The 57,671-nt window shown below is 69.1% G+C and carries 44 protein-coding genes, 3 tRNA genes, 5 pseudogenes and 1 riboswitch; of the genes and pseudogenes, 36 read left to right on the top strand and 16 right to left on the bottom strand.

Going from position 1 to position 57,671, the window contains the following annotated elements:
* Positions 1–29: 29 nt before the first annotated feature.
* Together J1M36_RS02480 and J1M36_RS02475 are read left to right on the top strand one after the other, a co-directional pair.
* Positions 30–329 carry a hypothetical protein gene (locus J1M36_RS02480; RefSeq protein ID WP_144996485.1) on the top strand — a complete coding sequence of 100 codons (300 nt, stop codon included), beginning with the start codon at positions 30–32 and terminating at the stop codon, positions 327–329.
* 102 nt (positions 330–431) lie between these two features.
* Positions 432–824: a DUF2087 domain-containing protein gene (locus J1M36_RS02475; protein ID WP_186317119.1), complete on the top strand. Its 393-nt coding sequence runs from the start codon at positions 432–434 to the stop codon at positions 822–824.
* A gap of 101 nt (positions 825–925) precedes the next feature.
* On the opposite strand, the pseudogene J1M36_RS02470 reads toward J1M36_RS02475, so the two are convergent.
* The 5 genes and pseudogenes from J1M36_RS02470 to J1M36_RS02450 form a co-directional block, all read right to left on the bottom strand.
* A pseudogene (locus tag J1M36_RS02470) lies at positions 926–1,216 on the bottom strand (integrase core domain-containing protein); the annotation flags it as partial.
* A gap of 7 nt (positions 1,217–1,223) precedes the next feature.
* Positions 1,224–2,620: pseudogene (locus J1M36_RS02465) on the bottom strand (IS30 family transposase).
* 58 nt (positions 2,621–2,678) lie between these two features.
* A pseudogene (locus tag J1M36_RS02460) lies at positions 2,679–3,050 on the bottom strand (transposase); the annotation flags it as partial.
* Positions 3,051–3,298: 248 nt separating this feature from the next.
* A pseudogene (locus tag J1M36_RS02455) lies at positions 3,299–3,547 on the bottom strand (transposase); the annotation flags it as partial.
* Positions 3,548–3,956: 409 nt separating this feature from the next.
* Positions 3,957–4,032: transfer RNA gene (locus J1M36_RS02450), tRNA-Arg, on the bottom strand.
* 249 nt (positions 4,033–4,281) lie between these two features.
* Between J1M36_RS02450 and J1M36_RS02445 the strand changes: the two genes are divergently transcribed.
* Together J1M36_RS02445 and ettA are read left to right on the top strand one after the other, a co-directional pair.
* Entirely contained in the window at positions 4,282–5,016 is a 735-nt protein-coding gene (locus J1M36_RS02445; RefSeq protein WP_206478594.1) for a single-stranded DNA-binding protein, read from the top strand.
* A gap of 153 nt (positions 5,017–5,169) precedes the next feature.
* Complete coding sequence (ettA, locus tag J1M36_RS02440) at positions 5,170–6,852, top strand: energy-dependent translational throttle protein EttA (protein WP_035962235.1); 1,683 nt, start codon at positions 5,170–5,172, stop codon at positions 6,850–6,852.
* Positions 6,853–7,079: 227 nt separating this feature from the next.
* Here the strand turns inward: ettA and J1M36_RS02435 are convergent, their stop codons facing one another.
* The 4 genes from J1M36_RS02435 to J1M36_RS02420 form a co-directional block, all read right to left on the bottom strand.
* A complete protein-coding gene (locus J1M36_RS02435) occupies positions 7,080–9,965 on the bottom strand; it encodes a GNAT family N-acetyltransferase (protein ID WP_206478593.1) in 2,886 nt (961 codons plus the stop codon).
* A gap of 86 nt (positions 9,966–10,051) precedes the next feature.
* Entirely contained in the window at positions 10,052–11,878 is a 1,827-nt protein-coding gene (locus J1M36_RS02430; protein WP_206478592.1) for an IucA/IucC family protein, read from the bottom strand.
* Positions 11,875–13,926, bottom strand: coding sequence for a GNAT family N-acetyltransferase (locus J1M36_RS02425; protein WP_206478591.1), 2,052 nt, complete (start codon positions 13,924–13,926; stop codon positions 11,875–11,877). The genes J1M36_RS02430 and J1M36_RS02425 overlap by 4 nt, the downstream gene beginning before the upstream one ends.
* A complete protein-coding gene (locus J1M36_RS02420) occupies positions 13,923–15,485 on the bottom strand; it encodes a pyridoxal-dependent decarboxylase (RefSeq protein ID WP_206478590.1) in 1,563 nt (520 codons plus the stop codon). The genes J1M36_RS02425 and J1M36_RS02420 overlap by 4 nt, the downstream gene beginning before the upstream one ends.
* A gap of 203 nt (positions 15,486–15,688) precedes the next feature.
* Here J1M36_RS02420 and J1M36_RS02415 point away from each other — a divergent pair, with 203 nt between their 5' ends.
* Both J1M36_RS02415 and J1M36_RS02410 read left to right on the top strand, forming a co-directional pair.
* Positions 15,689–16,459, top strand: a complete 771-nt coding sequence (locus J1M36_RS02415) for a siderophore-interacting protein (RefSeq protein ID WP_206069198.1) — start codon at positions 15,689–15,691, stop codon at positions 16,457–16,459.
* Positions 16,456–17,712 (top strand): MFS transporter, encoded by a 1,257-nt coding sequence (locus J1M36_RS02410; protein ID WP_206478589.1) that lies wholly within the window; start codon positions 16,456–16,458, stop codon positions 17,710–17,712. The genes J1M36_RS02415 and J1M36_RS02410 overlap by 4 nt, the downstream gene beginning before the upstream one ends.
* 9 nt (positions 17,713–17,721) lie before the next feature.
* Here the strand turns inward: J1M36_RS02410 and J1M36_RS02405 are convergent, their stop codons facing one another.
* Positions 17,722–18,612 (bottom strand): acyl-CoA thioesterase II, encoded by an 891-nt coding sequence (locus J1M36_RS02405; protein ID WP_098055004.1) that lies wholly within the window; start codon positions 18,610–18,612, stop codon positions 17,722–17,724.
* Positions 18,613–18,655: 43 nt separating this feature from the next.
* Here J1M36_RS02405 and J1M36_RS02400 point away from each other — a divergent pair, with 43 nt between their 5' ends.
* Both J1M36_RS02400 and J1M36_RS02395 read left to right on the top strand, forming a co-directional pair.
* Entirely contained in the window at positions 18,656–19,123 is a 468-nt protein-coding gene (locus tag J1M36_RS02400) for a thioesterase family protein (protein ID WP_064847268.1), read from the top strand.
* On the top strand, positions 19,120–19,830 hold the full coding sequence (locus tag J1M36_RS02395) for a hypothetical protein (RefSeq protein WP_206478588.1): 711 nt from the start codon (positions 19,120–19,122) through the stop codon (positions 19,828–19,830). The genes J1M36_RS02400 and J1M36_RS02395 overlap by 4 nt, the downstream gene beginning before the upstream one ends.
* Positions 19,831–19,891: 61 nt before the next feature.
* On the opposite strand, the gene J1M36_RS02390 is transcribed toward J1M36_RS02395, so the two are convergent.
* Positions 19,892–20,284, bottom strand: coding sequence for a globin (locus J1M36_RS02390; protein ID WP_035962646.1), 393 nt, complete (start codon positions 20,282–20,284; stop codon positions 19,892–19,894).
* Positions 20,285–20,430: 146 nt separating this feature from the next.
* Positions 20,431–23,019, bottom strand: coding sequence for an aminopeptidase N (gene pepN, locus J1M36_RS02385; protein WP_206478587.1), 2,589 nt, complete (start codon positions 23,017–23,019; stop codon positions 20,431–20,433).
* A 297-nt stretch (positions 23,020–23,316) separates the two neighbouring features.
* Between pepN and J1M36_RS02380 the strand changes: the two genes are divergently transcribed.
* Both J1M36_RS02380 and J1M36_RS02375 read left to right on the top strand, forming a co-directional pair.
* On the top strand, positions 23,317–23,829 hold the full coding sequence (locus tag J1M36_RS02380) for a ribose-5-phosphate isomerase (RefSeq protein ID WP_085107757.1): 513 nt from the start codon (positions 23,317–23,319) through the stop codon (positions 23,827–23,829).
* Positions 23,830–23,844: 15 nt separating this feature from the next.
* Complete coding sequence (locus J1M36_RS02375) at positions 23,845–24,768, top strand: Fpg/Nei family DNA glycosylase (protein ID WP_064847272.1); 924 nt, start codon at positions 23,845–23,847, stop codon at positions 24,766–24,768.
* Positions 24,769–24,915: 147 nt separating this feature from the next.
* On the opposite strand, the gene J1M36_RS02370 is transcribed toward J1M36_RS02375, so the two are convergent.
* Positions 24,916–24,986, bottom strand: a tRNA-Gly gene (locus tag J1M36_RS02370).
* 186 nt (positions 24,987–25,172) lie between these two features.
* On the opposite strand from J1M36_RS02370, the gene J1M36_RS02365 reads away from it, so the two are divergent.
* The 6 genes from J1M36_RS02365 to J1M36_RS02340 all read left to right on the top strand — a co-directional run bounded on the left by J1M36_RS02365 (position 25,173) and on the right by J1M36_RS02340 (position 30,462).
* A tRNA-Pro gene (locus J1M36_RS02365) sits at positions 25,173–25,245 on the top strand.
* Positions 25,246–25,349: 104 nt separating this feature from the next.
* Positions 25,350–26,753 (top strand): trigger factor, encoded by a 1,404-nt coding sequence (gene tig, locus J1M36_RS02360; protein WP_035962210.1) that lies wholly within the window; start codon positions 25,350–25,352, stop codon positions 26,751–26,753.
* Between the two features lie 299 nt (positions 26,754–27,052).
* Complete coding sequence (locus tag J1M36_RS02355; protein WP_035962642.1) at positions 27,053–27,655, top strand: ATP-dependent Clp protease proteolytic subunit; 603 nt, start codon at positions 27,053–27,055, stop codon at positions 27,653–27,655.
* Positions 27,656–27,703: 48 nt separating this feature from the next.
* Positions 27,704–28,366 (top strand): ATP-dependent Clp protease proteolytic subunit, encoded by a 663-nt coding sequence (locus J1M36_RS02350; protein WP_035962208.1) that lies wholly within the window; start codon positions 27,704–27,706, stop codon positions 28,364–28,366.
* Positions 28,367–28,531: 165 nt separating this feature from the next.
* On the top strand, positions 28,532–29,827 hold the full coding sequence (clpX, locus tag J1M36_RS02345) for an ATP-dependent Clp protease ATP-binding subunit ClpX (protein ID WP_193519607.1): 1,296 nt from the start codon (positions 28,532–28,534) through the stop codon (positions 29,825–29,827).
* Between the two features lie 32 nt (positions 29,828–29,859).
* Complete coding sequence (locus J1M36_RS02340) at positions 29,860–30,462, top strand: DsbA family protein (protein WP_098055016.1); 603 nt, start codon at positions 29,860–29,862, stop codon at positions 30,460–30,462.
* A 222-nt stretch (positions 30,463–30,684) separates the two neighbouring features.
* Here J1M36_RS02340 and valS read toward each other — a convergent pair whose 3' ends face one another.
* Complete coding sequence (valS, locus tag J1M36_RS02335; RefSeq protein WP_206478586.1) at positions 30,685–33,336, bottom strand: valine--tRNA ligase; 2,652 nt, start codon at positions 33,334–33,336, stop codon at positions 30,685–30,687.
* 50 nt (positions 33,337–33,386) lie between these two features.
* Here valS and J1M36_RS02330 point away from each other — a divergent pair, with 50 nt between their 5' ends.
* The 8 genes from J1M36_RS02330 (at position 33,387) to cobA (ending at position 41,170) form a co-directional block, all read left to right on the top strand.
* Positions 33,387–33,755 (top strand): DUF488 domain-containing protein, encoded by a 369-nt coding sequence (locus J1M36_RS02330; RefSeq protein WP_064846141.1) that lies wholly within the window; start codon positions 33,387–33,389, stop codon positions 33,753–33,755.
* 63 nt (positions 33,756–33,818) lie between these two features.
* Positions 33,819–34,619 (top strand): SDR family oxidoreductase, encoded by an 801-nt coding sequence (locus tag J1M36_RS02325; protein ID WP_206478585.1) that lies wholly within the window; start codon positions 33,819–33,821, stop codon positions 34,617–34,619.
* 231 nt (positions 34,620–34,850) lie between these two features.
* On the top strand, positions 34,851–35,915 hold the full coding sequence (locus tag J1M36_RS02320) for an ABC transporter substrate-binding protein (RefSeq protein ID WP_206478584.1): 1,065 nt from the start codon (positions 34,851–34,853) through the stop codon (positions 35,913–35,915).
* Between the two features lie 6 nt (positions 35,916–35,921).
* Positions 35,922–37,001, top strand: a complete 1,080-nt coding sequence (locus J1M36_RS02315) for an iron ABC transporter permease (RefSeq protein ID WP_206478583.1) — start codon at positions 35,922–35,924, stop codon at positions 36,999–37,001.
* The gene (locus tag J1M36_RS02310; protein ID WP_286738352.1) at positions 36,998–38,068 is read left to right on the top strand and encodes an iron chelate uptake ABC transporter family permease subunit; all 1,071 of its coding nucleotides are present in this window, start codon (positions 36,998–37,000) and stop codon (positions 38,066–38,068) included. The genes J1M36_RS02315 and J1M36_RS02310 overlap by 4 nt, the downstream gene beginning before the upstream one ends.
* A 5-nt stretch (positions 38,069–38,073) precedes the next feature.
* Positions 38,074–38,946, top strand: a complete 873-nt coding sequence (locus J1M36_RS02305; RefSeq protein ID WP_179861286.1) for an ABC transporter ATP-binding protein — start codon at positions 38,074–38,076, stop codon at positions 38,944–38,946.
* Positions 38,943–39,974: a siderophore-interacting protein gene (locus tag J1M36_RS02300; protein WP_206478582.1), complete on the top strand. Its 1,032-nt coding sequence runs from the start codon at positions 38,943–38,945 to the stop codon at positions 39,972–39,974. Before J1M36_RS02305 ends, J1M36_RS02300 begins: the two co-directional genes overlap by 4 nt.
* Positions 39,975–40,063: 89 nt before the next feature.
* A complete protein-coding gene (cobA, locus tag J1M36_RS02295; protein WP_206478581.1) occupies positions 40,064–41,170 on the top strand; it encodes a uroporphyrinogen-III C-methyltransferase in 1,107 nt (368 codons plus the stop codon).
* Positions 41,171–41,287: 117 nt separating this feature from the next.
* On the opposite strand, the pseudogene J1M36_RS02290 reads toward cobA, so the two are convergent.
* Positions 41,288–41,764 (bottom strand): annotated as a pseudogene (locus tag J1M36_RS02290) (nitrite reductase (NAD(P)H)); the annotation flags it as partial.
* A gap of 6 nt (positions 41,765–41,770) precedes the next feature.
* On the opposite strand from J1M36_RS02290, the gene J1M36_RS02285 reads away from it, so the two are divergent.
* The 6 genes from J1M36_RS02285 (at position 41,771) to J1M36_RS02260 (ending at position 48,184) form a co-directional block, all read left to right on the top strand.
* Entirely contained in the window at positions 41,771–42,022 is a 252-nt protein-coding gene (locus J1M36_RS02285; RefSeq protein WP_342358275.1) for a nitrite reductase (NAD(P)H) small subunit, read from the top strand.
* Between the two features lie 269 nt (positions 42,023–42,291).
* On the top strand, positions 42,292–45,591 hold the full coding sequence (ileS, locus tag J1M36_RS02280; RefSeq protein ID WP_206478580.1) for an isoleucine--tRNA ligase: 3,300 nt from the start codon (positions 42,292–42,294) through the stop codon (positions 45,589–45,591).
* Positions 45,588–46,958 carry a folylpolyglutamate synthase/dihydrofolate synthase family protein gene (locus J1M36_RS02275; RefSeq protein WP_206478579.1) on the top strand — a complete coding sequence of 457 codons (1,371 nt, stop codon included), beginning with the start codon at positions 45,588–45,590 and terminating at the stop codon, positions 46,956–46,958. Before ileS ends, J1M36_RS02275 begins: the two co-directional genes overlap by 4 nt.
* 30 nt (positions 46,959–46,988) lie before the next feature.
* On the top strand, positions 46,989–47,432 hold the full coding sequence (locus J1M36_RS02270) for a DUF4233 domain-containing protein (protein WP_064846150.1): 444 nt from the start codon (positions 46,989–46,991) through the stop codon (positions 47,430–47,432).
* Between the two features lie 118 nt (positions 47,433–47,550).
* A complete protein-coding gene (gene ndk / locus J1M36_RS02265; protein ID WP_064846151.1) occupies positions 47,551–47,964 on the top strand; it encodes a nucleoside-diphosphate kinase in 414 nt (137 codons plus the stop codon).
* A gap of 16 nt (positions 47,965–47,980) precedes the next feature.
* The gene (locus J1M36_RS02260) at positions 47,981–48,184 is read left to right on the top strand and encodes a hypothetical protein (protein ID WP_193519595.1); all 204 of its coding nucleotides are present in this window, start codon (positions 47,981–47,983) and stop codon (positions 48,182–48,184) included.
* Positions 48,185–48,204: 20 nt separating this feature from the next.
* Here the strand turns inward: J1M36_RS02260 and J1M36_RS02255 are convergent, their stop codons facing one another.
* The gene (locus J1M36_RS02255) at positions 48,205–48,843 is read right to left on the bottom strand and encodes a vitamin K epoxide reductase family protein (RefSeq protein WP_286738356.1); all 639 of its coding nucleotides are present in this window, start codon (positions 48,841–48,843) and stop codon (positions 48,205–48,207) included.
* Positions 48,844–49,303: 460 nt separating this feature from the next.
* Here J1M36_RS02255 and J1M36_RS02250 point away from each other — a divergent pair, with 460 nt between their 5' ends.
* The 6 genes from J1M36_RS02250 to proB form a co-directional block, all read left to right on the top strand.
* A complete protein-coding gene (locus J1M36_RS02250; RefSeq protein ID WP_206478578.1) occupies positions 49,304–52,621 on the top strand; it encodes an Rne/Rng family ribonuclease in 3,318 nt (1,105 codons plus the stop codon).
* Between the two features lie 80 nt (positions 52,622–52,701).
* Positions 52,702–52,797, top strand: a riboswitch (TPP riboswitch).
* A complete protein-coding gene (locus J1M36_RS02245; RefSeq protein WP_085107801.1) occupies positions 52,785–54,338 on the top strand; it encodes a bifunctional hydroxymethylpyrimidine kinase/phosphomethylpyrimidine kinase in 1,554 nt (517 codons plus the stop codon). (Overlaps the previous riboswitch by 13 nt.)
* 237 nt (positions 54,339–54,575) lie before the next feature.
* Positions 54,576–54,887 (top strand): 50S ribosomal protein L21, encoded by a 312-nt coding sequence (gene rplU, locus J1M36_RS02240; protein WP_064846154.1) that lies wholly within the window; start codon positions 54,576–54,578, stop codon positions 54,885–54,887.
* Positions 54,888–54,933: 46 nt separating this feature from the next.
* Positions 54,934–55,188, top strand: coding sequence for a 50S ribosomal protein L27 (gene rpmA, locus J1M36_RS02235; RefSeq protein ID WP_035962177.1), 255 nt, complete (start codon positions 54,934–54,936; stop codon positions 55,186–55,188).
* Between the two features lie 151 nt (positions 55,189–55,339).
* On the top strand, positions 55,340–56,941 hold the full coding sequence (obgE, locus tag J1M36_RS02230; protein ID WP_206478577.1) for a GTPase ObgE: 1,602 nt from the start codon (positions 55,340–55,342) through the stop codon (positions 56,939–56,941).
* 49 nt (positions 56,942–56,990) lie between these two features.
* Positions 56,991–57,671 (top strand): glutamate 5-kinase (proB, locus tag J1M36_RS02225; RefSeq protein WP_206478706.1); only part of this gene is annotated, 681 nt, incomplete at its 3' end.

Raw genomic sequence — 57,671 nt, 5'->3', positions numbered from 1 at the left:
CACGATTTGTGTTACTCATTGGAAATGCAATGAGAATTATTGGGTTTTTGATTTTCTTCATTGATCCCACTAACATTGCTTTGGTTGCACTAGGCCAAATCCTAGCAGGAATCGGAGGAGCTTCAGAGAGCGGCGCAGTAGATGCGCTTGTAATCAATGACCGTCTCTCAAAAGGTGAGTCAGCTAGGTCTATCCTTGCGATTTCATTAAAGCTGAACGCGGTAGCTACAGTTGTTGGTGCTGGTCTTGGCTATTTTATATACAATTGGGATCCAAGATATATTTTGGATTGCTGCCGCCATAACAGTAATCTCGTCAAAAGTGATTAAAAATTTAACTACTGTTAGGAAATTATGAGTCAAGAATTAAGGCCCCTCAGGTCATTAATTGCGATGCTTCGACGCCCCCAAAATAGAGAAACAATTAGTCAGGTGTTATCCTCTACACAGCAGGGTGCGGACGATCCTTTAGTTGTAGGTCTTATTAAGATTGGTTTTGCAGAGATCGGTAACAGTGAGGTCAGGTTTCGTGAGACTTTTCTGAGCGAATCTCTGCGAGCGATCGACGGGCATCTCGGATCACATGAGATTCTTTTGGGAAACAAAATTGACGTTAATGAACTTCAACATGAAAAAATCGATTCTACAGTCGCCGCGGTAATCCGACGAGTTATAGATGCTGACGAGAGAATTTCAGAGCCTATTCTCAATGAACGTCTACGAATGTTTGTTCTGGACATCGCATTTTTCCGTCGTCACGCCGTAGACACGGGCGTATTGGGGCGCACTCAAGACGGTGCCATGTACTGGCTGGCAGCCTCTTAGGAATCAGGGTCTTCATTACTAGCCGGATCAATTGAAAACACGTCTTCATCTGGTCGAAAACTCCGGGGGGACTGCCGCACGATCAGGGGACAGTTGGGGTGTCAGGCCACGAGGCTCACGGCCGGGTTCATGATGGTCTCGTATTCGATGGGGGTCAATCGGCCCAGGCGGGCCTGTCGGCGGCGTCTATGATAGGTGCGTTCGATCCAGGTGATGATCCCGATGCGGAGCTCCTCTCTCATCCTCCAGCGCTTGCGGTCCAAGACGTTCTTCTGGAGCAGTGCGAAGAACGATTCCATTGCGGCGTTGTCCCCGGCGGCACCGACCTGACCCATCGATCCGATGAGGTGATGACGGTTCAGGGCGTGCACGAATTTCCGTGACCTGAACTGGCCGGGTTCAACCGGTGGTTGCAACACCGGCTTGTTGGGTTGATTGTAGGTACTCGTTGAAGGCTTCGGCAGGGGTTCTCCAGCCGAGGGTCTTGCGGGGCCTGCTGTTGAGGGCGCGGGCGACGGCGTTGATGTCTTCTGCCGTCCAGCGGGACAGGTCGGTGCCCTTGGGGAAGTACTGGCGCAGTAGTCCATTGGTGTTCTCGTTCGTGCCGCGTTGCCAGGGTGAGACGGGATCGGCGAAGTAGACCGGGATCCCTGTCTCGACCGTGAACAGGGCGTGGGCCGACATCTCCTTGCCGCGGTCCCAGGTCACCGAGTGTGCTAACTGTTTCGGCAGCGTCGACATCGTGTCCGCGGGTGCGTTCTTCATGGTGATCGCGCCGTAGCCTGCTAGTGCCGGGCCGTTCTTGATCGATGCCCTGAACTGGTAGCCCTCCTCGCGGGGCAGGTGGACCAGCATCGTGAACCGGGTTGTGCGTTCCACCACGGTCCCGATGGCAGAGCGCTCGTGCCCGATGAGCAGCTCGCCCTCCCAATGCCCCGGCACGGCGCGGTCGTCGGCTTCGGCGGGGCGGTCGCTGATCAACGTTGCCTCCGTGAGGTGGGCCCAGGTCTTGCGACGGGATCGTTCTCGAGGGACCCGCAGCGCCCGGCCCGTGCGCAGACATCAGACGAGTTCCTTCTTCAAAGCGCCTCTGGCTTCGATGAACAGTGATTGGTAGATCGCCTCGTGGCTGATGCGCATGGATTCATCATCGGGGAAGTCGAGCCTCAACCGGTTGCTGATCTGCTGCGGGCTCCAGCCCAGCACCCAGGCCCTGTCCTTGCGATGGGGCTTGTTGCGGGCCGTGAACCGTGGCGGCTGCGGTCCAGCGACCACGGTGCCGTCCGGGGAAGAGACCTTGCCCGACAGGCGCTGCTCGACATACTCACCCAGCCGCGGGTTGGTGACGAGCTTCGCCTGTTTGGCACGCTTGGCGGCCATGTTGGCCTTCCATTGCACCACCGATGCCCGGTACTCCCGCGTCCCGCCCCGAGTCGCGGCGTTGCGGCGCAGCTGGCGGCTGATCGTGCCCGGGCCCGGCCGAGCGCCCGGGCGATGTCGCGAACCCCGTTGCCTTGGGCGTTCAGGATCGCGATCTCCTCCCGCTCGACGAAGCTGAGGTAGCGGCCCGACGGGGTGAAGTCCAGGTCGAACGGTGGCATGCCCCCAGCGTTGTGGAACCACCGTGCTCCGACCGCCTGCTCCACGCCCGCAACCGCTGAGGCCTCCTCGGGCAGCAGTCCCTGCGCGATCGCTCTCCAGAAAGCCGACTCGACCGGCCGCTGGAACTTTGGATGCCCCGGCGACCGCAACTTCGGACCAACAGCCCGGTCCGCGGCCCGCTGACGACGACCCATCACACACCCCTCTCACGAGGTGTTGCGACGACCAGTTGAATCCGCCCTGGCTCCCGCGGTCCGAGTGCACAATGCATCCGGCGGTGTCGCGACGCCTGGATATCGCATTGCCCAGCGCTTTCACTGCAAGACGCGCCTTCATTCGGTCGCTGATTGAGTAGCCCACGATACGGCCGGAGAACACGTCTTTGATGGCGCAGAGGTAGAGCTTTCCCTCGTCGGTCCGGTGCTCGGTGATGTCGGTGAGCCACAGCTGGTTCGGGGCCTCAGCAGTGAAGACGTGCCGGGTCCTGCCGTGCTCGTCCACCACAGCACATAGGTCCTCGTGGGCCGGCGGCCCGGGCCTCTTGCCGTTCTTGGCGCGTTTCTTGCCGAACGCCGACCACCAGCCCTGTTGCGAACAGATCGACCACGCGGCCCGCCCGGCCATCACCTGACCTGCCTCGGCGGCCTCTTCGTGCAGGTACCGATACCCGAACTCCGGGTCGTCCCGGTGTGCGTCGAACAGCGCGTTCGCGCGGTGCGCCGCGGTCAGGTCGGCAGCGGTCACGGGCGCCTGCAGCCACCGGTAGTACGGCTGGTGGGCGATCTTGAGGACCCGGCAGGTCACCGTGACGGGGATCCCGTCATCGGCCAGCTCGCGGACGAGCGGGTACCTTATTTTCCCGGCAGATTCGCCTAAGACAGATAAGCAGCGGCCCGGCGCAGCACCTCGTTCTCCTGCTCGAGCGACCGGATCCGCTTCTTCGCCTCGCGCAGTTCGGCATTTTCGGCCGCGGTTGTTCCGGGCCCAGCACCGGCCTCGAGATCGGCCTGGCGCATCCAGTTACGTAGGCAGGACTCGGCGATCCCGAAGTCCGAAGCGATCTGCTTGATGGTCTGGCCGGGTTCACGGTCGCGGGCGACGTTCACGACATCGTCGCGGAACTCCTGGGGGTAAGGGTTTGGGCACGGTGCTCATCCTTCCAGTGACACCTCACAGTGTCACAGATCAGATGTCACCAACCCATGCAGCAGTCCCGTGTGCGGTTACCACGGTGGAGACGGTGGGTGAGGTGGAGCGCATCCGCCCCGCGGCTTGAGCTGCGAGGGCGAAGCTGTGCCCATTGGCCGTGAGGAAGCTGGCCAGCTCTTGGGCGTCCTGAAGCGTGGGCATTGTCCGACTGGTCTGCTTGCCGGTGTTGGCGTCACGCCAGAGCACCGCCCAGGTGGTTGTCCCGTCCTTGCGCACGCGCTCTCGGATGCTCGCGATGAACCTGATCGTAGAAGCCGTGTCAACGAAAAACGGTCGCGCGTCAACATCGGAGAATCTACCCGTCTATGGCAAGCAGGTTTGTGGTGCCCCAGGAGGGAGTCGAACCCCCGACCAAGAGATTAGAAGGCTCCTGCTCTATCCACTGAGCTACTGAGGCGGGTCGCCGAAGCGACGACTCAGTTTAGCAACGCCTCCGAGCCGCTCGCGCACGTGGGTTGCTCCACCCCGTGCGGTCCGGGCTGCACAGATGGCCGACGTCGCCCGGCCGGGCATCGGGCTCTCCACACCTCCTTGAACGGACCGCCGACGCCGCGTCCCACGCGTCACGCTGGGCTCACCCCGATGCGGGGTTCACCCCTCACCCGCCGGCCTCCGGGCCGCGGGTGACCGAATCAAGGAGCACCCCATGAGCGAACACGTGACACTGCGCGGATTCGTGGGCAAGGACCCGCAGTCGCACCTCTTCGACGACGGCACGATGGCCGCGCGCTTCCGCCTGGCCACCACGTCCCGCCGTTTCGACGCCGCCACCCAGACGTGGCACGACTCCGGCACCAACTGGTACTCGATCCGGTGCTTCCGCGCCCTGGCCATGCACGTCATGGCGAGCGTGCACTGCGGTCAACCCGTGGTGGTCACCGGCAAGCTCAGCATCAACGAGTGGCAGTCGGATTCCGGCCCGCGCACGATCGTGCAGGTGGATGCGGCGGCCGTGGGTCATGACCTGAGCTTCGGCACGGCCAACTTTGCCCGCTCGGGCGGGCGGAATCCGGAGGCCGGTACGGCAAGTGCCGTGCCGGGTGCCGGACAGGGGTCTGACGACACCGGCATGGACGGCGCCGGGGAGGACTCGAACGAGAACGCCGGGACCGCCGGGCACGATCGGTACCGCTCCGCTCGGTCGATGGGACTGTCCGACGAGGGGTTCGTGGATCTCACTTCCGGGGCGGTGATCGCGGTGGGGGAGCATGACCACACGTTCGACGGCCTGACCCCGGCCGCTCCCGACGCCAGTGCCGCGGTCGGGGACACCCTGGGTGTCACGGAGGGGGTGGACGAGGACGCCGAAGACGAGTCCCGTGACGGCGCCGACCGGACGCGTGAAACCTCCGACCTGGAGGGGGCGACCACGGGTGGCTGACTAGTAGGGGGCAGGCGGTGTCGTCGTACCAGGGAGCGATTCCGGAACCGGGACCGCACGGCCGGGGGACCGCGGCGCGGCGACGCCGGGAGGTGAGGGAACGACGTCGCTCCGTGGCTCGCGCGGGTGCGGCGGCGCGGTAGCCTGGAGGGTATGGCGGAATTTATCTACACCATGAACAAAGCCCGCAAGAAAGTGGGCGACAAGGTCATCCTCGATGACGTCACCATGTCGTTCTTCCCCGGCGCCAAGATCGGCGTGGTGGGGCCGAACGGCGCAGGTAAGTCGACGATTCTGAAGATCATGGCGGGGCTGGACCAGCCCTCCAACGGCGAGGCGCGCCTGAGCCCCGGCTACTCCGTGGGCATCCTTTTGCAGGAACCCCCGTTGAACGAGGACAAGACCGTCCTGGGTAACGTGGAGGAGGGCGTCGGCGAGATCAAGGCCAAGCTCGACCGCTTCAACGAGATCTCCGCCGAGATGGCCGAGCCGGACGCCGACTTCGACGCCCTGATGGAAGAGATGGGCAAGCTGCAGGAAGAGATCGACGCCGCCAACGCGTGGGATCTCGACTCCCAGCTCGAGCAGGCCATGGACGCGCTGCGGTGCCCGCCGCCGGACGCGGATGTGAAGGTGCTCTCCGGTGGTGAGCGCCGTCGTGTGGCGCTGTGCAAGCTGTTGCTCGAGAAGCCGGACCTGTTGCTGCTGGACGAACCCACCAACCACCTGGACGCCGAGTCCGTGCTGTGGCTCGAGCAGCACCTGGCCTCCTACCCCGGTGCGGTGCTGGCCGTGACCCACGACCGGTACTTCCTGGACCACGTGGCCGAATGGATTTGCGAGGTGGACCGCGGCCGCCTCTACCCCTACGAGGGCAACTACTCCACGTACCTGGACACCAAGGCCAAGCGCATGGAGATCCAGGGCAAGAAGGACGCCAAGCAGGCCAAGCGCCTTAAGGACGAACTCGAATGGGTCCGTTCCAACGCCAAGGGCCGCCAGACCAAGTCCAAGTCCCGTCTGGCGCGTTACGAGGAGATGGCGGCCGAGGCCGAAAAGACCCGGAAGCTGGACTTCGAGGAGATCCAGATCCCGCCGGGGCCCCGCCTGGGCAACCAGGTCATCGAGGCCAGCAACCTCAAGAAGGGCTTCGGGGACCGCTCCCTGATCGACGGGCTCTCGTTCTCGCTGCCGCGCAACGGCATCGTGGGCGTGATCGGGCCCAACGGTGTGGGTAAGTCCACGCTGTTCAAGACCATCGTGGGCCTCGAACCGCTCGACGGCGGCGAGCTGAAGATCGGCGATTCCGTGCAGATCTCCTACGTGGACCAGAACCGCGAGAACCTGGACCCGGAGAAGACCCTATGGGAGGTCGTCTCGGACGGGCTGGACTACATCAACGTGGGCAAGGTCGAGATGCCCTCGCGCGCGTACGTGTCCGCGTTCGGCTTCAAGGGCCCGGATCAGCAGAAGAAGGCCGGCGTGCTCTCCGGTGGTGAGCGCAACCGCTTGAACCTCGCGCTGACCCTGAAGCAGGGCGGTAACCTGTTGCTGCTGGACGAGCCCACCAACGACCTCGACGTGGAGACCCTCGGTTCCCTGGAGAACGCCCTGCTCGAGTTCCCCGGTTGCGCCGTGGTCGTCTCCCACGACCGGTGGTTCCTGGACCGCGTGGCCACCCACATCCTCGCGTGGGAGGGCACCGAGGAGAACCCCGACCGCTGGTACTGGTTCGAGGGCAACTTCGACGCGTACGAGGAGAACAAGGTGGAGCGTCTCGGCGCCGACGCCGCTCGGCCCAAGCGCCTCACGCACCGTCGTCTCACGCGCGACTGACATTCGCGCCACCGCGGGTCCTGTGCCCGCACTGGCCCGGCGCCCCCGGCCACCGCACACGCGGTGACCGGGGGCGGCGTCGGTTCGAGAGCGGGCCGGACCGCGGTGTCCGTGGACCGCTCTGCCCCGGGTGAAACCCATGAAGCCAGGCTCGTGCGACCGCCCGGTCAGCCCACAAGGATGCGGCGGCTCGCAACGTCAGCCCCCGAATCGATCGCCGGTCGTGCTCAGCGGGAGTCGGTGAGCCCGTCAACGCGAAGGAACGCCAACTGCCCGGTCTTCCCCGGTAACCGGATGGTCGGGCCGAGCTCGAAACCCGTGGCGATGAGTCGGGCCACGGCCCGGTCGTTGGACACATCCGGTTCCGCCACGATTCGTCGGGTGCCGCAGCGTGCGAGCTGCGCGATGATGAGGCGCCCGAGTGCCGCGGTGAGTCCCGGGCGGCGGGTGCGCACGGGCGCCAGCAGGACATGCACCCCCAGGTCCCCGGGTTCCACCCGATACGTCGCGCCCACCGGATCGGCGTGGGGTTCGTAGCTCTGGAAGATACCCATGGGGGTGCCGTCGAGTTCCAGAAGCCACGCATGATGCGTGGGCGAGGCATCCAGGTACTCGTACACCTCGCGCACCCGCTCGGGGGTCCACCCCGTCATGCCCCAGAAGCGGGCTCGCGGCGCACGGACCCATTCATGTATCACGGCCGCGTCCCGCCCCGGATCCACGAGCCTCAGCGTCACGCGCGGGCCTGGCGCGGACTGATCCGGTAGCGGTGGCAGTGCGCCCAGGTCGATGGATCCACCGGACGAGCTGGCCGAGCCGGCCGGACCGGCCGGACCCATCGCGCCGGACCTCCCCACGGAACCAGCCGGAACCCACGGCAGAGCGTGATCCATCTCCCCGCGCGACCACCGGTGCAGCGGCGGTTCCGTGCACTCGCCCCGGGCCACGGGGTCGGGTGTGATCCACCACGACGCCGCGGGGTCGGCCAGATCCCACAGCACCCGCGCGGCGGGGACACGCACGCACGCGGGTCCCGTGCCCGGTAGTGTCCCCGCCGCGAGCAGGCAGTCCGCGTCCCCGCCCACGGGAACGGGGTCCGCCGCGGTCAGGGCCGGGTCACTGCGCCACGGGGTGTACACATGCAGTGCGCCCCACGGCGGCAGCGCCGTACCCGGGTGCTCGTGGGCGACCCGTTCGAGGGCCGTCCTGGCGCACCAGCGGACGTCCACTCCCAGGTCAGGGCCGTGACGCACGATGTTCTCCACCGCGAGTCCCACTCGTCCGGGCCCGTGCAGGAACGGGTCCCACACGGTCGGCATGCCTGTGGGTCCCGAGAGCACCGATAGCGGGGTGGTCCGCATGAGCTCGTGAACGAACGCGTCCCGCCACACGGCGAACAACGACGCTGTCCAGGACCCCGCCGCCATCGACCCGTCCCAGTCGAGCAGCGCCGCACGGACGGAGTCAGCCGCCTCCGCCGATGCATTCGTCGTTCGGGACTCCCCCTCCCGTTGCGATGCCGCACCGGCCGCCGACGGCGCCCCCACAGGTCCTGACGCCACGTCCAGCTCCGGCGCCGTCCGCACCGGCCCCGTGGAACCCACCCGCGCCACGGTGGCGACCGGGTCCGACACGGCGGTCGGAGACGCGTCCGCGAACAGTTCCCTCAACAGCGGGGGCCAGTGCGGAGCGGCGGTGTCCAGCTGGGCCGCCAACAGGTCCTCATGACGCACGGCACCGTGTTCGGCCACGGCGACGTCGAGCAGGTGCGTTGCCCGCCGGGCCCGGTGCGGGGGCGCGCACGCGAGCCGCGCGGCCGAAGCGCAAGGGTCCGAGGGGCGCTGATTGGCGCGCACGGTGATCCCGTGCAGCGGTCGGGACGGTTCGGCGGCCCCCAGGAACGACCCCGTGACCGTGTGTCGACATGAGCCGTCGCGGTCCGCGGCCACCACGTCGTTGCACGGCACGGCCCACCCGGACACCGCCTCCATGGCGTTGCCCGCTGTGCGCGCAGAGAGCAGCTCACGACATGCCGAGAACGCCCGCGCAGGGTCCGCCGTGGGCGCGGGGAACACCACGGTGACGGTGGTCGCGGTGCCGGGCACGGCGGCGTCGAGCACTGCTTCCGCCGCGGGAGTGCCCGGCAGCACGAACCCCGCCGCGCACGAGCGGAGCAAACAGGCCCGTTCGACGCTGCCGCGCGCCCGCAGCACCACCGAGCGGTGCTCGAGCCGTTCACCCGTGGTCGCGACGTACCACGCGCCGTCACGGTTCTCGACAGCTAGGTCCGCGATGTGTTCCGTCGTCGTCATGGCGGCCGTAATGGCCCACGCGGCGCTTTCGGTGCGCCCGAAGTGCGGGACCCCTGGCAACCCCACGAGCGCGAGACCCCGCACCCGGACGTCCGGCGTGGAGAGGCACACGGGCTGATAGGGCCCCGATTCCTCCACGACGCGGTGCGGGTCCGCCGCGAGCAGCGGTGCGCCGCTCGTGGACAGCTCGCCCGGAACGAGCCACGCATTGGATCCGGCCGCCGCGGGGGATTCGGCATCGAGCACGGGGACCCAGGCGTCGCCGAGTTCGCGCCGCACGCGGCGTCGCCACAGCTGCTCGGGGAGACTCCCCGTGAGCAGGTGCGCATCGAGGTGCACGGCCATCGGGGTCCAGGGGTCCCACGGCCGCACGGCCCGCTCGGTGAGACCGAGCTCGCGCACCTCGGGGGTCCCTGGCCAGGTCTCGGCCAGTGCCTCACTGATCCCGCGCGCGTATGCAGCGAAGAACTCCCGGTCCTGCGACGACGCCGCGTCCCACCACCGTCTGGCCGTACCGGGGACGTCCGCGGCCAGGGTGAGGTGATCGCCGTCGAGCCCGTCCGGTCCCACGAGCTCTGCCGAGCGCCCCTCGGCGCGGTGACGCAGCACCTCCACGTGCCAGGCCCTGTCCACACCGGTCACGTAGCCGTGGCCGTGTGCCAGCGCGGTGAGATCGTCCGCCTGCACGTGGGGCACACCGAAGGGATCGCGCCACAACCGCCAGCCGGGGCCGGACCGTTCAGGACCGGGCCGCCCGGCATCAGACTGCTCAGAACCGGTCCGCGCGGGGGCAGAGAGCATGACACTCCGTGACCCGCGAGAGACACGCCCCGGCTCAGCAGCGTCGGTGCGCGCTCCCGCGGATCCGCCGCCGGAACACCGTGCGCTCACGACGCGGGGCCCGCATCAGGGGAGCGGAACGCGGCCAGTGGATTGGTCAACCGACCGGCGTAGGTCAGGGACGCCGACTGGTCGGCCAGATCCACCATGCGCTGCGGGTTGCGCAGTTGCAGCCGGTTCAGACACGAGTGGGCGAAGGTCTCCCGGAACAGGTCCAGCTCGCGCCAGTGTTCGGGGAAGCGCTCGCGGTGCTCGTCCAGGACCTTGGCCCCGAGCGCCCAGAACTCCTGTTCGGGGAGCACACCGGAGGTGTGCAGGAGCACCGCGAGGTGCCGCAGGACGCCGTCGACCACGTCCGTGTGGATGGACAGCTCCCGCTGCTCCGGCTCCACCACGGAACGGATGCGTTCGATCCCCTCGGGCAGGGGCCGGTCGCTGAGCACCGCGACTTCCTCCCCGATGTCCTTCCAGAACGCACCGACCGGGAACCCGTCGCGCAGGCGCAGGATCACGTTTTCGCTGTGGGGCATGAGCGCGATGTCCTGGGACAGCAAGAGGTGCGCGACCGGGACCAGGTACACGTCGAGCAGGGCGCGCACCCAGTCCCTCGCGGTGACTCCCGAGCGCTCGATCCACGCTTCCGCGAGGGGCCGCCCGGCGCAGTCCCGGTGCAACACCCCGGCCAGGCTGGCGGCGTGCTCCCCGGGCTCGAGCATCGGCACCGGGGACTCACGCCACAGCGCAGCCAACTGTTTGGTGTGGTCGGAGGCCACACCGCTGCGGTGGTGGGCGTCCCCGGTGTAACCCACCGCGGCGTGCTCGCGCAGCACCCGGATCCCGCGTGAGCGCAGGAACGGATCCTCCCGGGTGATCCCGTGCAGCCAGTCGCTCACGGCGGGCATTGTGCGCATGTAGGCGGGGGAGAGCCCGCGCAGGAACCCCATGCTGTGCACCCCGAGCGCGGTCTTGGCGTAATCCCGCGCCGGGTCGCTCACGTCCAGGAACGTGCGCACGGACTGTTGCGCGCGCCACTCGTGCTCACTGCGGCCCACCAGGATCAGGTGGCGCCGCAGCACGTCCGGGAGCATCCCGGGCAGGATGCGGTGCTCCCACTGCCACGGGTGCACCGGGAGGAACGTGTACTCGTCCGGGTCCTCGCCGGCCTCGGTCACCGCCGCGCGGAAACGGTCGCGCTCACCGGCGGTGAGGTGCCGGTCCTCATGGTCACGTTCGTTCACGTGCTGCCCCAGGGACACGGTGCACAGACTGCGGCGCGCGGCGAGCCACGTCAACCGGGCGGGGTATGCCGCCTCGGGAGCCCATGACGTCTGTTCGGACGCACCCATGCCCACCCGGCCCGAGCTTGCGACGAATCCGGGGTGTCCCCGGTCCAGGAAACGTTCCACCTCGGCGAGGTCCGCGGTCGCCAGTTCCGCGGCGGTCGGTGCGGGTACGGCACGACGACGCGCCATCGAGTACATGGTTGCGGACAGGTCCTCGAGGTACAGCGGGAGCATCTCGTCGGTGAGTCCCAGGACGTCCTTGAGGTCCAGCACGGCCTGCTGGGCGTCCGGTTCCTCGCCGGCGTCCCCGGGGATGATGCGCCGCACCGAAGCGGGGTCCACCTCCCAGTGCTCGAGCGGGTGCCGGGTGGCCTCGAAGTACCAACTCGGGCGCCCGGCGGCGTCGGCCACGGTCCAACCGTCGCCGTGCGGGGCGGGATGCAGCAACCGTTCGTGACTGAACTCGGAGAACATCTTGGCGAGCACGTCCCGCTGCAGTTGCCGTGCGGCCCGGCGGTCCAGCCGGGGCTCGGGCGTCGGGGCGAGGTCCCGCTGTTCATCGGGGATGCGGGTTTCGACGACGGCGCTCATCGGGTCACCTCCGCGCGCTCGGCCACGGAGGCTTCCGTGTCCGCGGTCCGTACGTGGTCCTGCGGTCCGTCCCCGCGGACGACGACGCTCACGGACGCGGTCTTCTCCGCCAGGTGGCACTCGCCCACCTCACGGAACCCGGCCCAGCGGTTGATCGCGCGGATCCGCTCGTTGCGGACGTCGGGTTCCACGAGAACGCGCTGCACCGCGGGGTCCGACCACAGCAGGTTCAGCGCCGCCGCCATCACGGCTCGCGTGGTCCCCGGAACCGGACGGGACGTGGGGGCCACGAACAGGTGCAGACCGGCGTCGCCGTCGCGGACCGGCCACACCGCGGCCAGGGGGCTGCGGGCGGGGTCGTACGTCTCGAGCAGCGCGAGCGGGCGGTCGTGTTCGCTGACGATCCAGGCGTCCTCTGCGTCCGCCGCGGTCATCCTGTGGTACTCCCGGGAAATCGTCTGCTCGTCCGCGCCCACGAGTCCCCACGCGTGCGCACGCGGGGAACTCAACCACGCGTGCAACAGCGCCGCGTCCCCGTCCGGGTCCACCGGCCGCAGCGTGAACGCGCGCCCGAGAGCGCGGGTCTCGAACGTGCCGTCGGGCCCCACGGCGGGGGCGACATGACGCTGGGGGACGTGACCGAAACTCTGGAACGTCGTGTGGTCCTCGGTGATGTACGGTGTGCGGCCCGTGACGTGCGCGAGCACATGCGCGTTGCGCAGCGGTCCCATCCCCAGGTCGGGTGCCGTGAGCGCATGCGTGTGCTCGCCGTGGTTGAGCACGTGCACGGTCCCGTCCGGGCTGGCCCGGTGGTACCGGTCGGGGCTGAGCCGCCCTGAGGCGTCGAGCGAGAGCTGCTCCCGGACCGGTGCGAGCCAGTCCGGGGCCGCGGACCGGTAGCCCGTGGCCGCGACGACGGCATCGGTCACGGTCTCGCGCACGTGGTGGTTTTCCGAATTGTGCCAGCGCAGGACGGTGCGCCCGGCCTCGTGCCACGCGTCCACGAGTTCGGTGGCCGCGACGAGGCGCACGGGCGGGGCGTCCGGGTCGTTGCGGCGCACGTACACGGCCTCGTGGATCGCGTCGATCGTCGCGTCCGAGATGCCGCGGTGCAACTGGGGTTGGGACGCGTTGAGCCGGTCCCGCTCGGCCTCCGGGAGGGACCGGAAGTGGTCGAGGTAGTCGGGCGACGTCAGTTCGAGGCTGAGCTTGGAGTACTCCATGGGGTAGAACCGTGGTGAACGGGTGAACCAGTCCACGGCCGGCCCGCCCGGGGTGTGCAGCAGGTCCAGGAACACCTCCGCGGCCGACTGCCCCGAGCCGATCACGGTCACGTGATCCTCACTCACCAGGGTCTCCCGGCGGGACAGGTACTCACTCGCGTGCACCGTGGTGTCCGGGACGCCGGACAGTTCGCCCGGCGTGCGGGGGACCGTCCCCGTGCCCACGACCAGGTGGCGCGCCCACCACGAGTGCTCGACGCCGCGGGCCCGGGCCGTGACGTGCCACGGACCCTCACCCGTCGGGCGGGTGACCTGGGTGACCCGGTGTCCCCAGTACACCCCGCGGACTCGCTGCGCGGCCCACCGGCAGTAGGCGTTGTAGTCCCGCCGCAGCGGGAAGAAGGACTCACGGACGTAGAACGGGTACAGCTCGCCGGTCTCCTTGAGCCACTGCAGGAACGAGAACCGCGAGGTGGGATCCGCCATGGTCACGAGGTCCGCGAGGAACGGGACCTGCAGCGTGGCGTCGTCGAACAGCAACCCGGGATGCCAGTTGAAACCGGGGGCCGCGTCCAGGAAGGCGGCGCGGACGTCCGGCAGAGGGTCGGTGAGGCATGCGAGTCCGAGTCCGAACGGGCCCACCCCCACGCACAGCAGGTCCAGGGGGTCGTCCGGGGTGCCACGCTGAACGGTGTCCGGGGCGTCAGTGGGAGTCGACGCGGCGTCCGACGGCGTCGATCCCTGCTCCGCGGGCCTGGAGTCGTCGTGTGCCGGTTCGGTTCCGTGCCGACGGTCGGGGTGGGATGCGGTCGTGCGGGGGGTCATGCGCGGGCCTTTCCGGTGCGATCGTGGGCGGTCAGGGACAGGGCGGTCTCGTGGATGAGGTCCAGGACCTCCCGGACGTCGTCGAGGGTCGTCTGCGGGTTGAGCAGGGTGAATTTCAGGCAGGGACGCCCGGCCACCTCGGTCTCCGCCACGGTGGCGCGGCCGGTGTCCCACACCGCGCGGCGGATCGGGCGCACCCAGCGGTCCGCGGTCTCATCGACCGCGTCCGGGCCGTTCCCCGTGATGGAGGAGGCGTGCGCGGTGGAAGAGGCGTGCGCGGCAAGCGGGGCCCCCGCGGCGTCGTCGTTCCCCGCATCCGGAGGCGTCCAGCGGAACAGCACGGTGCTGAGGGACGGGTCGCACACGAGCTCGAAGCGCGGGTCCGAGCGCAGCTCGTGGGCCACACGCGCCGCGAGGTCGATGACGGCGTCGAACATCGCGCCGATCGCGTCCGGGCCCATCGTGCGCAGCGTGACCCACAGCTTGAGCGCCTCGAAGCGGCGCGTGGTCTGCAGGGAGCGGTCCACCTGATTGGGCTCGGGGGTGTCCGCCGGGTTGAGGTACGCGGCGTGATGCGCGCAGTGGCGCAGCGTGTGGCCGTCCCGCACGATCACGGCGGAGCACCCGATGGGCTGGAACCACGCCTTGTGGAAGTCCACGGTTACGGAGTCAGCGCGGTCGATCCCGGCGAGCCGGTCGCGGCGCGTGGGGGAGACCAGCAGCGCGCCGCCGTAGGCCGCGTCCACGTGGAACCAGACCCCGTGCTGCGCACACACCTGCGCGACGTCCTCGAGCGGGTCGATCGCGCCGCGGTCCGTGGTGCCCGCGGTGGCCACCACGGCCATGGGGGTCAGCGACTGGGTCGCGAGGTCCGCCAGCACTCGACGCAGCGTCGGCACGGACAGTGCCCCCGCGGCGTCGACCGGGACCGGGACCACGCAGTCGTCGTCGAGTCCCAGGATCCGGGCGGCCGTGCTGACCGAGAAGTGGCTCTCCGCGCTCGCGAGGATGCGCAACGACGCCGCTCGTACCGGCCGCGGGGCCGCGTGCGGGGTGCGCGCGGAGCGTTCGAGGCATTCGTCGCGGGCGAGCATGAGCGCCTGCAGGTTGGAGGTCGTCCCGCCCGGGGTGAACATGCCGTCTGCGGCGGCGGGGAAGCCGATGCGCCGCGCCGTCCACGTCAGCAGCGAACGTTCCATCACGGTCGCCGCCTTGGACTGGTCCCACGTGTCCATCGAGACGTTGACGGTGGCGGCCAGGGTCTCCGCGGCGACCGCGGGCACCGCCACCGGGCAATTGAGGTGCGCGAGCGTCCGGGGGTGATGGAACCACACCGCGTGGCGCAACCACGTACGGTCGAGCTCGTCCACCGCGGCGCCGAAGTCGTGCAGCGGGGTGTCCAGGTCGATCCGCGACAGTGCCCGGTCGATCTCGTCGTGGCTCGCGGGTTCGTGGGGTTGTCGCGCGCCGGCCAGGCGCGCCGCACCGGCGGCCGCGGCTGCGGTGACATCGCGCATGAGGTCCGTGACGGTGTCCGCGTGGAGCAGGGATGAACTCATGGAACGGTTCGGCTTTCGTTCGGGGGCACTCGGATGCAATAAGCTACACGGTGGTAACTAATTACTGATAGGTTAGGCTAACCTAAGATTCAGCAATTGTGTACCGCCCGATCCACCCCGGAACAAGCAGAACTGCCTCGCGACCTGCCGGTTCCTTCCGGGCTGGTGTCCCGTGACCCGCCCGCCGAACGAGGAGAACGCCCGTGCCCCACTGGGAACGTCTGGCCGTCCGAGCCCTCGGGGCTTCCGAGACCGTGCTCACGGTGGTGAGTCGCCGCGACGTCGGCCCCACCTACACGCGCATCACCGTGCGGCACGAGGGGTTCCTCGCGCGCCACACGCCGTTCCCGACCATGTGGTTGCGGTTGTGGTTCACGTCCCGCGGCAAGGACCACCAGCGGGCGTTCACGGTGGTCGACCCACGCCCGGACGAGGGCGTCTTCGACATGGAGTTCGCCCTGCACGACGGCGCCTCCTCCGACTGGGCTCGCACGTGCGCACCCGGCGACACCATCCGGGCGTCGCTGCTCGGCAGCACCCCGCCCTGGCCGCCGCGCAGGACACCGCGCCGCGGTCACGGGTCCGAACCCGCTCCGGGGCTCGATGCCGATTTCCCGGGACGCACGGTGCTCGTGGGCGACCCCGCGAGCTTGCCCGCCCTGAACTCCATGCTCCCGCTGTTGGGAACCCACGACGTCGAGGTGTGGTTCGAGTACCGCGACCCGCGCGACGCCGACCTGCCCCTGGCCGCAGCGAAGCGCCACCAGGTGCACACGGTGCACCACATCGGCGCGGGGGAGGACGTGGCCGCGGCCGTGCTCGCGCACTGGGAGACGCATCCGCCCGCACCGGGGGACCGGTACTGGATCGCTGTGGAGGCGCAGCAGAACCGCCTGCTGACCTCGGCCCTGCGCACCCGCTACGGCGTGCCCCGCACACACATCGACGCCACCGCCTACTGGAGGAACGTATGAGCACCATGACCCTGTCCGCGCCCGCGGGGATCGGCACGAACCGTGGGTTCTGGGGGCTGCTGTGGGCGCTATACACCACGCAGTTCATCGGGGCGGCGTTCCTGTCCACCGGCCTGGTGGGCATCCTGCGCGACGGCGGCACGGACCTGGGGACCCTGGGCGCCCTGCAGCTGCTCGCCCTCGTGTGGCCCGTGAAGTTCCTGTGGGCACCCCTGATCGATCGGTGGGCGCCGGGCCGGGCGCGCGGGCACTACAGGTCGTGGTTGCTCGTGCTGCAACCCCTCATGGTGCTCGCCCTGCTGGCCATGGCGGTGTTCGCCGACCCTCAGGACAGTCTGAGGGTCCTCGTGATCCTGGCCGCGGCGTTCGTGCTCTTCTCCGCGACGCAGGACATCGCGGCGGACGCGCTGTCCGTGAGGGGTCTCGATCGCTCCCAGCACGATCTCGGTGCGGGGGTCCAGGTGGGGGCGAGCTACATCGGGACCGTGATCGGCGGCGGATTGGCCTTGCTGATCTACGACGCATGGGGATGGCGGGCCGCGGTGATCGCGCTCGCACTGTGCACCGCGGCCGCGATGGTCCCCGTGCTGCGGCACCGGGAACCGGAGCGCGCGGCGTCGAATGCGCAACCCCGCGGGCTCTCCGGGATGTTCGGCATGCTGGCCGTACCGGGGGCCAAGGCCTGGGCGCTCGGTGGTGTCCCCCTGGTGACGTTCGGCTCCGCAGCCGTGTGGTCCCTCGTCACCCCGGCACTCGTGGACGCGGGGTGGTCGCTGGCCTTCATCGGCGCGGTCACCTCCATGATCGCGGCGGCGCCCGCCCTGGCCGCGGCACTCCTGGGCGGCCGGTTGTGCCGACGGCGCGGGCGCGGCGTCACGCTGTTGCTCGGCGCCGGGATCCAATTGCTCGGTGGGGTGTGTCTGGCACCCGTCGTGTGGCCCGGTGCGGGCGTGGACCAGTGGCTGCAGGTGCCGCTGGGCGTGGTGGGAGCGTGCGGCGTGCTCGCGGGCTACACCGTGATGAACACGGGCATCTACGCGGTGAACCTGGACCTTGCGCGTCCCGGGTGCGCCGGCGCCGACTTCACGCTCCTGAGCTCCATCGGCATGCTCGGCGGGAGCGTCGGTGCGTGGGCGGCCCTGTTCTTGGCCGGCATGGCCGGCTACGGCGCGTCACTCGTGTTCGGACTCGCGGTGTCCGTGGCGGGCGTGATCATGTGCCGGTCGCACCCGCTACTCGCACGCCGCGTGTGAGGGCCCCGCTCAGTGGAACTCGGGCAGGCGCATCATGCCCTCCTGCACCGTGGTGGCGATCATCGTGCCGTCCCGCGTGAACATCTTGCCGATGGCCAGACCCCGGGACGAGGATGCGCTGGGGGAGGTCTGGGTGTAGAGGATCCACTCGTCCGCGCGGGCGTAGCGGTGCCACCACATCGCGTGGTCCAGGGACGCCACGTTCATCCCCGGTTCCACCCAGGACTTGCCGTGGCAGCGCAGGATGGGCTCCATCATCGTGTAGTCGGAGACGTAGGCCAGGGCCGCCCGGTGGATGTTCGGGTCGTCCGGCAAGGGGGCCAGCGCCTTGATCCACACCGCGTTGTACGCATCCTGCGCACCCTTCCACGGCAGGAACAACGGCTCGGTCACGTAGCGCATGTCGAAGGGCCGCTCGAACGCGGTCGCGCGGGCCTCGGGGATGTCCAGTGCCCCGAGCGTCTCGCGCAGTGCGGGCAGCGACTCCGGATCGGGCACGTTCTCGGGCATGGGCTCCTGGTGCTCCAACCCCTCGGCGGGATCCTGGAAGGAGGCGATCACGGACAGGATGGTCTTCCCGTGCTGGTAGGCGTGGATCCGCCGGGCGGAGAACGAGCGACCGTCGCGGACCCGTTCCACCCCGAACGTGATGGGGACCTCGATGTCACCGCCACGCAGGAAGTAGGCGTGCAGGGAGTGGATGTGCCGGTCCGGCTTGACGGTGCGCATGGCCGCCATGGCCGCTTGCGCCAGGACCTGCCCCCCGTACACCCGCGCTCGCGGCGAGGTGATGGTGTTGCCCACGAAAATGTCTTCCGTGGTGCGGGCCCCTCCTCCGTCCGCGAGTTGGAGCATCTGGATGAGGGCTTCCACGGGGTCCTGCAACGGGTCGACTGTCATGGCACCACTCTAAACCGGGCATCGGGTGTGATCTGATAGAGCCATGACTTCCCTCAACGTTCCCGTCCAGATGCGGTTCTTCGACCAGGACCAGTACGGCCACATCAACAACGTGACCATGCTGCGCTACTTCGAGGACGCCCGTGTGCGGCTCACGGCGTCCCCCATCAAGGCGGACGCCCAGCACGGCATCCCCGAGGACACGACCTTCCGCGAATCGGTGGGCAAGAACCGCACCGTGGTGGTGCACCAGAGCGTGGACTACAAGGAGCAGCTGTTCTTCCGCCAGGAGCCGGTGTACGTGCGCACGTGGATCTCGCGTGTGGGCGGTTCGTCGTTCACGATCTCCTACAGCCTGCAGGAGGAGGACGGTTCGCACGTCTACGCCGAGGGCGAGTCGGTCATCGTGGTCATGGACCCGGACACGGGGAAGAGCATGAAGCTCACGGATGACCAGAAAGCACTGCTGGCCACGCTCGAGGACGAGGTCAAGGAGCCGGACGAGCGATGAGCGACCCTGGTGATACCCGCACGGACGGCTTCCTGCTGCAGGACCGGCAGGACGCCGCCGATCTGGCCACGTACCTGAGCCGCGCCCGCTCGGTGGATCCGCAGGCGGCCGTCCGGTTGCAGGGCTTGGACCGGGTGCTCGCGGCGTGGGTGTCGGTCATCCACCCGGCCGGACTCCTGGACACCGCACCCGTGGTGCTGGGGCTGCGCACGATGTCACTGGCGCAGTCGTGCGAGCTGGACGTCACCGTGGCCGTGGCCGCCATCACGGACCGGCTCGCGCGCGAGACGGGCGCTCGCGGGTCCGACGACGACGCCCCGGTGTGGATCAGTGCCCCGCCGCAAGAGGTCTCGGCCTCCTGGGCGGGGATCGTGGCCCCCCGCACGGGGTGGCGCTCCCTGGGGTCCGTGCCCGCCCACCGCGTTCGCGACGTGGCGCACCGCGGTATCCGGACCGTGTCCGATTCCGTGCCCACCAACTCCGGCGCCGCCGTGGTCCAGAAGGTCCGCGCGCGGGTGTGGGGTACCGGGTCCGGTTGGGGTCCCCTGGAGGGCCCGGAGATCCCCGACGGCGCCGCGTTCGCCCTGGACGTCCTGGGGTTCATCCCTGCGTCCGAATCGGACGTGCACGTCGCGGCCGAGGCCTCGGGCCAGTGGGTGCGCCTGAGCACGGGCGCGGGTCACGTGCTCGTCAAGGTCTCCCGCTGAGACCCGGCCCCGCCCGGTAAGGCGGTGCCGGGACCGGGCCCCGGCACGCGAGGAGAACGCCTCAGCCGGGGCGGTTGACCATGGCGTGGGCGGCGCGGTCGAAGTAGTCCCACATGATGCCGTCGTGCAGCGGGGACAGCTCCAGGGTGTCCATGGCCGCGCGCATGTGCGTCAGCCACGTCTCGCGCGCCCACGTGTCCACGGGGAACGGGGCGTGGCGCATCCGCAGTCTGGGGTGCCCGCGCTGTTCGGAGTACGTGGTGGGTCCGCCCCAGTACTGCTCCAGGAACATCCGCAGCCGCTCCTCCGCGGGTCCCAGGTCCTCCTCGGGGTACAGCGCCTTGAAATCGGGGTCCTGCGCCACGCGCGCGTAGAACTCCCGGGTGAGTTTGGCGAACGTCTCGTGCCCGCCCACCTGGGCGTAGAACGAGTCCGACGACGCCGCTTCGGCCACGCCCCGCGCGTCCCCCACCTGTTGCGGGGGCTGAGTCACCGAGCCGGCGGCCGACCGGGAACCCACCGCACCCAGCGTGAAGGTGCGCCGCCCCGCCGGAGCAGCGGCCTGCGGGTCGAGTGACTGGGAAGAGTCCTGCGTCCCACTCATCGGTCGGCCTCCGGGGTGTGGGCCGTGGTGTCCTGCACCGCCGCGGCGTCCACGGCCTGGGCGCGCACTGCGCGGCGCGCGGCGTCCTGGCGTTCCAACACGATCCGCCTCAACCCGGACAGGGCTGGGTCCAACCGGTCGAGGAACGCCTGGGCGGCGTCCACCGTGTCCTGGCCGACGGCCCGGGGGAACAGTCCCACGGCGATCTGCTGCGCGAGTTCGTGCGTGCGCTCGGTCCACACACCCGTGACGGCGTCGAAGTAGCGAGAGGAGTACGGGGTGACTAGGGCGTCGTCGTGCACGCGGAAGAACCCGGCGATGGCCGCTTGCTGCTGGGAATTGGGCAGCGCGCCCTCGGTCACGACGAGCCGCCACGCCTCGGCCTTGGCCTCCGGGGTGGGGATCGCGGCGCGCGCGGTGGCCGCGGCGATCGCACCGGTCTCGGTGTTGTCCTCGGCCAGCGCACGGTCGACGTCCTCGGCGCCCTTGCGGCCGGCCGCGACGAGCGCGATCAGCACGGCCCAGCGGGTGTCCGTGTCCAGTTCGATCCCCTCGGGGACGCCCCCGTCGAAGAAACCCTCGATGCGATCGAAATGCGCCTCGGTGCACGCCCGGCGCAGGAAGGCCCGGAAGAACTGCCACTGGTGGTCGGAGCCCGCCTCCGCGGCGGCCGTGAGATCCCACAGGGTGTCCGCGGCCCGGGCCCGGACCTCGTCCGCGTGCTCGGGGGCGAGGTAGCGGTCCAGGGCCACGTCCAGCTGGCGCAGCTGCACCTGCACGGCCGTGGAGTCGGTCTCGTGGCCCACGTTGGAGAGCACGAGGTCCACGTAGTCGCGCGCCGGGCTCACGCCGTCGTGCACGGAGTCCCACGCCGCGGCCCACACGAGCGAGCGGGGCAACGACTCCTCGAAGTCTCCGAGGTGGGTGGTGGCCGTGGCCAGGGAACACTCGTCCAGGCGGATCTTGGCGTAGGCGAGGTCGTCGTCGTTGAGCAGCACCAGGTCCGGGAGTTCGCGACCCACGAGCTGCGGGACGTCGGTGAACTCGCCGTCCACGTCCAGCTCCACGCGGAACGTGCGGCTCAGCAGTCCGGTGTCCTCACGGTGGTCGTAGAAGCCCACGGCCACGCGGTGGGGCCGCAGGGTGGGATGGCCGTCCTGGCCCAGCTGCTCGATCCGGAAGGACGTGATGACGCCATCGTCATCGGCCTCGACCTGCGGCACCAGGGTGTTCACGCCCGCGGTCTCGAGCCAGCGCGCGGACCAGTCGGTCAGGTCGCGCCCGCTGGCCGCCTCGAGCTCGACCATCAGGTCCGAGAGCTCCGTGTTGGACCACGCGTGCTTGCCGAAGTAGCGGTTGAGCCCCGCCATGAACTCCTCCTGGCCCACCCAGGCCACGAGCTGCTTGAGCACCGAGGCACCCTTGGCGTAGGTGATGCCGTCGAAGTTCACGAGCACCGCCTCGAGGTCCGGGATCTCGGCCTTGATGGGGTGGGTGGTGGGCAGCTGGTCCTGTTCGTAGCCCCAGGACTTCTCCCCGGCCGCGAACGTGGTCCACGCGTTGGTGTACCGGGTGTTCTGCGCGCACGCGAGCGTGGACATGTACTCGGCGAAGGACTCGTTGAGCCACAGGTCGTTCCACCAGCGCATGGTCACGAGGTCCCCGAACCACATGTGCGCGAGCTCGTGCAGCACGGTGATCGCGCGGCGCTCCACGCGGGCCTGCGCCGGCTTGGAGCGGAAGACGTAGGACTCCACGAAGGTCACCGCGCCCGCGTTCTCCATGGCGCCGGCGTTGAACTGCGGCACGAAGAGCTGGTCGTACTTCTCGAAGGGGTAGGGCACCCCGAACTGGGACTCGAAGAACTCGAAGCCCTGCTTGGTGACCTCGAACATCTCCTCGGCGTCCACGTACTCGAACAGGGAGCGGCGCGCGAACAGGCCCAGCTCGATGGTGCGTCCGTCCGAGGAGACCAGGCTGTCCGTGGTCTTGACGTAGGGGCCCGCGATCAACGCGGTGATGTAGCACGAGATCACGGGGGTGGGGGAGAACTCCCACCGGGCCACGCCGTCTGCCACTGGGAAGGGTTCCGGGGTGGGCTGGTTGGACACCACGTCCCAGTCGGCGGGTGCGGTGACCGCGAACTGGAACGTGGCCTTGAGATCGGGCTGTTCGAACACCGGGAACATCCGGCGGGTGTCCGCGACCTCGAACTGGGTGTAGAGGTACACCTGCTCGTCCACGGGATCCACGAACCGGTGCAGGCCCTCACCCGTGTTCATGTAGTACATCCGGGAGTCCACCACGAGCTCGTTGTGCTCGGCGAGATCGGGCAGGTCGATGCGCTCGCCGTCGCTGACCTTCGCGGGGTCCAGGAAGGTGCCGTTGAGGGTCACGGAATCCACGGACGCGGTGATCGCGTCGATGAACGTGTGCGCTCCCGCTTCGGCATCGAACGTCACCGTGGTGCGCGCCCGGAAGGTCTCGGGGTCCCCCGTGAGGTCCAGATCCACGTGGTAGGACTCAACCGAGATGATCCGCGCGCGCTCGGCGGCCTCCGCTCGGGTCAGGTTCGTTCCGGGCACAGCGGCGTTCCTCTCCTCGACGACAATTCGATGCCCGCGCGGGGCATCTTGCCATTATGGCAGCCGTCGCAAGTCCCGCCGCGGGCCCCATGCCGCCGACTCGGGCCCGCGTTCTTCCTCGCACGCATACCGCGACGGCACGGCCCCTCCGCCGGTCCGATCGTTGCCCGGGCGCGAGCCGGGGGAGCGCCCGCGCCGGTGGGATCGGCGGCTAAGGTGGATGCGACCCTTTCCCCGTCGCGGAGCAGACGTGCCGGTTGCCCCGCGACCACCCCGTCCAGGAGTTGCTGACGTCCCATGCGCGTGCACATTGCCACCGACCACGCAGGCCTCGAGCTGTCCCACTTCCTCATGCAGCGGCTGAGCGAGGACGGTTACGAGATGATCGACCACGGCCCCGCGGTCTACGACGCCGCGGACGACTACCCCGCGTTCTGCATCAGTGCTGCCCAGGGGGTCCGCGAGGACCGCGAGAACGGTCTGGACTCGCTCGGCATCGTGCTGGGTGGTTCCGGTAACGGCGAGCAGATGGCGGCCAACCTGGTCCGGGGGATCCGCGCGGCCCTCGTGTGGAACGAGGACACCGCCCGGTTGGCCCGGCAGCACAACGACGCCCAGGTGATCGCGATCGGCGGGCGCCAGCACGGCAACGACGAGGCCCTGGAGCTCGTGCGGATCTTCCTCGCCGAGCCGTTCTCGGGGGAGTCCCGGCACGTGCGCCGAATTGAGCAGCTCGCCGAGTTCGAGCGCACCGGGGACATCGTGGGCCACCTCTCCGAGGTCCCGGTCCGCCCGTACACGCAGGACTGAGCGGGGGCGTCGGACGTGCCCGAGGGCCACTCAATCCACCGCCTCGGGCGTCAGCTCGGGGACCTGTTCGTGGGCCAGCGGTTGCGCGTCTCGAGTCCCCAGGGCCGCTTCGCCGCGGGTGCCGCCGTGCTGGACGGGCGCGTCCTGACGTGCGCCCGCGCCCACGGCAAGCACCTCTACCTGGACTTCGCGGCGCCCTGTGATCCGGACGACGTCGTGGTCATGCGTTCGCACCTCGGCATCTACGGCGCGTGGAGTTTCGCGGGGGACGAGCAGTTCGCGGCGGCGTCCTCTATTGGCGCCCCGCGCCGCGTGGGGGAGCGCGAGTCCGGCTCCGCGGAGGAATCGGCAGTGGCGTACGACGACGCCGGACGGGTCGTTCCCGAGCCCCCGGTCGGTGCCGTGCGGGCCCGGTTGGCCGGCGAGCACGGGTGGGCGGATCTACGCGGGCCGGCCCTGTGCACGGTGGAGACACCGGAGGAAGCGCGGGCCGCGGAGGCCAAGCTGGGACCGGACCCCCTGGACCCGCAGGCCGATCCGGAATCGTTCCTGCGTGCCGCGGCCAAGAGCAAGCGGGCGATCGGCGTGCTGCTCATGGAGCAGAACGTGGTGTCGGGGATCGGCAACATCTTCCGGGCGGAGTCCCTGTTCCGCCGGGGTGTGAACCCCATGACGCCCGGAGCCTCGCTGACCCGCGAGGACCTGCTCGGGCTGTGGGAGGAGAACGTGACGCTCATGGCCGTGGGGGTGCGCGTGGGCCGGATCATCACCACGGATCCGGCGGACCGCCCCGACATCCCGGACCTCGAGGCATGGCCCGAGCATGCGAACTACGTCTACCACCGCCACGGGCAGCCGTGCCTGCGGTGCGGGACCACCGTGCTCAAGCGCGACCTCAACGGGCGGGGGCTCTACTGGTGCCCGAGCTGCCAGGCGTGATGCGGCCTCGCACCCACCGTGTGCCCGGTCCGGTTCGACGCGGCGTCGTACTGCGAGAGTCTTCCGGGGGGGGTGTCGGGAGAAGGGTCGCGGGAACGAGGAAACCCCGCGGCGCACACGGGTACGGCGGGGTTTCGGGGATCGCTGAGGGGATGACGGGAATCGAACCCGCGTAGCCAGTTTGGAAGACTGGGGCTCTACCATTGAGCTACATCCCCGGGGACGTTGAAAGAGTACACGAGCCCCAGAAACCGTGCCAATCACCGGGTTCTACCACCCGGTTGCCGGGTGCGGGGCTGCGACACGATAGACTGTCGTGATGTCGGCTCGCCCGCGGGCGAGCCGTCGACCTCGTTCCGTCCACGGGCGGAGACGAAACGGAGCGCGTGTCGGGCACGTGATCCCGGGGTGTAGCGCAGTGGCTAGCGCGCCTGCTTTGGGAGCAGGAGATCGCAGGTTCGAGTCCTGTCACCCCGACGTCTGAGCGTTGCAGCGCGTCGCGTTGCGGCGCTCGTTGACCGACCGGACCGACCCCGGTCCGTTGTAGCAAGTACCCATCGACCCCAGGAGTGACAGCGGAAGTGAAGAGCGCCGTCGAGAAACTCAACCCCACCGAGGCGAAGATCACCATTGACATCGCTTACGCGGATCTGAAGCCGTTCGTCCAGAAGACCTACAAGGAACTGGCCGAGCAGATCCAGATCCCCGGCTTCCGCAAGGGCAAGGTGCCCTCCAAGCTCATCGACCAGCGTGTGGGCTTCGACTTCGTGGTGGAGAACGCCCTGAACGAGGGGCTCAACGACTTCTATCAGCAGGCCCTCGCCGAGCACGAGCTGACCCCGCTGTCGCAGCCCCAGGTCGAGGTGCTTTCCAAGCCGGAGGGTGACGACCGCGAGGCCGACAGCCAGGTGGAGATCTCCGTGGCCATCCGTCCCGAGATCGAGCTGCCCGACTACAAGGGTCTGAAGATCGAGGTGGACGCCCGTGAGGCCTCCGCCGAGGACGAGCAGAAGGCCCTGGACGAGCTGCGCGGTCGCTTCGGCACCCTCAAGACCGTGGATCGCCCCGCGGCCGAGGGTGACCACGTGACCCTCGACCTGCAGGCGCTCGTGGACGGCGAGGAAGTGGACGCCGCCAACGACCTGTCCTACGAGGTGGGCTCCGGCACCATGCTCGAGGGCATCGACGAGGCCGTGACCGGCCTGTCCGCGGGTGAGGACGCCACGTTCGAGACCACGCTGGCCGGTGGCGAGCACTCCGGTGCCGAGGCCACGGTCAAGGTCAAGGTCACGGCCGTGAAGGAACGCGAACTGCCCGAGGTGGACGACGAGTTCGCCCAGCTGGCCTCCGAGTTCGACACCGTCGATGAGCTCAAGGAGGACCTGAAGAAGCAGGCCGCCGAGTCCGTCGCCGTCGAGCAGGGCATCGAGGCCCGTGACAAGGTGCTCGAGAAGCTCGTGGAGCTCATCGAGGTCCCGGTCCCCGAGAACGTCATCGAGGAGCAGGTCACCCAGCACTTCGACTCGCCGCAGGCCCAGGCCTCCGCCGAGCCCGGTCACGACACCGAGGAGCACCGTGCCGAGGTCCGTGAGAACGCCGCGACCGCGTTCCGCAACGAGATCATCCTGGACGCCGTGGCCGAGGCCGAAGAGGTCGGCGTGGAGCAGTCCGAGCTGATCGACTACATCGTTAACATGTCCCAGCAGTACGGCATGGACCCCAACCAGTTCGCACAGATGCTGGACGGCTCCGGCCAGGCCGGGATGATGGTCGGTGAGGTGCGCCGCCGCAAGGCCCTGGCCAAGGTCCTCGAGTACGCCACCGTCACCGACTCCAACGGCAAAGCCGTGGACCTGTCCAAGTTCGTGGGCTCCGCGGACGACGACGCCGCCGACCAGGGTGCCGAGGCCGAGTCCGCTCCGGCCGTCTCCGAGGAGACCGCCGCGGACGAAGCTGCCACCGACGAGGCCGCCGAGACCAAGTGAGTCACCCGTTGGCACCCGGGTGAACCGGGTGCCAACGGCCTCCGCGCAACGCCACGACGAGCCCCCCACCGAGGGGACGTCGTGGCGTTTCGCTGTCCGCGTGCCACCATGCGCCAGAAGCGAACACCGCGGAACACCGGGCGTGCACGGGGAGACGGCGCACTACGCTGCTGAGACAGAACGTGTTCATGGGTTCGGTTCGGCGGCGCTCGTTCGACCCGGACCCGTCCAGCAGAAAGAGGGCATTCATGACCTCCACTCCCATTCAGCCGTACGGTGCCGCACCGGCCACTCCGCGTATGGAGGACATGGCGCCGGGTGGTCAGGACGACTACGTCTACAACCGACTGCTCAAGGAACGCATCATTTGGTTGGGTTCCGAGGTGCGGGACACCAACGCCAACCTCATCTGCTCGCAGATGCTGTTGCTCTCCGCCGAGGACCCCGAGGCGGACATCTACCTCTACATCAACTCCCCGGGCGGTTCCGTCACGGCGGGCATGGCGATCTACGACACCATGCAGTTGATCCCCAACGACGTCGTCACGGTCGCCACGGGCCTCGCCGCGTCCATGGGCCAGTTCCTGCTGTCCTCCGGGACCAAGGGCAAGCGCTATGCGACCCCCAACGCGCGCATCCTCATGCACCAGCCCTCGGGCGGCATGGGCGGCACCGCGTCCGACATCCGCGTGCAGGCCGAGCTGATCCTGTCCATGAAGCAGCGGCTCGCGGAACTGACCGCGGAGCAGACCGGTCAGACGCTCGAGACCATCCTGCGCGACAACGACCGTGACAACTGGTTCGACGCTCAGCGCGCCCTGGAGTACGGATTCTTCGACCAGATCGCCCAGTCTGCCGGCAACGTGACCGGTGGCGGCGGAACCATGAAGGACTCCCAGTAAGCAGCGCGCGAGCTGCCAGAACCACCCATAGACTTTCAGGACGGACCAATGAACTTGCCTCACGCCACTGCACCGCAGTTGCCCACCAGCCGCTACGTGATCCCGGACTTCGAGGAACGCACGCCGTACGGCTACCGCCGCCAGAACCCGTACACCAAGCTGTTCGAGGACCGGATCATCTTCCTGGGCGTCCAGGTGGATGACACCTCCGCGGACGACATCATGGCGCAGCTGCTCGTGCTCGAGTCCCAGGACCCGGACCGGGACATCACCATGTACATCAACTCCCCGGGCGGTTCGTTCACGGCCATGACGGCCATCTACGACACCATGCAGTACATCCGCCCCGAGATCCAGACCGTGTGCCTGGGTCAGGCGGCCTCCGCGGCGTCCGTGCTGCTCGCGGGCGGTACTCCCGGTAAGCGCCTCGCGCTGCCCAACGCGCGCGTGCTGATCCACCAGCCCGCCATGGAGGGCCAGGGCGGCGGTCAGGCCTCGGACATCGAGATCCAGGCCAACGAGATCATGCGCATGCGCACGTGGTTGGAGGAGACCATGGCGCTGCACACCAACAGGGCTGCGGAGGAGATCAACCGCGACATCGAACGCGACAAGATCCTCACGGCCAAGGAGGCCCAGGAGTACGGCATCATCGACCAGGTGCTGGACTCCCGCAAGATCAACAAGCCCTCCACGGTCACGCAGGCCTGAGCGGCGACCCGGAGGCGCAGCTTCCGGGGGTGACGAGGGGACCGACGGCCACGGTGCACGGATATGCGGCGTGGCCGTCACGCGCCTCGGCATGATTGGGCGGGCCGTGAGAAGCTCGCTTAGAGTGGACCCAGCATCCGTCAAGACGAACTGTGAGGCTGATACATGGCGCGCATCGGGGAGAGCGTTGACCTGCTCAAATGCTCCTTCTGCGGCAAAAGCCAGAAGCAGGTGCGTAAGCTCATCGCGGGCCCGCGGGTCTACATTTGTGACGAGTGCATCGAGCTGTGCAACGAGATCATCGAGGAGGAGCTCACCGAGGTCACGGAGACGGACCAGGCGGAGCTGCCCCGCCCGCAGCAGATCTACGATCACCTGCGGGAGTACGTGATCGGCCAGGAGCCCGCCAAGCGTGCGCTGGCCGTGGCCGTGTACAACCACTACAAGCGCATCCGCGCGGGCGTCTCCGGGCACACGCTCACCATTGCGGGCTCCGAGGGGGACGAGGAGGCCATCGAGGTGGCCAAGTCCAACATCCTGTTGGTGGGACCCACGGGGTCCGGGAAGACCTACCTCGCGCAGTCCCTCGCCAAGAAGCTGGACGTGCCGTTCGCGGTCGCGGACGCCACCTCCCTGACCGAAGCCGGATACGTGGGGGAAGACGTTGAGAACATTCTTCTCAAGCTCATCCAAGCCGCTGATTTCGATATCAAGAAAGCGGAGCAGGGGATTATTTACATTGACGAAATCGACAAGATTTCTCGTAAATCTGAGAACCCCTCGATCACGCGGGACGTATCGGGCGAAGGGGTCCAGCAAGCGCTCCTGAAGATCCTCGAGGGTACGGTGGCCTCCGTGCCGCCCCAGGGTGGCCGCAAGCACCCGCAGCAGGAGTTCCTGCACCTGGACACCACCAACGTGTTGTTCATCGTGGCGGGAGCGTTCGCGGGTCTCGAGGAGATCGTGCAGCAGCGCACGGGCAAGAAGGGCATCGGTTTCGGTGCGCCCATCCGGGACACCGCGGACGTGGATCTCACGGGTCAGGTCCAGCCCGAGGACCTGCTCAAGTTCGGACTGATCCCCGAGTTCATCGGGCGGCTGCCCGTGGTGGCCACGCTGTCCAAACTGTCCGTCGCGGACATGGTACGCATCCTCACCGAACCCAAGAACGCGCTGGTCAAGCAGTACCGCAAACTCTTCCAGCTCGACGGTGTGGAACTCACCTTCGACCCGCAGGCACTCGAGGCCATCGCGGAACTGGCCATCGAACGCGGCACCGGCGCGCGCGGTCTGCGCGCGATCCTCGAGGACATCCTCATGCCGGTCATGTTCGAACTGCCGGGCCGCGACGACGTCGCCGCGGTGCTCGTCACCGAGGACGCCGTGGCCAAACTGGCCGACCCCGAGATCTTCACGCACGAGATGATCGACGCCGAGCGGCGTCGCCACAAGTCAGCTTGAGCGAAAGAACCGAACGCCCGAAAGGACACCTCATGGCCGAGAAGCAACACGTCGATTTCTGGTTCGATCCCCTGTGCCCGTGGGCCTGGATGACCTCCCGCTGGATGGAGGAGGTCGTGCGCATCCGGGACGTGGAGGTGGACTGGAAGATCATCTCGCTGGGCATCCTCAACGAGGACAACCCCGAGAACCACCACCACGGCCACGACGAGTCCATGTGGCTCGTGCGCGTGATCCAGGCCGCGGCCGAGCAGCACGGCGGCGAGTACTACAAGAAGCTCTACGACGCCATGGGCTCCCGTCGTCACCCCGGTGGCATGCAGGACCTCGAGGCGATCATCACCGAGTCCCTCGCAGAGGTCGGTCTGCCGGCAGACCTCGCTGCGGCCAAGAACTCCACCGAGTACGACGACGCCATCCGGGCGTCCACGGACGAGGCCCGTGCCGTGGCGGGTCAGGACATCGGCACCCCGTGCATCGCCGTGAACGGCGTGGGCTTCTTCGGTCCCGTGTTCACCCCGGCGCCCAAGGGCGAGGAGGCCGGCAAGGTCTGGGACGGCGCCCTGGCGCTGGCGTCCTACCCCGGCTTTTACGAGCTCAAGCGCGGGCGCGAGAAGGGCCCCGACTTCAGCTGACGTCCCGCGGCGGCGCGTGCGCCCGACCGCTGCAGGCATGAACGAACCCCGTCACGCACGTGGCGGGGTTCGTTCATGCGCCGGGTGCAGCGCGGAGTGCCCGGTGTGCCGGTGCCGCCCATCGGACCGGGCAAGGACGGCTCCGCGGGGGGGCGACGGCGTTCGTGATGTGCCGAGGGGCCCGATCCCGCACGACGCAGGACGGGGCCCCTCCATGTCGACTCAGGCCTGTGGCGCTTCCTCGAGCTGGACGTCACTCACGGCCAGCTCACCCTCGGCGCCGGTGAGCGTGAGGTCTGCGGCGTTACCGGCGGCCTGGAGGTCCTCCAGCCCGGCGCGCAACTGCTCGAGCTGAGCGGCCGGGCCCGAGATCACCGCGGAGGTGACCGCGGTGCGCTGCTTGACCTTGGCCTCGGACTTGGCCTTGCGCAGCCCGGACAGCGCCTCGCCCACCACGGTGAGCACCTCGGGATCACCCGCGCGAGCGGGCTCAGCGAACCCGTCGGTCACGGGCCAGGCCGCGCGGTGCACCGAACCGGAGCGCCACCACGACCACACCTCTTCCGTGGCGAATGGGATGAACGGGGCGAACAAGCGCAGCAGGGTGTCGAGCGTCGTCGCGAGGGCCGCGTGCACCGAGGCCTGCGCGGCCTCCCCGCGGGAACCGTAGGCGCGGTCCTTCACAAGCTCCACGTAGTCGTCCGTGAAGGTCCAGAAGAAGGACTCGATCAACTGCAGGGCGCGCGCGTACTCGTACTCCTGGAACGCGGTGCTCGCGCGCTCCACGACGTCCGCGAGCTGGGCCAGCAGGGAGCGGTCCAGACCGTTGGTCACCACGGAACCGTCCGTCCCGGAGCCCAGCACGGAGGCCTCGGTCACGCCCTGGGCCAGCACGAACTTGGATGCGTTGAGCAGTTTGATCGCCAGGCGACGGCCGATCTTCATCTGGCCCTCGTCGTAGGCGGTGTCCGCGCCCAGGCGGGCCGACGCCGCCCAGTAGCGCACCGCGTCCGAGCCGTACTTCTCGAGCACCTCGGTGGGGATCACCACGTTGCCCTTGGACTTGGACATCTTCTTGCGGTCCGGGTCCAGGATCCACCCGGACAGTGCCGTGTGCTTCCACGGCACGGTCTGCGCCAGCGTCTCGGCGCGCACCACGGTCGAGAACAGCCACGTGCGGATGATGTCGTGACCCTGCGGGCGCAGGTCCATGGGGAACGTGTTGGCGTGCAAGGTCTCGTCCACGGCCCAGCCGGTTGCGATCTGCGGGGTCAGGGAAGAGGTTGCCCAGGTGTCCAGGACGTCCGGGTCCGCCATGAATCCACCGGGCTGATCGCGCTGGTCCTCGGTGTAGCCGGGGGCCACGTCCGTGGTGGGATCCACGGGCAACTGGTCTTGGGCGGGGAGCACGGGGTGGTCGTAATCCGGTTCACCGGACTCGTCCAGCGGGTACCACACCGGGAACGGCACGCCGAAGAAGCGCTGACGGGAGATCAGCCAATCCCCGTTGAGACCCTCGATCCAGTTCTCGTAGCGCGCGCGCATGAACGAGGGGTGCCACGAGATCTCACGGCCCCGGTCGATCAGGGCGTCGCGGCGCTCGGCGTCCCGACCGCCGTTGCGGATGTACCACTGGCGGGAGGTGACGACCTCGAGGGGCTTGTCGCCCTTCTCGTAGAAGTTCACGGGGTGGGTGATCTTCTTGGGCTCGCCCTCCATGTCACCGGAGGCGGCGAGCAGTTCGACCACGGTCTTCTGTGCGGAGAACACGGTCTTGCCGGCGAGCTGCGCGTAGTTCTCGGCCGGGGCGCCGTCGGCGATCCATGCGGGCTGCTCCGAGGCGAAGCGGCCGTCGCGGCCGATCAGGGCGCGCGTGGGCAGATCGAGCTCGCGCCACCACGTGACGTCGGTGAGGTCACCGAACGTACAGATCATGGCGATACCCGAGCCCTTGTCCGGCTTGGCGAGCGGGTGGGCCTTGACCTCGACCTCGACGTCGAACAGCGGGGAACGCACGGTGGTGCCGAACAGCGCCTGGTAGCGCTCGTCGTCCGGGTGGGCCACCAGCGCCACGCACGCGGGCAGCAGCTCGGGGCGGGTGGTCTCGATGAAGACCTTCTCGCCGTCCGGTCGGTGGAACGCCACGCGGTGGTAGGCACCTTCGCGTTCGCGGTCCTCGAGCTCGGCCTGGGCCACGGCGGTGCGGAACGTGATGTCCCACATGGTGGGGGCCTCGGCCATGTACGCGTTACCGGCCTCGTAGTCCTTGAGGAATGCGAGCTGGGAGACCTTGCGCGAGTGCGCGTCGATCGTGCGGTACGTGCGGCTCCAGTCCACGGACAGACCCAGGGTGGAGAACAGGTGCTCGAAGACCTTCTCGTCCTCGACCGCGAGTTCCTCGCACAGCTCGATGAAGTTCTGGCGGGACACCACGTCCCAGTCGCGCTGGTTCTTGGCCGGCTTCTCCGGAGGCTGATAGCCCTCGATGTACGGCTTGCCGGGCTCGCAGCGCACGCCGTAGTAGTTCTGCACGCGGCGCTCGGTGGGCAGGCCGTTGTCGTCCCAGCCCAGCGGGTAGAACACGTTCTTGCCGGACATCCGCTGATAGCGGGCGATCACGTCCGTCTGCGTGTAGGAGAACATGTGTCCCACGTGCAGGGAGCCGGAGGCCGTGGGCGGGGGAGTGTCGATCGAGTAGACGTCCTCGCGCGTGGTGTCCTCGCGGAACGCGTACGTGCCGTTCTCGCGCCACTGCGCGGAGTACTTCTCCTCCAGGCCCTCCATGGCCGGCTTGTCGGGGACGTTCACCGCGGTGGTGGACGCAGCGCTGTCGATGATTTCGGGCGTGTCTGTACCCTCGAGGTTCTGTGCCATGTGCTCCAGTCTCTCATGCACGCGGGCACGGGCCGTCGTAGCGTGGGGGCATGGCACGTTTGCACATCCACCGCATTCGCGAAGACGCCGCGCGAGACGACGGCGCTCGGATCCTGGTCGATCGCTTGTGGCCGCGCGGGGTCAGAAAGGACCATGCAGCCCTGGACCACTGGTTCAAGGGGGTCGCCCCGAGCGACGAGTTGCGCAAGTGGTTCGGTCACGACCCCGAGAAGTTCGACCGCTTCGCGCAGCGCTACCGCGAGGAACTCGACGAGGATGCCTCCGGGGAGGTCGCGCAGCTCAGGAGCGTGCTGCGGGACGTGGACTCCGCGACCCTGCTTTATGACGCGAAGGACGAGGAGCACAACAACGCCGTTGTGCTCCTGGGCTGGTTGCGCGATCACCGCAGTGGTTTCTGAAACGTCCTAATCGAGCCGATCCGGATTGTTCTAAGTCATAATTCCGCGCGCTACGGTGGAGCTATGACTCAGAACACGCATCCCACCTACAAGGATCCCAAGCCGCTCGGCAACGGCAAGGTGGCCGTGGTCACCGGTGCCTCCACGGGCATCGGCGAGGCCACGGTGCGCCGCCTGCGCGAGAGCGGGTGGACGGTGTACGCCGTCGCCCGTCGCGCGGAGCGTCTCGAGGAATTGGCCCGGGAGACCGGCGCGAGTGCCGTGCCCACCGACATCACCGACCAGGCGCAGGTGGATGCGCTGCGCGATCGGGTGCTCGGCGAGCAGGGCACCGTGGACGCGATCCTCAACATCTCCGGCGGAGCACGCGGCACGGACACGGTGGCCGACGCCAAGGACGAGGACTGGCAGTGGATGTACGACGTCAACGTGATGGGCACCCTGCGGGTGGTCCGCGCGTTCCTGCCCACGTTGCGGGCCAACGGTGAGGGCACGGTGCTGAACCTGACCTCGATCGCCGCCCAGCGCGCCTACGAGGGCGGAGCGGGCTACAACGCCGCCAAGTACGCCGAACGCGCCATGACCGAGGCGCTGCGCCTCGAGGAGGCTGAGCACAACGTGCGCGTGGTGGAGGTGGCGCCCGGTCTGGTGCACACTCCCGAGTTCTCGCTCATGCGCCTGGGTGGTGACCAGACGGCCGCGGACAAGATCTACGCGGGCGTGGAGAAACCGCTCTCGGGCCAGGACGTGGCCGAGGTCTGCGCCTTCGCCGTGGAACTGCCGCATCACGTGGACCTGGACACGATCACGGTCAAGCCCGTGGCCCAGGCTGCGCCGCACAAGGTGATCCGCACGAACAACTGACAGCGTGCGTGGCGGTGACCGGCCGCCGGTACCTCGGAGCGCCGGCGGCCGGTTGCCCTTGGTGGGCCGGTCCTGCCCATCCGCCCGGCGCCCCATGACCGGTCAGCGGAATGCCCTGGCTCTGCTCGGTCCGGCCGCACCCGCGAGAGCGCGTACGGAGCGGTTGCGGCCGAACGGGAGCATGAATTAGGTTAGGCTTGCCTTATCAAATTCAGTGACCCAGGAGTGTCCATGTCCCCTCACCGGTCCGGGAACGCGTCCCGGCAGTTCAATCGTCGCACCCTGCTGGGCTCCGGCCTGGCCGTGGCCTCCCTCATGGGGCTCGCGGCGTGTTCCACGGGCGCGCGGGACGGGAACGGGCAGGCGCAGACCCCCGGTGCCGCGGCGTCGTCGAGCCCCACGGACACGTTCCCCGTGGAGGTGACACACGCCCTGGGCACCACGAAGGTCGAGGCCGCGCCGCAGCGGGTCGTGTGCGTGGGCGCGAGCAACACGCAGGACTTCGTGGCCGCGCTCGGCGTGGTGCCGGTGGGCATGACCAAGGTGGCCTGGGGCGGCAACGCGAACGGGTCCACCGACTGGTTCGACGCCAAGGTCTCAGAACTGGGCGGAAAGACGCCCAAGGCCATGGACGAGTCGGACGGTGTGAACTTCACGGACATCGCCGAGCTGAGCCCGGACCTGATCGTCGCGGTGAACTCCGGGGTCACCCGGGAGGAGTACGACCGCCTCACGAAGATCGCCCCGGTGGTCGCGTACCCCACGGGCCCGTGGGTCAACTCGTGGCAGGACATGCAGCGTGTCACGGCCAAGGCCCTGGGCCGTTCCGCGGCCGGTGACGAACTCGTGAGCCGCACCGAAGAACTCGTCTCCCGGCGCTCCGACGAACTCGGCGCGGCCAAGGGCAAGACCTTCATCTACGGTGACGTCTCCCAGAGCCTGGGGTTCTACGGCCCCGCGGACGGACGCCCCCGCTTCTTCACCGAGCTGGGCATGAATCTCGCGGACGCGGTCAAGGACAACATCACGGAGGATCAGTTCTGGCGCGAATGGCCCCGCGAACGCGCCGACGAGCTCAAGAGCGACCTGTTCGTGGCGGCCGCGGAGGACGACGCCCAGGCCGAGAAGTTCCGCACGGATCCGATCCTCAAGACCATCCCCGCGATCGCGAACGGGCGGGGGATGTTCCTCACGGACAAGCAGGACGTGCTCTCCGGGTACTCGTCCTCTCCGCTGTCCATGCCCCACGCGCTCGACGCCCACATCCCGGCGATCAAGACCACGCTGGGGGCCTGACCCTTCGTGCCCGGCAGTTCCACGTTCGCCCGTCCCGGCGCCGCGCCGTCCGCCCCGCGCGGGCGCACGCGGGGTCGGGGTGTGTCCTGGCTCGCCATGGCGGCACTGCTGCTCGTGGCCGTGTTCCTCTCGATCTCGTACGGGTCCCGGCCCATCGGGCTGGGGGTCACGTGGCACGTGGTCCCGCACGTGTTCTCGGGTGACCCGGGGGCCGTCCCCGGGGTTCCCGCGCTCGACGGCGCCGTGGTCGAGTCCCGCGTGTGGCGCACCGGGGCGGGCCTGCTCACCGGGGCCGCGCTCGCCGTGGCCGGGGCGCTGCTACAGGGTGCCACGCGCAACCCCCTGGGCGATCCGGGCATCCTGGGGCTGACGGCCGGGGCCGCGTTCGCGGTCGTGGCCGGCGGCGCGTTCCTGGGTCTGACCGGCGTCACGCACCAGTTGTGGCTCGCGGCGCTGGGCTCCGCCGTGGCCGTGGCCGCCGTGTACGCGCTGGCCTCCGCGGCCCGGGGCGGGGCGCGTCCGGTGACCCTGGCCCTCACGGGGGCGGCGGTCTCCGCGGGTCTCACGGCGCTGACGAGCGCGGTGCTGTTGAGCAACCAGGCCACGTTCGACACTTTCCGGCGCTGGCAGGTCGGTGAACTGACCCGGCCGGACGGTACGTTCCTGGTGCTCGCGAGCCCCGTGATTCTCGTGGCCCTGCTGCTCGGGTGGACGCTGGCCCGTTCCCTGGACACCCTGACCCTGGGCGAAGCTCTGGGTCGCGGACTTGGGGTGAACCCGGCGCTCGTGCGCGGCCTCGCGGGCCTGGCCGTGGTGCTGCTCTCGGGCACCTCCACCGCACTCGTGGGCCCGCTAGTGTTCTGCGGACTGCTCGTACCCCACGCGGTGCGTTCGCTGGTGGGCATCTCCTACCGCAGGATCGTCCCGGCGTGCCTGCTCGCGGGCCCGTTCATCGTCCTGCTCGCGGACGTCGTGGCGCGCGTGCTCGTCCCGGACCGGGAGATCCAGGTGGGGATCGCGCTCGTGGTGATCGGCGCCCCCGCGCTCGTGGTCGTGATCCGACGCAGGGGAGTGGTGGCCGCGTGAGTCCCGCCGTTTCCCCTTTTCCCAGGACGACGTCGCTGCCCGCCCCCGCGACCGTGGCCACCGTGCGCGCGGGACGCTCCCGCTCCCGACGCCGCACCCGCCGGGTCACGGCGCTGCTCGTGCTTGTCCTGGTCCTCGCCTCCTTCGCGCGGATCGCACTGGGCAAGTATGTCGTGGCCGTGCCCGACCTGGTCGCCGTGCTCACCCACGACTACTCCGGCCCCGCCGCGTACATCGTGTGGGACATCACCCTGCCGCGCACGGTGCTCGGGATCCTCACGGGGATCGCCTTCGGGATCGCCGGTCACCTGTTCCAGCGCGTGCTGCGCAACCCCCTGGCCTCCCCGGACATCATGGGTGTCTCCTCCGGGGCCGGGCTCGGCGCGGTCGCGGCCATCACGCTGGGCGGGCTCTCTGGCGCCGCGGTGACACTCAGTTCCCTCGCGGGTGGTTTCGGCCTCATGGTCGCGGTGGTCCTGGCCGCCGGGGGCACGAGGGCCAACATCGGCAAACTCGTGCTGACCGGCGTCGCGGCGGGAGCACTGACCGCCGCGGCGATCAACGCGGTGCTGACCCGCGCGGACATCTATGCGGCCCAGGACGCGATGCAGTGGCTCACGGGTTCACTCAACGCTGCCCGGTGGGTGGACATCGCGCAGGTGGGGATCTGCCTCGCGATCCTGCTGCCCGTGTGCGCGGTTTTGGCGCCCGCGGTGGACACGCTCGGCGCGGGGGATCCCCTGGCCGCCGGGCTCGGGGTGCACGTGCGGGCCACGCGGCTCGCGGCCCTCGGGCTCGCCGTGGTGCTCGTGGCCGTGGCGGCCTCCGCCGTGGGGCCCGTGGCGTTCGTGTCGTTCATGGCCGCACCCATTGCGAGGGGGCTGGGTGGCGGTGCGGGTCACGCCCGGCACGCCGCGCTCGTGGGCGCGGTGCTCATGGTGGTCTCAGACTACGTGGCCGCGGAGACGATCCCCGGGCTGGCCCTGCCCGTGGGTGTGGTCACCGCGGCGGCCGGCGCGCCCGTGCTGCTGTGGTTGTTGATCGGGCGAGGAAAGGCGGAAGCATGACGTCCATGACCGATCCGAACCGGGCCGGGGGGACCGAGCAAGGCGAGGACGCGGCGTCGTCGTCCGAGCTCGCGGTGCGTGGGCTGACCGTGGGCTACGGCGAGACGCCGGTGCTGCGGGACGTGAACGTGACGTTCCCCGCGGGGGCCGTGACCGCTCTCGTGGGGGCCAATGGTTGCGGGAAGTCCACGCTGCTCAAGGCGTGCGCGCGCCAGCTCACCCCGTCCGCCGGAGAGATCCTCGTGGGCGGGGCGGACGTGAGTCGGTGGCACCGCACCCGGTTCGCGCGCACCGTGGGTTTCCTCCCACAGGACCCCGTGGCACCCGAGGGCGTGACCGTGCAGGAGCTCGTGGCGCGCGGACGGCACCCGTACCGTGGCGCCTTCGGACGGTGGCGTGCCCAGGACGACGACGCCGTGGCGGAAGCGGTCGAACTCACCGGGTTGGGGGAGCTGCTCGAACGCCACGTGGGGGACTTGTCCGGCGGTCAACGTCAACGCGTGTGGATCGCCCTCGCGCTCGCGCAGCACACGGACGTGTTGTTGCTCGACGAACCCACGACGTATCTGGACATCGCGCGCCAGGCCGAGATCCTGGACATCCTCACGGCACTGCAGCGCTCCCGAGGGATCACCCTGGTCATGGTGCTGCATGAACTCTCGCTCGCGGCGCGGTACGCGGACGTGCTCGTGGCACTCAAGGACGGGGCGGTCGCCGCGACCGGTTCGGCCGAGCAGGTCATGACCGATGAGGTGGTCAGCGACGTCTTCGACATGTCCGCGCGGGTGCTCCACGACGCCCCCACGGACGCCCGGCTCGTGATCCCGTGGACGGGACCGGCGAACACTCCAAGATCACCCGAGGAGGTACTGCCATGACGGAACTCGCATGTGTGACGGCCACCGTCACGGGACGCACGAAGCTCAGCAAACACCTCGTGCGCGTACGTGTGGCGGGGCAGGAATTGCGGATCATGCCGTGGGGTGACCAGGGACCGGGCCCCCGCACGGACGCCTACCTCAAGGTACTGATCCCACCCACCCCCGGGGCCACCGTGGCGGTGGACGTGAGCGACATGACCCGTTGGCGACGCGAGTTCATGGCCGCCCCGCCCGAACGCCGGGGTTGGCTGCGCACGTACACGGTGCGCGATGCGGCCGAGGTGGAGCTGGCCGGGCACACGGTCCCGGAGCTGGCCATCGACGTGGTGCTCCACGACGACCCCGAGCATGGGATGGGCCCCGGGGCCGCGTGGGGTGACACCGTGCGCGAGGGTCAGGACGTGCAGCTGCTCGTGCCCTCGGGCGGGTCCCCCTGGTGGGCCGCGTGGGACGAACGGCGTGCGGCGGACCAGGACGTCGTGCTCGCTGGGGACGAGACTGCCCTGCCCGCGCTCGCCGCGATCATCGACGGCATCGAGCGGGGGGTGCACGTGGGTGTGCCTGCCCCTTCCGCCCCGCCCCGCAGCGTGACGATCGCGGTGGAGGTTCCTTCCGAGGACGACGCCGTGGCCGCGGTCGGCCCGCGCGCCCTCGCCCGGGCGACGTCGTCCGACGGGCACACCCTGACCGTGACGCTGCGCGGCGGCACCGAACTGCACTGGACGTGGCTGCCCCGGCGGGGACGCCCGCGCGGACTAGACCTGGAGCTGTGGCTGTGGCACCGGTTGTCCGAGCGCGCCCGCCGCTACTGGGAGGTCGGTCACGGCGAGCCTGAGGCCGCCCCGTCGGAGGAGGCGGACTTCGTATGGGACGTCGCCCGCCCGGAGGGCCGCGGTACCTACTGGTTCTTCGCGGCGGAATCCGCCACGGTCAAGTCGCTGCGCCGGATGTGCGTGAGCGGGGGAGTGCCCAAGACGGACATCTCGTTCATGGGCTACTGGAAACAGGGAGCGGCCACGGAGTGACCCCGCGGATGTGACGTCCGAGGTCAGTAGAGGCGGCCCGCGGCGTAGCATGGCGATGATCCGCCCGCACCCGAGGAGAGCTCCCGACCATGACCTACCCCCTGGGGCTGAACCTCGCCGGACGCGCCGTGCTGGTGGTCGGTGGGGGACCGGACGCCGCGCGTCGGACGCGGTCCTTGCTCGCCGAGGGCGCCCTCGTGGACCTCGTGGCACCTGATCTGCATGACACGTTGCGGGACCTCACGAGCTCACCCGGTCTCACGTGGCACGAGCGCGCGTTCCGCCCCGACGACCTCGGCGGCGCGTGGCTCGTTTTCCTCCACGTCTCGGACTCCGCGGAACGGGAGCGGGTGGCGCTCGCGGCGGAAGAGCGTCGGGTCCTGTGCGTCGCGGACGACGCCGCGCCCAGGCCCGATCGCGCAGCCGACACTCGGGCACCGGTCACTCAGGAACCCGGGACAGTGGCGCTGGTGGGCGGAGGACCCGGCGACCCCGGACTGCTCACGGTGCGCGGACGGCAACTGTTGGCGGACGCGGACGTGATCGTCGCGGACCGGCTCGGCCCCACGGACCTCCTACCAGAGCTCGCCCGGCACGCCCGCATCATCGACGTGGGCAAGCGCGCCGGGTACCACAAGTACACGCAGGACCGGATCAACGAGACCCTCGTGGAGCAGGCGAAACTCGGACTGCGGGTCGTGCGGCTCAAGGGTGGGGACCCGTACGTGTTCGGCCGCGGTGGCGAGGAAGTCGAGTTCTGCCGGGCCCACGGTGTGGCCACCCAGGTGGTGCCGGGTGTGACCTCGGCGATCTCCGTCCCCGCCGCGGCGGGGATCCCCGTGACCCACCGGGACATGACCCACGGGTTCACCGTCATCACCGCGCACCAGCAATTGCGTCACGTGCCGTACCGGGACGGGCACACCCTGATCCTCATGATGGGCGTGCGGGGTCTCGAACATAACGCCGAGCTGCTCATGGCCGCGGGCTACCCCGCAGACACCCCGGTCGCGGTCGTGGAGCGGGGCTGGACCCCAACCCAGCGCACGACCGTGGCGCAGCTGGACACAATCGCCTGCGTGGCCCGCGAGCGCGAGGTCACTGCTCCCGCGGTGATCGTGGTGGGCCGGGTCGCGGCGCTCGCGCAGAAGTCATGCGCGACCCCCGGCCCCCAGGAGTCGGCTCAGGAGGGCTGACCCACCGGGATCTTCGCCCCGGACACCACCACCTTGTGCTCCTCACCGACCTCGGACCGGGCGATCTCCTCGGGGGTGGCCGGGCGGATCTGTTCGCGTTCGAGCACGTACATGCGCGCGTCCACGTCCTCCGGCGCACTCGCGGCTGCAGCCCGAGACCCCGAACTTGAACTTGTGGGGTGAGCGCAGCCCGCGGTAGCGGTTCTCCAGGTCCACGGCGAGCGCCACCGAGTCCTGCACACCGAAGCGGCACCACGAACTGCCGATGCACGACTTCACATTGCGCAGCGCCTTGCCGTACGCGGAACCGGACTCGAATCCGGCGTCCACGAGTTTCTTCCAGATCGTCGGCAGCTGCTCCAGGCGGGCCCCGTAGAGCCCGATGCGCTGGGCACCCGTAATCCTGGTGTACAGCCCGTACTCCTGACCCACCCGGGCCAGCACGCCCAGCTTCTCGGGAGTGATCTCGCCCCCGGGGATGCGGGGGATCACGGAGTAGGTGTCGTCCTTCTGCCTGTTGGCCATGGTGCGGTCGTTGGTGTCCTGCAGGGTCCCGCGGCCGCCGTCGAGCGAGCGGTGTTCCGCACCAATGACGACCTCGTGTTCGCGACCGACCACCGGGACCCCCGCTCCCGGGCGCTCGTGATGGCCCGGGGGATCGTGGGGCGCACGGGGCAGTACCACACGGTGGCCTCACCCCTGTACAAGGAGACCTACGACCTCGCGACCGGGCGGTGCGTGTCCGGCGCGGAGTACACGCTGCCCGTCCACCCGGTGCGCGTGCAGGACGGCCGGGTCCTGGTGGTGGTGTCCGGGGGAGACGAACAGGGCGGCGGCGAGCAGGGCGAGTAGTCCCTCCCGTCGGGGTATCATGGCGGGGTGCGCCCTGCGCGCACGGGTGTCGATCCGGCCATCACCGGGGAGCCCTTCCGGAAGAACAGGCACCGCGCCCCAGTAGAACCGGACGACTCGGGCCCGTGACAGCCCCCAACGAGCGACTCGCGGCGTCGTCGGCTGTGCCGATGCCACCGCGGGTAAGCGAGGTGGTACCGCGCCACCGGCGCCCCGCGCGCCCGAGCGTCCTCGCATCCTGAACCACACACCCCTCAGGATGGAGCACCGTGACCGAATCCTTCGTGTATCCCAAGGCGAGCACCGACCCCAGCGCACACGGGGTGCCCTCCGCGCCGCGTTTCCCCGCGGTCGAGGAGCGCGTCTTGGATTACTGGAAACAGGACCACACCTTCCAGGCGAGCATCGACCAGCGCGACCGCGGGGACCACGGGTCCAACGAGTTCGTGTTCTACGACGGCCCGCCCTTCGCCAACGGCCTGCCCCACTACGGCCACCTGCTGACCGGCTACGTCAAGGACCTCGTGGCCCGCTACCAGACGCAGCAGGGCCGGCGCGTGGAGCGTCGCTTCGGGTGGGACACCCACGGACTGCCGGCCGAACTCGAGGCCATGAAGCAGCTCGGGATGACCGACAAGCAGGACATCGAGGCCATGGGCATCGACAAGTTCAACGACGCCTGCCGCGCCTCCGTGTTGAAGTACGCGTCCGAGTGGCAGGACTACGTGACCCGCCAGGCCCGCTGGGTGGACTTCGACAACGACTACAAGACCCTGAACGTGGACTACATGGAGTCCGTGATCAGCGCGTTCAAGGCCCTGGATGACAAGGGTCTAGTCTACTCCGGCTACCGCGTGCTGCCGTACTGCTGGAACGACGAGACGCCCCTGTCCAACCACGAGTTGCGCATGGACGACGACGTCTACAAGAACCGCCAGGACCCCTCCGTGACCGTGGCGTTCACGCTCTCCGAGGACACCTCGTGGGCCACCGATCCCGCCGTGGCCGCCGAACTCGCCGGCGCGGAGGCCATCGCCTGGACCACGACCCCCTGGACCCTGCCCACCAACGAGGCGCTCGCGGTCGGTCCGCACATCGACTACGTCCTGGTCCCCGGTGCCGGTGACCTGGCCGGGCGCCGCTTCCTCGTGGCCGCGGAGCTCGCGGGCGGGTACGCCAAGGAGTTCGGGTACGACGACGCCGCGGCCGTCGCGGACGCCGTCACCGCCCACTACACGGGCGAGCAGCTGGGCGGAATCCGGTATCGGCCGCTGTGGGACTACTTCACGGACGCCGAGCGCTTCGGGACGCAGAACGCGTGGCAAATCCTCGTGGCCGAGTACGTGTCCACCACGGACGGCACGGGCATCGTGCACCAGGCCCCCGCGTACGGCGAGGACGATCAGATGGTGTGCGCCGCCCACGACATCCCCGTGGTGCTCTCCGTGGACGAGAGCGGACGGTTCTACGATTTCTTCACGGACGAGTCCCTCGCGCAGGGCGCGCCGCTCGGGGAACTCGCCGGGCACAACGTGTTCGACAAGGACGTGGCCCGCACCGTGGTCCGGGACCTCCGAGCCCGCGGCGCGCTGCTGCGGGAGGCCTCCTACGAGCACTCGTACCCGCACTGCTGGCGCTGCCGTAACCCCCTGATCTACCGCGCGGTGTCCTCGTGGTTCGTGAGCGTGACCGCGTTCAAGGACCGGATGGTCGAGCTGAACCAGCAGATCAACTGGATCCCCGAGAACGTCAAGGACGGCCAGTTCGGCAAGTGGCTCGAGAACGCCCGTGACTGGTCCATCTCCCGCAATCGCTACTGGGGTTCACCCATCCCGGTGTGGGAATCGAGCGACCCCCATTACCCGCGCCGGGACGTCTACGGTTCCCTCGCGGAGCTGGAGCGGGACTTCGGCCGACTTCCGCGCAACGCCCAGGGCGAGGTGGACCTGCACCGGCCGTGGATCGACGACCTGACCCGGCCCAACCCGGACGACCCCACGGGCGAGTCCGTGATGCGCCGCGTGCCCGAGGTGCTGGACGTGTGGTTCGACTCCGGGTCCATGCCGTACGCCCAGGTGCACTACCCCATGGAGAACCGGGAGTGGTTCGAGACCCACAACCCGGGTGACTTCATCGTGGAGTACATCGGTCAGACCCGCGGCTGGTTCTACACGCTGCACATCCTGGCCACCGCGCTGTTCGACCGCCCCGCGTTCCGCAACGTGATCTCCCACGGGATCGTGCTGGGTTCGGACGGGCAGAAGATGTCCAAGTCGCTGCAGAACTACCCGGACGTCAACGAGGTCCTGGACCGGGACGGTTCGGACGCCATGCGCTGGTTCCTGATGTCCTCGCCCATCCTGCGCGGCGGCAACCTGATCGTCACCGAGCAGGGCATCCGCGACGGCGTGCGCCAGATGATGTTGCCGCTGTGGAACGTGTACCACTTCTTCGGTCTGTACACGAACGCCGCGAACGGGGGAGCGGGCTACGACGCCCAGTTGCGCCACGACGCCGATCACGTGATGGACCGCTACATCCTCGCGGAGACCGGCGCGCTCGTCACGGACGTCAAGCGGTTGTTCGACGACTACGACATCTGGGCCGGTGCCGAGCGGTTGCGCTCCTACATGGACACCCTCACCAACTGGTACGTGCGCCGTTCCCGCGAGCGGTTCTTCGAGGAGGACACCCAGGCCTTCGACGTGCTGTACACGTGCCTCGAGACGGTGTGCCGCGTGGCCGCCCCGCTGCTGCCGCTCGTCACGGAGGAGATCTGGCGCGGTCTTACGGGTGGGCGCTCCGTGCACCTGACCGACTGGCCGGATGCCTCCCTGTTCCCGCGGGACGAGGCCCTACTCACGGCCATGGAGCGCACGCGCGCCATCTGCTCGGCCGGGTCCGGTCTGCGCAAGACCCACAACCTGCGCGTGCGGCAACCGCTCGCGGGCATGACCGTGGCCGTGCCCGGGGCGCATGCCCTCGAGGGCACGTTCCAGGAGATCATCGCGGATGAGTTGAACCTCAGGTCCGTCACGCTCGAGGACTCGGAGCAGGTCAGCGCCGCGGACCACGGTATCTCCCAGGAGTTGAAGGTCAACGCCCGCGCGGCGGGCCCGCGCCTGGGCAAGCAGGTGCAGCAGGTCATCAAGGCCACCAAGAACGGTGACTGGTCGGTTTCCGCGGACGGCGTCGTCGTCGCCGGCTCCGTGCCCCTGCAGGAGGGCGAGTACGAACTCGTCACGGTCGTCGACGACGCCGCGGCGGACTCCGCGCGCGCCGTGACCGTTCTGCCCGGCGGCGGGTTCCTGGTCCTGGACACCGAACTGACGGATGAACTGCGCGCGGAGGGCGTGGCGCGGGACATGATCCGTGCGATCCAGCAGGCCCGGAAGGACGCGGACCTGCAGGTCTCGGACCGGATCCGCACCCACGTCGCCGCGGACGCGCAGACCGTGGCCGCCGTGGCCGCGAACCGCGAGCTCGTGCAGTCCGAGACCCTGTCCCGCGAGCTCGAGCTCTTGGAAGCGGACGAGCCGTCCGTGACCGTGGCGGTGATCGACGCGTGAGCGGGGCCCAGGAGCACGAGGACTTCGCATCGGTCGAGAATATCTACCAGCACCTGCTGAGTCGGGCGCCGGAGGACAGGATGGCGCCGCGGCTGGACGCCGTGGCCGCCGCGGTCGCCGCGCTCGGGGATCCGCACCGCAGCGCACCCGTGGTGCACGTGACCGGGACCAACGGCAAGACGTCCACGGCCCGGATAATCGAGTCGCTGTTGCTCGCCCACGACCTGCGCGTGGGCCGGTACACGAGCCCGCACCTCGAGCGCGTCACGGAACGGATCAGCATCGACGGCGAACCCGTCCCGGACGAGACGTTCGTGCGGATCTACTCTGAGATTGCCCCGTACCTCGAGCTCGTGGACCGACAGCTCGAGTCCGACGGCGCTCCCCGCCTCACGTACTTCGAGACCCTTACGGTCCTGGCGTTCGCGGTCTTCGCGGACGAACCCGTGGACGTCATGGTCCTTGAAGTCGGCATCGGTGGCACGTGGGACGCGACCAACGTGGCGGACGCCGCGGTGTCCGTGGTGACCCCGATCGGGCTGGACCACACAACCATGCTCGGGGACACCGTGGGGCAGATCGCCCGGGAGAAGGCCGGGATCATCAAGCCCCAGGGCTTCCTCGTGAGCGCGGCGCAGCAACCCGAGGCCGCGCAGGTCCTGCTGGACCGGGCCCGGGAACTCGGTGACCCGTTCCGGTTCGAGGGCGTGGAGTTCGCCGTGACCGGGCGTTCCACCGCGGTGGGCGGCCAGGTCATCACCGTGCAGGGACTCGCGGGGGAGTACCCGGATCTCATGTTGCCGCTGTTCGGGGCCCACCAGGCCCAGAACGCCGCGGTGTCCGTGGCCGCCGTCGAGGCGTTCGTGGGGGGAGGGGACAAGCCCCTGAACCCCGAGCTCGTGGCCACGGGACTGGGTGCGGTCTCCTCGCCGGGCAGGCTCGAGCTCGCCCGCAAGGCACCGCCTGTGATCCTGGACGCGGCCCACAACCCGCACGGTCTGCTGGCCTCGGCGACCGCGGTGCGCGAGGCCTTCACGTTCACCAAGCTCAACCTGGTGGTGGGCGTGCTGCGAGACAAGGACGCTGCGGAGATGATGCGCGTGCTCGTGGACGAGTACCACGAGTTCGAGCTCGAACTGTGGTGCACCCGCTCCCAGTCCCCGCGCGCTGTGGCACCCGAGGAACTCGCGGAGATCGCCGAGGACATGGGCTTCGACGAGGACGCCGTGCACGTGAGCGAGCGACTGGACGATGCGTGCGCCGCGGCCATCCAGGACGCCGCGGCCCGCGAGCAGTTCGACGGCGCGGTGCTCGTCACCGGGTCCATCACCGTGGTGGGTGAGGCCCGTGTGCTGCTCGGACTCTGAGCCCGCCGCCCCGACCATGGAAGGAGCCCGATGGCCCGCATGACCAAGGCCCAGCGCGAATGGCGCCCTGGCCAACCCAAGAAGCCACGCTCGATCAAGACGATGTTCGCCTCGAGCGTGCTCTCCATCGAGGCGTTCATCGTGTTCTTCGCCGCCCTCGCGGCGTTCGGACTCACGGCGCGGGACTGGAGCACGGCCGGGAAACTGTGGCTCATGGGCGGATCGGTGGTTCTCGCCCTGGTGTTCCTGCTGGCGTGCGGCCTCCTGCGCAAGCCGTGGGGGTATGCCCTCGGGTGGGTGCTGCAGGTCGTGCTCATCGCCACGGGAGTGCTCGTGCCCTCGATGTTCGTGATCGGCGTGTTGTGCGCCCTGGCCTGGTGGTACGCCGTGGTCAAGGGTGGCGCGATGGATCGTGAGAACGTGCGGCGCGCGGAGGAACAACGCCGCTGGGAGGTCGAGAACCCCCTGACGTGATCACCGTCTCCCGGCCGCGGTCCCCGGGCGTTGCCGCGCGGGGACCGCAGGCCGTTAGGCTCGGAACGGAACCTGATCGACCGAGGACTCCGCGTGGGTCCACAGCAAGGAGAAGCACATGACGCAACGCACCCTCGTCCTCGTGAAGCCGGACGGCGTCCAGCGCGGCCTGACCGGGCAGATCCTGGCCCGCATCGAGGCCAAGGGCTATACGCTCGCGCAACTCGAGCTCGTGACGGCGACCCGCGAGATTCTCGAGCGGCACTACGAGGAGCACCAGGGCAAGCCGTTCTTCGAGCCGCTCGTGGAGTTCATGCTCTCCGGGCCCGTCGTGGCCGCCGTGGTCGAGGGGGACCGGGTCATCGAGGGCTTCCGCAGCCTCGCCGGTGCCACCGAGCCCACCACGGCCGCCCCCGGTACCATTCGCGGCGATTTGGGTCGGGACTGGGGCGAGAAGGTGCAGAAGAACCTCGTGCACGGCTCCGATTCGCCCGAGTCTGCCGAGCGGGAGATCGGCATCTGGTTCAGCTGAGCTGAACGCGGGATCCATGACCGACTACGACCCGCGGATCGTCGACCTGTACGACGGGGACAACCCCGACGGGCCGGACCAGGCCTTTCGTGACCGCGGCATCCTGACCGATCAGTTACGGCGCGCCGGGTTCGAGGTCGACGCGGTTCGGGGCGACTGGCAGCGGACGCCATTCGACGGCACGCACCCCATCATGGTGTTCGAGGCGCACGCCGTCTGAGCGCGGCGTCGGTGAACGGCTCAGGCGAAGATCGCGGTCGAGAAGCGCACCGCGATGATCCCGAAGACGATCACGAGCACCCCGATGCCCAGGAGCCACGCCCACGCGGCGGAACCGGCGGCGGTGCCACGCGAGGAACCGATCAGGCCGGCGCGGCGCATCCGCGCCGTCGTATGCGCGAGCAACAGGGTCTGGGCGCACCACACGATCATGCAGTACAGGCACAGGGCGTTGATGTTGAAAGTGGTCTGCCACCACAGCCACAGGGTGAACACCGAGCCGGCGGCGATCCCCAGCCACAGCAACCACCAGAACCAGCTGGCGTAGCGTGCGCCGGCGAGCACGCCCACGGCCACGGCGATCACCACGGCGTACGCCACGATCCCGATGAACGGGTTGGGGAAGCCGAAGAGCTCCGCCTGCGGGGTGCGCATGACCGTGCCGCACGAGAGCCACGCGTTGATGTCGCAGCTCGTGCGGTGTCCCGCGTCCTTGTAGATCGCGAGCCGTTCCGCCACGAGCACGGCCGATGCGGCGAAACCCACGATCGAGAAGATCACCGCGAGCACGGCCCACGAGCGGTCCGAACGGGTGGCGGGGGCCGGAGTCGTCTCGCGTGCCCGGTCGGTCAGGGGAGTGGTCGCGGAAGTTGGGCTCACGCGCTCGATCGTAGACCACGCGCATGACGACCCGCCGGGCGCGGGCCGCCCGTGGCGGCGGGTGACGCCGGCACACACCCCGTACACGCGCTGTGGTCCGGCCGGTGGAATGTGGTACGGACCACCCGGAATGCGCCCCGGCCCGGGGTGACTGTGAGATACTGCCAATGGTCGGGCCTCAGCCGCACGTGAGGAACCGGCCCGGCAGGAACACCGATCTCCCTCGGTACGGACCCGCGCTCTCACAGGATCGAGCGCGTCCGGAGCGGGGCAAGTTCGCGGTCCCCACGGACCCAGCGACTCGGGCATCCGCCGGCTCGCGGACAGTGCGCGTGACATACGCCGCGCCCGCGAGTACGACTTTGACTTCCGGCGGCCGCGTGGCAAACACCGGCTCGACCGACCGAGCACACCTCGGGCCCGGGTGCGGGCGGTGTCCCGAGCAGGAGCACAACTTCACATGGAACCTGAGAAGGACAACGCGGAACAGTCACCCCTCGAGACTGCCGCCACCACCCCCGTCGAGGACAGCACCACCACCGACCCCGCCGTCACGCCTGATGCACCGGCCGACGACGCCGCCGTTCCCCATTCCGAGCCCGACGCCGCCGTGCCCGCCGACACCGCTACCGGGCAACCCGCGACGACCGACGCTCCCGCCGAGGATCCGGGGACGTCCGATTCCGCGGCCACCGCTTCCGACGATGCTGGCGTTGCGCACACGCCCGCGCGCGAGATCCCAGTGGCCGAGATCCCCGAGGCCGAGCAGCCCGCGGAGAGTAGCGAGGACGAGATCGCGCTCGATGTCGAGGACGCAGCCGGTGACGCCGCTGAGCGCGCCCGCGAGACGGATGAGCAGGCCGCTCAGCGCACCGACGGGCTCGAGCAGACGACGCAGGCCGGCGAAGGAACCGGCTCGGCCGAGGCGAGCGACGAGCAGACCGACACTTCGGAACAGACGGACGCGCAGCCTGTACAGGCCGAGGAGTCCGCGAACGACCAGCCCAGCACCCAGGAGAACTTCGGGGCCTTCGGTCCCGGCGCCTCCCTCATGTTTCATGCCCCGGACCCGGACGAGATCCGCCGTGCCGCCGAGGAGCAGGCTGCCCGACTGCGCGAGGCCGCCAAGGAACGCGACGCCCAGCGCGAGGCCGAGCGGGCCGCGCGCAAGGACGTGGACAGCGAGGACGACAAGTCCGGCGAGGTCACGAGCAAACGGCGTCGCCGGCGACGTCGCGGTGACGAGGACATGGAACTCGTGGACGAGTCCGACGGCTCGGTGACCCGGGTCCGCGCCCCGCGCGGTGCCGGTGAGGGCACGGGCAGCGACGAGGTGACCGGGGTCAAGGGCTCCACGCGGCTCGAGGCCAAGCGTCAGCGTCGTCGTGAGTCCCGGCAGTTCGGCCGCCGCCGCCACGTGATCACCGAGGCCGAGTTCCTGGCCCGGCGCGAATCCGTGGAGCGCAAGATGCTCGTGCGGCAGAAGGACGACCGGATCCAGATCGGTGTGCTCGAGGACGGGATCCTTGCCGAGCACTTCGTCTCGCACACCCAGCAGGACTCGCTGATCGGCAACGTGTACGTGGGCAAGGTGCAGAACGTGCTGCCGTCCATGGAGGCCGCCTTCGTGGACATCGGCCGCGGCCGCAACGCCGTGCTCTACGCCGGTGAGGTGGACTGGGACGCCGCCGAGCTGGGCAGCAAGCCCCGCAAGATCGAGAACGCCCTGAAGTCCGGGGACACCGTGCTCGTGCAGGTCACCAAGGACCCCGTGGGGCACAAAGGTGCTCGGCTCACGAGCCAGGTGTCCCTGCCCGGTCGCTACCTCGTCTACGTCCCGGGCGGTTCCATGACGGGGATCTCCCGCAAGCTCCCGGACGTGGAGCGCCAGCGGTTGAAGAAGATCCTCAAGGACCGGTTGCCGGAGGGTGCGGGCGTGATCGTGCGCACTGCGGCGGAGGGTGCCTCCGAGACCGAGCTGACCAACGACATCAATCGGCTGCGCTCGCAGTGGGAGCAGATCCAGGACAAGGCCAAGTCCACCAAGACGCTGGCCCCGGAGATGCTGTACGCGGAACCGGACCTGACCATCAAGACCGTGCGGGACGTCTTCAACGAGGATTTCACCGCCATGGTGGTCCAGGGCGAGCAGGCGTGGGACAACATCGAGGCTTACGTGACCTACGTGGCGCCCGACCTGCTGGACCGCCTCGAGCGCTGGACCGGCGATGACGACCTCTTCGAGCACATGCGCGTGGAGGAGCAGATCCAGAAGGCCCTCGAGCGCAAGGTCTTTCTGCCCTCCGGCGGATCGCTCGTGATCGACCGCACCGAGGCCATGACCGTGGTGGACGTCAACACCGGCAAGTTCACCGGCTCCGGGGGCAACCTCGAGGAGACCGTGACCAAGAACAACCTCGAGGCCGCCGAGGAGATCGTGCGGCAACTGCGGTTGCGGGATATCGGCGGGATCATCGTGGTGGACTTCATCGACATGGTTCTGGAGTCCAACCGCGATCTCGTACTGCGCCGGCTCGTGGAGTGCCTGGGCCGGGACCGCACGAAGCACCAGGTGGCCGAGGTGACCTCCCTGGGTCTCGTGCAGATGACGCGCAAGCGCATGGGTACGGGGTTGCTCGAGGTCTTCTCCGAGCCGTGCGAGGAATGCGCGGGCCGCGGCGTCGTGGTCCACGACCACCCCTTGAAGGGCCGCTCCGGCGCGGCTCCCTCCGACCAGCGCGGCACTCGACACGAGCGTAAGCGTTCGCGCAACAAGCAGCACAACGGTGCGCAGGACAAGCCCAGGAACGGCAACCAGCACCACGGTTCGGACGAGCCGGACCAGGCGCGCGTGGAGGCCACCCGCACGGCGTTCGCGAACATCGCCGCGGCCTCCTCCCACGACGAGTCCGGCGACGCCGCACGGAATGCTTCCCAGGGCACCGCACCGCAGTCCGGGGGCGGGCAGGCCGAGGACACCGGTTCCCAGGAGCAGCAGACCTCCCGCGGTCAGCAGGGCGGGGAGCACGCGTCCGAGAACTCCCACGGGGAGTCCGAGGGCGGGCGCCGTCGCCGCAAGCGCCGCGGCAAGCGCAGCCGCGGTCGCGGTCAGCAGGGCGAGGACAACGCCGTGCAGAACGACGGTTCCGGCCGGGACGGTTCCGGGAACGACTCGCGCGGGGATTCCCGGTCCGAGGACCGTTCCGGTGGGGACTCGTCCGCGAGCCTCACGATCCACGGCGAGGTCATCGAACTGCCCCACGGGCAGTCTGAGCAGCGGGGGAGCGAGGGCACCCAGGAGGCCCTGTCCCTGGATTCGCTGAGCGCCGCGTTCACGGATGCGGGCGAGGACGAAACCTCGACCGAGGGTGCCGTTCAGGATGCGGACGCCGCGCCCCAGCCGCGAGAGGCCGTGTCGAAGCGGTCGGCCGCCGGACACGCGCCGTCGAACTCCGGGACTGCGCAATCCAGTGCAGGGCAGACGAGTGCCGCGCAGCAGCAGAGTTCCGGGGCGGCGTCGTCCGCCGGCGGGAACCGGCCGGCGGAGGCGCCGGCGGCTCCGGCCCGACGGCGTCGTGGGTCGCGGCGTGCCGTGGCGCCGGCGGCCGCGCCCGGAACCGCGAGGGTGGAGACCCACGAGTACACGCAGGAACGGCAGGTCAGCCGTTTCACCGCGGAGGCCGGGGCCGCGACCCCCGCGGCGTCCGGTGACCAGCCCACCATCGTGGGTGTGGGCATCAAGGCTCAGGACATCACGATGACCGGCAAGCAGGACTGAGTGACCGGCGGCTGGATCCGTCGCCATGCGAGCACCGCAGGGGCACCCGGGATTCCGGGTGCCCCTGTGGCATGATCGGGGACACACACACGGGGTGCTGCGCACTGCGGCTGAGAACACACCCGTCGAACCTGATCTAGCTCGTACTAGCGAAGGGATTGTCGTGGACACCACGCCTTCTACCGCCATACCCCGCGTCCTCTCTATTGCCGGAACCGATCCCACGGGCGGGGCGGGTCACGCCGCGGACCTGAAATCCATCGCCGCACTGGGCGGGTACGGGCTGAGTGTGATCACCGCAGTGGTCGCCCAGAACACCCGGGGCGTCGTGAGCGTGCACACCCCACCCGTCCAGGTCCTGCGGGACCAGCTGGACGCGGTCGCCGGGGACGTCACCCTGGACGCGATCAAGGTGGGGATGCTCGGCTCCGTGGAGGTCATCGACACGGTCCGGGACTGGCTCATGGTGGGGCGCGCACCCGTGGTCGTGATCGACCCCGTCATGGTCGCCACGGCCGGTGGGCGATTGCTGCGTCCGGACGCCGAACGGGCCCTACGGGAGCTGCTGCCCCACGCGAATCTGATCACCCCCAACCTCCCGGAACTCGCGGTGCTGGCCGAGCGCCCCGTGGCCGCGACCTGGGACGAGGCGCTCGAGCAGGGACGCGCGGTCGCGGCGGCGTTCCATACCCGGGTCCTCGTGAAGGGTGGCCACTTGGCCGGGGACACGACCCCGGACGCCCTGTTGCTCCCCGGTCAGGACGAACCCGCCGCGTTGTTCGAGGGTCGCAGGGTGCACACGCGTAACACCCACGGCACCGGGTGCTCGCTGTCCTCCGCGGTGGCCACGGTCGTGGCGCGGACCGGGGACTGGCCCGAGGCGATCCGCACGGCCCGCACATGGTTGCGCGGTGCACTGCGCGGCGCGGACGAGTTGCACGTGGGTCACGGCAACGGTCCCGTGCACCACATGCACCACGTCCAGCACCTCGTCACGGATCCGGCGTTCGTGATGACGGCCGCCGCGGAATCCGAGGGCCCCCGGTTCACCGATGAACTGTGGGAGGAGAGCGCCCCGGTGCGTGAACGCATTGCCGCCCTGGCGTTCATCCGGGGCCTCGGGGACGGCACCCTGGACCCGGGCGAGTTCGAGCTGTACCTGGACCAGGACATGCAATATCTGCAGTACTACTCCCGGGCGCTGGCCCTGCTCGCGGCCTCCGCCCCGGACGAGCGTTCGCGCGAACACTTCGCCGCGGCGTCGGCCTCCGTGGTCTCGGTCGAGTCCGCGCTGCATCGAGCCCGGCTCGGGGACCGGGAGCCCATGCCGCCGAGTGACGTCACGAGCAGTTACGCGGACTTCCTGCTGGCGCGCACGGGTCAGGACGGCTTCGCGGTGGGCTCCGCCGCGATCCTGCCGTGCTACTGGCTCTACGCCCACGTGGGTGCGGAGCTCACCCGTCGTGCCCGCGTCGCGGGACCGCAGCACCCGTTCGCCGACTGGCTCAGCACGTACGACGATCCGGACTTCCAGACCGCGACCGAGTCGGTGCGCGAGATCGTGGACCGGGAGGCCGCCCACGCGGACCCGGCCACCCGGGAGCACATGCGCCGCGCGTTCCACCGGGCGTGCGCGCTCGAGCTGGCCTTCTTCGCGCAGACGACCCCGGCGACGTCGCCGGAGGGCGAGCGGCGCGCCGCGGCGCAACTGGCATGACTTCGGGTGATCGGGTAGGCTGGGGTGTCGGTGCCGAGCGCCGGTGTGTGTCATATCCAGTTCACGCACCAGGTTGCGGCACACTCGGGCGAACATCCTGAATCGATGCGATAGCCACGCGGAGAATGCGGTCGGTCATGGATCACCGCGGCGTGATGTCTCGACATTCGCAGTCCTCCAGGAGTACGCCCGACCCACACACGTAGTCCATAGATGTCGAGAGAAGTGAGTTCCCAAGTGGTGTACGCGATTGTCCGCGCAGGCGGCCGCCAGGAGAAGGTTTCCATCGGAGACCTCGTGACCCTTGACCGCGTCGCCGGCGAGGCAGGCAGCACCGTAGAGCTTCCTGCGCTGCTGCTGGTCGATGGGGACAAGGTCACCTCCGACTCCAAGACCCTGGCGAACGTCAAGGTCACCGCCGAGATCGTCGAGGACCTGCGCGGTCCCAAGATCTCGATCATGAAGTACAAGAACAAGACCGGTTACAAGAAGCGTCAGGGCTTCCGCGCCGAACTGACCACCGTCAAGGTCACCGGCATCGACGCCTGAGCATCCGGCTCCCCACATACGTTTCCAACGAAGGTAGGCACACACCATGGCACACAAGAAGGGTGCGAGCTCCACTCGCAACGGCCGTGACTCCAACGCCCAGTACTTGGGTGTGAAGCGCTTCGGCGGCCAGTCCGTTAACGCCGGCGAGATCATCGTCCGCCAGCGCGGCACGCACTTCCACCCGGGCGTGAACGTGGGCCGCGGCAAGGACGACACCTTGTTCGCCCTGGCCGCTGGCGCCGTCGAATTCGGCACCCGCCGCGGTCGCCGCGTGGTCAACATTCAGACCGCCGAGTAATTCTCATTCGGACCCCTGGGTCCACCCGCCGCCACGACCCCGTGGCGGCGACCACTAGAGGGTGGGCGCTTCACGCGCTCACCCTCTAGTCTTTTCAGAAGACCCCGGTCGACCCGCTCGCAGCAGGTGACCCCTACCACCGAGGAGCCGCGTGGCCAGTTTTGTAGATCGAGTGATCGTGCACGCCACGGGCGGTAACGGCGGCCACGGCTGCGTGTCCGTCAAGCGCGAGAAGTTCAAGCCCCTGGGCGGCCCGGACGGCGGCAACGGCGGCGACGGCGGTTCGGTGATCCTGCGTGTGGACGGTCGGTCCACCACGCTGTTGGGTTTCCACCACGCACCCCACCAGAAGGCCCCCAACGGTGAGCCCGGCAAGGGGGACATGCGCCACGGTTTCAAGGGCCAGGACCTCGTGCTGTCCGTCCCGGACGGCACCGTGGTCAAGGACCGGCAGGGCAACGTGCTCGCGGACCTGCTCGGTGAGGGCAGTGAGTTCGTGCTGGCCGGTGGCGGCCAGGGCGGACTGGGCAATGCCGCACTGTCCTCGCCTAAGCGCAAGGCCCCGGGCTTCGCTCTGCTCGGTGTGCCCGGTGAGGAACACCAGGTCGAGCTCGAACTGAAGTCCATCGCGGACATCGCCCTGGTGGGCTTCCCCTCCGCGGGCAAGTCGAGCCTGATCGCGGCCATGAGTGCCGCGCGCCCCAAGATCGCGGACTACCCGTTCACCACCCTGGTGCCCAACCTGGGTGTGGTCCAGGCGGGTGACACCCGCTTCACCGTGGCGGACGTGCCGGGGTTGATCCCGGGTGCTTCGGAGGGCAAAGGGTTGGGACTCGAGTTCCTGCGGCACGTGGAGCGCTGCGCCGCACTCGTGCACGTGATCGACTGCGCCACGCTCGAACCCGGACGGGATCCGCTGAGCGACCTGGACGCCCTCGAACGGGAACTGTCCCACTACGCCGAGGCCATCCGCGACGACGACCCCACCACGATCCCGCTGACCGAGCGCCCCCGACTCGTGGCCCTGAACAAGGTGGACGTGCCCGAGGCGCGGGAACTGGCCGAGTTCATCCGCCCCGAACTCGAGGAACGCGGTTACCCGGTCTTCGAGATCTCCACGGCCTCGCACGCCGGACTGCGGGAACTGGGCTTCGCGATGGCCGAGCTCGTCTCCCGTGCCCGCGAGCAGGAGGAACAGCGGGAGGAGCAGCGCCGCGCGGAGACCGTGCTGCGCCCGGAACCCGTGCGGCGTCGTCGAGGGAAGGACCGCAAGGAGTTCGAGATCACCCGCGAGGACCGGGCGGGGGAGCCGCTGTACCACGTGCGCGGCGTGAAGCCCGAACGGTGGGTGCAGCAGACCGATTTCAACAACGACGAGGCCGTGGGATACCTCGCGGACCGCTTCGCGAAACTCGGGATCGAGGACGAACTGTTCCGCATCGGCGCCCGCCCGGGCAACGCGGTGCTGATCGGCCCCGAGGACAACGGTGTGGTCTTCGACTGGGAGCCCACCATGGTGGGCGGCGCCGAACTGCTCGGCGGCCCGCGCGGTTCCGACCTGCGCCTCGAAGACACGTCCCGGCCCACGCGCCGCGAGAAGCGGGAACAGTTTTACGACCGCATGGACGCCAAGGCCGAGGCCCGCGCGGAGCTCGAGGAGCAGCGCCGCGCCGGGATCTGGACCGAGTCCGTGGACGACGCGCGAGATCGACGCCGTACTTCCGAGCCGAAGGAGACGCACGACAGTGAGTGACACGCCCCACGCGGAGAAGACCCCCACCGAGACGATCGACGTCCCGGCCATGGAGCAGCAAGCGGCCAAGTCCGCGATCCAGCTGAGCACCGAGAGCCGGGGGAAGAACCGCCGCTCTCCCATCACCCGCCGTGCGGACCTGCCCATGGCCCGGCGCGTGGTGGTCAAGGTGGGGTCCTCGTCCCTGACCTCGATCGAGAACTCGATCGACGAGAACGCGCTGCGCAGCATTGTGGACGCGCTCGGCCGGGTCAAGGCGCAGGGCGTGGAGGTCGTGTTCGTCTCCTCGGGTGCGATCACCGCGGGGCTGCAGCCGCTCGGACTGTCCCGCCGGCCCAAGGACCTCGCCACTAAACAGGCCGCGGCCTCCGTGGGACAGGGTCTGTTGATCTCGCGCTACACCGACTACTTCACGCGCTACGACGTCACGGTGGGTCAGGTGCTGCTCACGGCCGAGGACCTTATGCGCCACTCGCAGTACAAGAACGCGCATCGCCAGATCGAACGGTTGCTGGACCTGGGGATCCTGCCGATCGTCAACGAGAACGACGCCGTGGCCACCCACGAGATCAAGTTCGGCGATAATGACCGCATCGCTGCGCTCGTGGCGCACCTGATCAAGGCGGACGCGCTGTTGCTGCTCTCGGACGTGGACGCGCTCTACACCCGCCCCCCCCAGGACGGCGGGGAGCGCATCCCCACCGTCGAGGATCCCATCACGGATCTCGAA

The sequence above is a fragment of the Kocuria sp. KRD140 genome, assembly GCF_017168375.1.
In the GTDB taxonomy this organism is placed as follows: domain Bacteria; phylum Actinomycetota; class Actinomycetes; order Actinomycetales; family Micrococcaceae; genus Kocuria; species Kocuria marina.
This window is presented reverse-complemented; position numbering and strand designations above follow the sequence as displayed.

What these genes read in the sequence shown, in the direction of transcription:
- J1M36_RS02480 (WP_144996485.1), top strand. Translation starts at nt 30, where the DNA reads ATGAGAATTATTGGGTTTTTGATTTTCTTCATTGATCCCACTAACATT.
- J1M36_RS02445 (WP_206478594.1), top strand. Translation starts at nt 4,282, where the DNA reads ATGAGCGAACACGTGACACTGCGCGGATTCGTGGGCAAGGACCCGCAG.
- ettA (WP_035962235.1), top strand. Translation starts at nt 5,170, where the DNA reads ATGGCGGAATTTATCTACACCATGAACAAAGCCCGCAAGAAAGTGGGC.
- J1M36_RS02435 (WP_206478593.1), bottom strand. Translation starts at nt 9,965, where the DNA reads ATGCTCTCTGCCCCCGCGCGGACCGGTTCTGAGCAGTCTGATGCCGGG.
- J1M36_RS02430 (WP_206478592.1), bottom strand. Translation starts at nt 11,878, where the DNA reads ATGAGCGCCGTCGTCGAAACCCGCATCCCCGATGAACAGCGGGACCTC.
- J1M36_RS02425 (WP_206478591.1), bottom strand. Translation starts at nt 13,926, where the DNA reads ATGACCCCCCGCACGACCGCATCCCACCCCGACCGTCGGCACGGAACC.
- J1M36_RS02420 (WP_206478590.1), bottom strand. Translation starts at nt 15,485, where the DNA reads ATGAGTTCATCCCTGCTCCACGCGGACACCGTCACGGACCTCATGCGC.
- J1M36_RS02410 (WP_206478589.1), top strand. Translation starts at nt 16,456, where the DNA reads ATGAGCACCATGACCCTGTCCGCGCCCGCGGGGATCGGCACGAACCGT.
- J1M36_RS02405 (WP_098055004.1), bottom strand. Translation starts at nt 18,612, where the DNA reads ATGACAGTCGACCCGTTGCAGGACCCCGTGGAAGCCCTCATCCAGATG.
- J1M36_RS02400 (WP_064847268.1), top strand. Translation starts at nt 18,656, where the DNA reads ATGACTTCCCTCAACGTTCCCGTCCAGATGCGGTTCTTCGACCAGGAC.
- J1M36_RS02395 (WP_206478588.1), top strand. Translation starts at nt 19,120, where the DNA reads ATGAGCGACCCTGGTGATACCCGCACGGACGGCTTCCTGCTGCAGGAC.
- J1M36_RS02380 (WP_085107757.1), top strand. Translation starts at nt 23,317, where the DNA reads ATGCGCGTGCACATTGCCACCGACCACGCAGGCCTCGAGCTGTCCCAC.
- J1M36_RS02355 (WP_035962642.1), top strand. Translation starts at nt 27,053, where the DNA reads ATGGAGGACATGGCGCCGGGTGGTCAGGACGACTACGTCTACAACCGA.
- J1M36_RS02350 (WP_035962208.1), top strand. Translation starts at nt 27,704, where the DNA reads ATGAACTTGCCTCACGCCACTGCACCGCAGTTGCCCACCAGCCGCTAC.
- clpX (WP_193519607.1), top strand. Translation starts at nt 28,532, where the DNA reads ATGGCGCGCATCGGGGAGAGCGTTGACCTGCTCAAATGCTCCTTCTGC.
- J1M36_RS02340 (WP_098055016.1), top strand. Translation starts at nt 29,860, where the DNA reads ATGGCCGAGAAGCAACACGTCGATTTCTGGTTCGATCCCCTGTGCCCG.
- valS (WP_206478586.1), bottom strand. Translation starts at nt 33,336, where the DNA reads ATGGCACAGAACCTCGAGGGTACAGACACGCCCGAAATCATCGACAGC.
- J1M36_RS02330 (WP_064846141.1), top strand. Translation starts at nt 33,387, where the DNA reads ATGGCACGTTTGCACATCCACCGCATTCGCGAAGACGCCGCGCGAGAC.
- J1M36_RS02325 (WP_206478585.1), top strand. Translation starts at nt 33,819, where the DNA reads ATGACTCAGAACACGCATCCCACCTACAAGGATCCCAAGCCGCTCGGC.
- J1M36_RS02320 (WP_206478584.1), top strand. Translation starts at nt 34,851, where the DNA reads ATGTCCCCTCACCGGTCCGGGAACGCGTCCCGGCAGTTCAATCGTCGC.
- J1M36_RS02305 (WP_179861286.1), top strand. Translation starts at nt 38,074, where the DNA reads ATGACCGATCCGAACCGGGCCGGGGGGACCGAGCAAGGCGAGGACGCG.
- J1M36_RS02300 (WP_206478582.1), top strand. Translation starts at nt 38,943, where the DNA reads ATGACGGAACTCGCATGTGTGACGGCCACCGTCACGGGACGCACGAAG.
- cobA (WP_206478581.1), top strand. Translation starts at nt 40,064, where the DNA reads ATGACCTACCCCCTGGGGCTGAACCTCGCCGGACGCGCCGTGCTGGTG.
- J1M36_RS02270 (WP_064846150.1), top strand. Translation starts at nt 46,989, where the DNA reads ATGGCCCGCATGACCAAGGCCCAGCGCGAATGGCGCCCTGGCCAACCC.
- ndk (WP_064846151.1), top strand. Translation starts at nt 47,551, where the DNA reads ATGACGCAACGCACCCTCGTCCTCGTGAAGCCGGACGGCGTCCAGCGC.
- J1M36_RS02260 (WP_193519595.1), top strand. Translation starts at nt 47,981, where the DNA reads ATGACCGACTACGACCCGCGGATCGTCGACCTGTACGACGGGGACAAC.
- J1M36_RS02250 (WP_206478578.1), top strand. Translation starts at nt 49,304, where the DNA reads ATGGAACCTGAGAAGGACAACGCGGAACAGTCACCCCTCGAGACTGCC.
- rpmA (WP_035962177.1), top strand. Translation starts at nt 54,934, where the DNA reads ATGGCACACAAGAAGGGTGCGAGCTCCACTCGCAACGGCCGTGACTCC.